General features: G+C 56.6%; 51 protein-coding genes and 5 tRNA genes (1 of these 56 cut by a window edge). 25 read left to right on the top strand and 31 right to left on the bottom strand.

Annotation, left to right across the window (positions count from 1 at the left end; genetic code table 11):
- The first annotated feature begins 95 nt into the window (after positions 1-95).
- The 5 genes from D0C27_RS16245 (at position 96) to D0C27_RS16225 (ending at position 7,939) form a co-directional block, all read left to right on the top strand.
- Positions 96-2,537, top strand: a complete 2,442-nt coding sequence (locus D0C27_RS16245; RefSeq protein WP_035268314.1) for a DUF3772 domain-containing protein — start codon at positions 96-98, stop codon at positions 2,535-2,537.
- A 43-nt stretch (positions 2,538-2,580) separates the two neighbouring features.
- Positions 2,581-4,980 carry a mechanosensitive ion channel family protein gene (locus D0C27_RS16240; RefSeq protein ID WP_137431317.1) on the top strand — a complete coding sequence of 800 codons (2,400 nt, stop codon included), beginning with the start codon at positions 2,581-2,583 and terminating at the stop codon, positions 4,978-4,980.
- 99 nt (positions 4,981-5,079) lie between these two features.
- On the top strand, positions 5,080-6,378 hold the full coding sequence (locus tag D0C27_RS16235; RefSeq protein WP_137431316.1) for an MFS transporter: 1,299 nt from the start codon (positions 5,080-5,082) through the stop codon (positions 6,376-6,378).
- A 15-nt stretch (positions 6,379-6,393) separates the two neighbouring features.
- The gene (locus D0C27_RS16230; RefSeq protein WP_226349538.1) at positions 6,394-7,509 is read left to right on the top strand and encodes an aminotransferase class V-fold PLP-dependent enzyme; all 1,116 of its coding nucleotides are present in this window, start codon (positions 6,394-6,396) and stop codon (positions 7,507-7,509) included.
- 13 nt (positions 7,510-7,522) lie between these two features.
- Positions 7,523-7,939, top strand: coding sequence for a hypothetical protein (locus tag D0C27_RS16225; RefSeq protein WP_009459478.1), 417 nt, complete (start codon positions 7,523-7,525; stop codon positions 7,937-7,939).
- Positions 7,940-7,948: 9 nt separating this feature from the next.
- Here the strand turns inward: D0C27_RS16225 and D0C27_RS16220 are convergent, their stop codons facing one another.
- From D0C27_RS16220 to mgtE, 4 genes are all read right to left on the bottom strand, one after another.
- Complete coding sequence (locus D0C27_RS16220; protein WP_235332425.1) at positions 7,949-8,521, bottom strand: helix-turn-helix domain-containing protein; 573 nt, start codon at positions 8,519-8,521, stop codon at positions 7,949-7,951.
- Between the two features lie 59 nt (positions 8,522-8,580).
- Positions 8,581-9,597 (bottom strand): response regulator, encoded by a 1,017-nt coding sequence (locus D0C27_RS16215; RefSeq protein ID WP_035268306.1) that lies wholly within the window; start codon positions 9,595-9,597, stop codon positions 8,581-8,583.
- Positions 9,590-12,556: an MHYT domain-containing protein gene (locus tag D0C27_RS16210; RefSeq protein WP_137431315.1), complete on the bottom strand. Its 2,967-nt coding sequence runs from the start codon at positions 12,554-12,556 to the stop codon at positions 9,590-9,592. Before D0C27_RS16210 ends, D0C27_RS16215 begins: the two co-directional genes overlap by 8 nt.
- A 162-nt stretch (positions 12,557-12,718) precedes the next feature.
- Complete coding sequence (gene mgtE, locus D0C27_RS16205; RefSeq protein ID WP_137431314.1) at positions 12,719-14,059, bottom strand: magnesium transporter; 1,341 nt, start codon at positions 14,057-14,059, stop codon at positions 12,719-12,721.
- A gap of 483 nt (positions 14,060-14,542) precedes the next feature.
- Between mgtE and cnbZ the strand changes: the two genes are divergently transcribed.
- On the top strand, positions 14,543-15,304 hold the full coding sequence (gene cnbZ / locus D0C27_RS16200) for a 2-amino-5-chloromuconate deaminase CnbZ (protein WP_009459468.1): 762 nt from the start codon (positions 14,543-14,545) through the stop codon (positions 15,302-15,304).
- A 65-nt stretch (positions 15,305-15,369) separates the two neighbouring features.
- On the opposite strand, the gene nhaA is transcribed toward cnbZ, so the two are convergent.
- From nhaA to D0C27_RS16165, 7 genes are all read right to left on the bottom strand, one after another.
- Positions 15,370-16,734: a Na+/H+ antiporter NhaA gene (gene nhaA, locus D0C27_RS16195; RefSeq protein ID WP_137431313.1), complete on the bottom strand. Its 1,365-nt coding sequence runs from the start codon at positions 16,732-16,734 to the stop codon at positions 15,370-15,372.
- Between the two features lie 118 nt (positions 16,735-16,852).
- Positions 16,853-17,311: a D-aminoacyl-tRNA deacylase gene (gene dtd / locus D0C27_RS16190; protein ID WP_035268299.1), complete on the bottom strand. Its 459-nt coding sequence runs from the start codon at positions 17,309-17,311 to the stop codon at positions 16,853-16,855.
- A 15-nt stretch (positions 17,312-17,326) separates the two neighbouring features.
- Complete coding sequence (locus D0C27_RS16185; RefSeq protein WP_009459464.1) at positions 17,327-17,671, bottom strand: DMT family transporter; 345 nt, start codon at positions 17,669-17,671, stop codon at positions 17,327-17,329.
- A 6-nt stretch (positions 17,672-17,677) separates the two neighbouring features.
- Entirely contained in the window at positions 17,678-18,196 is a 519-nt protein-coding gene (locus tag D0C27_RS16180; protein ID WP_009459463.1) for a DedA family protein, read from the bottom strand.
- A gap of 37 nt (positions 18,197-18,233) precedes the next feature.
- Positions 18,234-18,704 (bottom strand): GNAT family N-acetyltransferase, encoded by a 471-nt coding sequence (locus D0C27_RS16175; RefSeq protein ID WP_115635061.1) that lies wholly within the window; start codon positions 18,702-18,704, stop codon positions 18,234-18,236.
- Positions 18,701-19,102 (bottom strand): YchJ family protein, encoded by a 402-nt coding sequence (locus tag D0C27_RS16170; protein WP_009459461.1) that lies wholly within the window; start codon positions 19,100-19,102, stop codon positions 18,701-18,703. The genes D0C27_RS16175 and D0C27_RS16170 overlap by 4 nt, the downstream gene beginning before the upstream one ends.
- A 335-nt stretch (positions 19,103-19,437) precedes the next feature.
- On the bottom strand, positions 19,438-20,196 hold the full coding sequence (locus tag D0C27_RS16165; RefSeq protein WP_009459460.1) for a M48 family metallopeptidase: 759 nt from the start codon (positions 20,194-20,196) through the stop codon (positions 19,438-19,440).
- A 278-nt stretch (positions 20,197-20,474) separates the two neighbouring features.
- Here D0C27_RS16165 and D0C27_RS16160 point away from each other — a divergent pair, with 278 nt between their 5' ends.
- Positions 20,475-20,960: a DUF4440 domain-containing protein gene (locus D0C27_RS16160; RefSeq protein ID WP_060186047.1), complete on the top strand. Its 486-nt coding sequence runs from the start codon at positions 20,475-20,477 to the stop codon at positions 20,958-20,960.
- A gap of 145 nt (positions 20,961-21,105) precedes the next feature.
- On the opposite strand, the gene D0C27_RS16155 is transcribed toward D0C27_RS16160, so the two are convergent.
- The 3 genes from D0C27_RS16155 to D0C27_RS16135 form a co-directional block, all read right to left on the bottom strand.
- Positions 21,106-21,184, bottom strand: a tRNA-Ile gene (locus D0C27_RS16155).
- Between the two features lie 786 nt (positions 21,185-21,970).
- On the bottom strand, positions 21,971-22,234 hold the full coding sequence (locus D0C27_RS16140) for a Txe/YoeB family addiction module toxin (RefSeq protein ID WP_060186046.1): 264 nt from the start codon (positions 22,232-22,234) through the stop codon (positions 21,971-21,973).
- Positions 22,227-22,481: a type II toxin-antitoxin system Phd/YefM family antitoxin gene (locus tag D0C27_RS16135; protein ID WP_060186045.1), complete on the bottom strand. Its 255-nt coding sequence runs from the start codon at positions 22,479-22,481 to the stop codon at positions 22,227-22,229. The genes D0C27_RS16140 and D0C27_RS16135 overlap by 8 nt, the downstream gene beginning before the upstream one ends.
- A gap of 121 nt (positions 22,482-22,602) precedes the next feature.
- Between D0C27_RS16135 and D0C27_RS16130 the strand changes: the two genes are divergently transcribed.
- The 3 genes from D0C27_RS16130 to D0C27_RS16120 are packed head-to-tail and all read left to right on the top strand — an operon-like array spanning position 22,603 to position 24,972.
- Positions 22,603-22,947, top strand: coding sequence for a PepSY domain-containing protein (locus D0C27_RS16130; RefSeq protein ID WP_137431310.1), 345 nt, complete (start codon positions 22,603-22,605; stop codon positions 22,945-22,947).
- Between the two features lies 1 nt (position 22,948).
- Entirely contained in the window at positions 22,949-23,614 is a 666-nt protein-coding gene (locus D0C27_RS16125) for a response regulator transcription factor (protein WP_035270961.1), read from the top strand.
- Complete coding sequence (locus D0C27_RS16120; RefSeq protein WP_060185657.1) at positions 23,611-24,972, top strand: sensor histidine kinase; 1,362 nt, start codon at positions 23,611-23,613, stop codon at positions 24,970-24,972. The genes D0C27_RS16125 and D0C27_RS16120 overlap by 4 nt, the downstream gene beginning before the upstream one ends.
- Before the next feature lie 201 nt (positions 24,973-25,173).
- Here the strand turns inward: D0C27_RS16120 and D0C27_RS16115 are convergent, their stop codons facing one another.
- A complete protein-coding gene (locus D0C27_RS16115; protein WP_009457944.1) occupies positions 25,174-25,575 on the bottom strand; it encodes a DoxX family protein in 402 nt (133 codons plus the stop codon).
- A gap of 82 nt (positions 25,576-25,657) precedes the next feature.
- On the opposite strand from D0C27_RS16115, the gene D0C27_RS16110 reads away from it, so the two are divergent.
- Positions 25,658-26,383 (top strand): transporter substrate-binding domain-containing protein, encoded by a 726-nt coding sequence (locus D0C27_RS16110; RefSeq protein ID WP_137431309.1) that lies wholly within the window; start codon positions 25,658-25,660, stop codon positions 26,381-26,383.
- On the opposite strand, the gene D0C27_RS16105 is transcribed toward D0C27_RS16110, so the two are convergent.
- Positions 26,367-27,272, bottom strand: a complete 906-nt coding sequence (locus D0C27_RS16105) for a LysR family transcriptional regulator (RefSeq protein WP_035270956.1) — start codon at positions 27,270-27,272, stop codon at positions 26,367-26,369. The two genes, D0C27_RS16110 and D0C27_RS16105, sit on opposite strands and share 17 nt — an antisense overlap.
- A gap of 97 nt (positions 27,273-27,369) precedes the next feature.
- Here D0C27_RS16105 and D0C27_RS16100 point away from each other — a divergent pair, with 97 nt between their 5' ends.
- Positions 27,370-27,807, top strand: a complete 438-nt coding sequence (locus tag D0C27_RS16100; RefSeq protein ID WP_009457937.1) for a PACE efflux transporter — start codon at positions 27,370-27,372, stop codon at positions 27,805-27,807.
- A 70-nt stretch (positions 27,808-27,877) separates the two neighbouring features.
- Here D0C27_RS16100 and D0C27_RS16095 read toward each other — a convergent pair.
- A tRNA-Pro gene (locus D0C27_RS16095) sits at positions 27,878-27,954 on the bottom strand.
- Between the two features lie 286 nt (positions 27,955-28,240).
- On the opposite strand from D0C27_RS16095, the gene D0C27_RS16090 reads away from it, so the two are divergent.
- The 3 genes from D0C27_RS16090 to D0C27_RS16080 are packed head-to-tail and all read left to right on the top strand — an operon-like array spanning position 28,241 to position 30,796.
- On the top strand, positions 28,241-29,863 hold the full coding sequence (locus tag D0C27_RS16090) for a flavin monoamine oxidase family protein (RefSeq protein ID WP_009457935.1): 1,623 nt from the start codon (positions 28,241-28,243) through the stop codon (positions 29,861-29,863).
- Positions 29,864-29,865: 2 nt separating this feature from the next.
- Positions 29,866-30,282 (top strand): c-type cytochrome, encoded by a 417-nt coding sequence (locus D0C27_RS16085; protein ID WP_009457933.1) that lies wholly within the window; start codon positions 29,866-29,868, stop codon positions 30,280-30,282.
- A 19-nt stretch (positions 30,283-30,301) separates the two neighbouring features.
- Positions 30,302-30,796, top strand: coding sequence for a DUF421 domain-containing protein (locus D0C27_RS16080; RefSeq protein ID WP_009457931.1), 495 nt, complete (start codon positions 30,302-30,304; stop codon positions 30,794-30,796).
- 34 nt (positions 30,797-30,830) lie between these two features.
- Here D0C27_RS16080 and D0C27_RS16075 read toward each other — a convergent pair whose 3' ends face one another.
- From D0C27_RS16075 to D0C27_RS16060, 4 genes are all read right to left on the bottom strand, one after another.
- Positions 30,831-31,091 carry a hypothetical protein gene (locus D0C27_RS16075; protein WP_026485262.1) on the bottom strand — a complete coding sequence of 87 codons (261 nt, stop codon included), beginning with the start codon at positions 31,089-31,091 and terminating at the stop codon, positions 30,831-30,833.
- Between the two features lie 119 nt (positions 31,092-31,210).
- A tRNA-Pro gene (locus D0C27_RS16070) sits at positions 31,211-31,287 on the bottom strand.
- Positions 31,288-31,346: 59 nt separating this feature from the next.
- Positions 31,347-33,236, bottom strand: a complete 1,890-nt coding sequence (locus D0C27_RS16065) for an LTA synthase family protein (RefSeq protein ID WP_137431308.1) — start codon at positions 33,234-33,236, stop codon at positions 31,347-31,349.
- Between the two features lie 241 nt (positions 33,237-33,477).
- On the bottom strand, positions 33,478-37,035 hold the full coding sequence (locus D0C27_RS16060; RefSeq protein WP_137431307.1) for an indolepyruvate ferredoxin oxidoreductase family protein: 3,558 nt from the start codon (positions 37,033-37,035) through the stop codon (positions 33,478-33,480).
- 127 nt (positions 37,036-37,162) lie between these two features.
- Between D0C27_RS16060 and D0C27_RS16055 the strand changes: the two genes are divergently transcribed.
- Positions 37,163-38,116 (top strand): LysR family transcriptional regulator, encoded by a 954-nt coding sequence (locus D0C27_RS16055; protein WP_022983505.1) that lies wholly within the window; start codon positions 37,163-37,165, stop codon positions 38,114-38,116.
- A 6-nt stretch (positions 38,117-38,122) separates the two neighbouring features.
- Here the strand turns inward: D0C27_RS16055 and D0C27_RS16050 are convergent, their stop codons facing one another.
- Complete coding sequence (locus D0C27_RS16050) at positions 38,123-39,364, bottom strand: phospholipase A (protein ID WP_226348566.1); 1,242 nt, start codon at positions 39,362-39,364, stop codon at positions 38,123-38,125.
- A 329-nt stretch (positions 39,365-39,693) separates the two neighbouring features.
- Here D0C27_RS16050 and D0C27_RS16045 point away from each other — a divergent pair.
- The 3 genes from D0C27_RS16045 to D0C27_RS16035 all read left to right on the top strand — a co-directional run bounded on the left by D0C27_RS16045 (position 39,694) and on the right by D0C27_RS16035 (position 42,008).
- A tRNA-Arg gene (locus tag D0C27_RS16045) sits at positions 39,694-39,770 on the top strand.
- 214 nt (positions 39,771-39,984) lie between these two features.
- Complete coding sequence (locus tag D0C27_RS16040; RefSeq protein ID WP_009457917.1) at positions 39,985-40,293, top strand: DUF485 domain-containing protein; 309 nt, start codon at positions 39,985-39,987, stop codon at positions 40,291-40,293.
- Positions 40,290-42,008, top strand: a complete 1,719-nt coding sequence (locus D0C27_RS16035) for a cation acetate symporter (protein WP_009457916.1) — start codon at positions 40,290-40,292, stop codon at positions 42,006-42,008. Before D0C27_RS16040 ends, D0C27_RS16035 begins: the two co-directional genes overlap by 4 nt.
- A gap of 190 nt (positions 42,009-42,198) precedes the next feature.
- Here the strand turns inward: D0C27_RS16035 and paaX are convergent, their stop codons facing one another.
- From paaX to D0C27_RS16015, 4 genes are all read right to left on the bottom strand, one after another.
- Complete coding sequence (gene paaX, locus D0C27_RS16030) at positions 42,199-43,158, bottom strand: phenylacetic acid degradation operon negative regulatory protein PaaX (RefSeq protein WP_137431306.1); 960 nt, start codon at positions 43,156-43,158, stop codon at positions 42,199-42,201.
- A 159-nt stretch (positions 43,159-43,317) separates the two neighbouring features.
- Positions 43,318-44,787 carry a phospholipase D-like domain-containing protein gene (locus D0C27_RS16025; RefSeq protein ID WP_026485269.1) on the bottom strand — a complete coding sequence of 490 codons (1,470 nt, stop codon included), beginning with the start codon at positions 44,785-44,787 and terminating at the stop codon, positions 43,318-43,320.
- A gap of 4 nt (positions 44,788-44,791) precedes the next feature.
- The gene (locus tag D0C27_RS16020; protein ID WP_022983509.1) at positions 44,792-45,028 is read right to left on the bottom strand and encodes a hypothetical protein; all 237 of its coding nucleotides are present in this window, start codon (positions 45,026-45,028) and stop codon (positions 44,792-44,794) included.
- Positions 45,029-45,393: 365 nt separating this feature from the next.
- A tRNA-His gene (locus tag D0C27_RS16015) sits at positions 45,394-45,469 on the bottom strand.
- A gap of 196 nt (positions 45,470-45,665) precedes the next feature.
- On the opposite strand from D0C27_RS16015, the gene D0C27_RS16010 reads away from it, so the two are divergent.
- From D0C27_RS16010 to D0C27_RS15985, 6 genes are all read left to right on the top strand, one after another.
- Complete coding sequence (locus tag D0C27_RS16010) at positions 45,666-46,292, top strand: L-threonylcarbamoyladenylate synthase (protein WP_009457902.1); 627 nt, start codon at positions 45,666-45,668, stop codon at positions 46,290-46,292.
- 159 nt (positions 46,293-46,451) lie between these two features.
- Entirely contained in the window at positions 46,452-47,102 is a 651-nt protein-coding gene (locus tag D0C27_RS16005; protein ID WP_022983510.1) for a site-2 protease family protein, read from the top strand.
- A gap of 79 nt (positions 47,103-47,181) precedes the next feature.
- The gene (dapA, locus tag D0C27_RS16000) at positions 47,182-48,087 is read left to right on the top strand and encodes a 4-hydroxy-tetrahydrodipicolinate synthase (protein ID WP_009457899.1); all 906 of its coding nucleotides are present in this window, start codon (positions 47,182-47,184) and stop codon (positions 48,085-48,087) included.
- On the top strand, positions 48,084-49,217 hold the full coding sequence (bamC, locus tag D0C27_RS15995) for an outer membrane protein assembly factor BamC (protein WP_083054061.1): 1,134 nt from the start codon (positions 48,084-48,086) through the stop codon (positions 49,215-49,217). Before dapA ends, bamC begins: the two co-directional genes overlap by 4 nt.
- A gap of 429 nt (positions 49,218-49,646) precedes the next feature.
- A complete protein-coding gene (locus D0C27_RS15990) occupies positions 49,647-49,967 on the top strand; it encodes a sigma factor-like helix-turn-helix DNA-binding protein (protein ID WP_083054060.1) in 321 nt (106 codons plus the stop codon).
- Between the two features lie 10 nt (positions 49,968-49,977).
- Complete coding sequence (locus D0C27_RS15985) at positions 49,978-50,352, top strand: FecR/PupR family sigma factor regulator (protein ID WP_022983511.1); 375 nt, start codon at positions 49,978-49,980, stop codon at positions 50,350-50,352.
- Positions 50,353-50,367: 15 nt separating this feature from the next.
- Here D0C27_RS15985 and bioD read toward each other — a convergent pair whose 3' ends face one another.
- The 5 genes from bioD to D0C27_RS15960 form a co-directional block, all read right to left on the bottom strand.
- Positions 50,368-51,060 carry a dethiobiotin synthase gene (gene bioD, locus D0C27_RS15980; protein ID WP_137431305.1) on the bottom strand — a complete coding sequence of 231 codons (693 nt, stop codon included), beginning with the start codon at positions 51,058-51,060 and terminating at the stop codon, positions 50,368-50,370.
- The gene (gene bioA, locus D0C27_RS15975) at positions 51,057-52,397 is read right to left on the bottom strand and encodes an adenosylmethionine--8-amino-7-oxononanoate transaminase (protein ID WP_137431304.1); all 1,341 of its coding nucleotides are present in this window, start codon (positions 52,395-52,397) and stop codon (positions 51,057-51,059) included. Before bioA ends, bioD begins: the two co-directional genes overlap by 4 nt.
- A gap of 6 nt (positions 52,398-52,403) precedes the next feature.
- Positions 52,404-53,570, bottom strand: a complete 1,167-nt coding sequence (locus D0C27_RS15970) for an aminotransferase class I/II-fold pyridoxal phosphate-dependent enzyme (RefSeq protein WP_137431303.1) — start codon at positions 53,568-53,570, stop codon at positions 52,404-52,406.
- On the bottom strand, positions 53,567-54,763 hold the full coding sequence (locus tag D0C27_RS15965; protein WP_137431302.1) for a cytochrome P450: 1,197 nt from the start codon (positions 54,761-54,763) through the stop codon (positions 53,567-53,569). Before D0C27_RS15965 ends, D0C27_RS15970 begins: the two co-directional genes overlap by 4 nt.
- A gap of 269 nt (positions 54,764-55,032) precedes the next feature.
- Positions 55,033-55,985, bottom strand: partial view of a benzoate/H(+) symporter BenE family transporter gene (locus tag D0C27_RS15960; protein WP_115634127.1) — the 3' portion only. 292 nt of this gene lie beyond the right edge of the window; 953 of the gene's 1,245 nt are visible here — the last part of the coding sequence; its start codon lies beyond the right edge, outside the window; the stop codon is at positions 55,033-55,035.

The following is a 55,985-nucleotide window of genomic DNA, read 5'->3' as shown; positions in this document are numbered from 1 at the left end:
CGCCAAGCCCACAATAGTTCGGTATTCTGTGCATGTTTTCTGCTGCCCTGGCGGTTTCATGCTTGGGGCCTCATTGTTTAGCCGGAGTTTTATTGATGCACGCTTTTCGCCGTTCGCGCCTGTGTGCTTTTTTGTCCTTGTGGCTGCTGGCTGTGGTGCTGGCTGTTACCGCTGTCCCTGTGACGGCCGAGACGGTGGCATTGACGCCTGCGCAGGCCAGTGAATCCCTGAATGAATTGCGTGACACGCTGCAAACTGTCCAGGACCGTTTGCAGAAAAATGATGGCTTGGGCGATTCCGATCTGGTTGCCTTGCGCAATCAGTTGCTGCTGGCGCAAGAGCAGGCTCAGGAAATGAGTGTGCGTCTGGAGCCTGAGCTGTTGAGCGTGACCGCGCGTCTGAATCAGTTGGGGCCTGTGGATGATCCGGCGGGGGAGTCCGAGGACATTGCGCGCCAGCGTGCTCAATTGCAGCAGGCGGTGACCGAGCTGGACGGCATGATCAAGCTGGCCCGTTTGATCGGCGTGGAAACAACACAAGGCCTGGATCAGGTGTCCAAGCAGCGCCGCGTAATTTTCCAGGCGGAATTGGGTCGGCAGTCGCAGTCCGTGTTGACACCGCGCTTCTGGCGCAATGTGTCGCGCGATTTGCCCGGTGATCTGGCCAGGGTTGAACGCATGCGCAAGGATCTGGCTCAGCGGGTAATCGATTTGCCCGCTTATGTGCTGTGGTCGGCAGGAGCCTTGGCTCTGGTCTTGCTGGCTTTGTCGGTCTGGGCGGTACGGGGGCTGGAGCGTTTTACCATCAACCACACCAAGCCCTCGCGCTTGCGACGCTCTTTTTATGCGACGGCCTTGATTGTGCTCTACAGCCTGACGCCCGGTTTGTTGGCATCGGTGGCGGCAGGGTTGTTTTACTGGAACGGCAATCTGGCTCCGGATCTGTCCAGCTTTGTGTCCAAGTCCGTATTCGCCTTGTATCTGGGTGGCTTTGTGACCGGGATGGGCCGCGTGCTTTTGTCGGCGCAGCGTCCTAGCTGGCGCTTGCCTCCCATTCCCAGCAATGTGGCTTTGAAGCTGGCATGGTTGCCCATTGCTCTGGGCATCATGGTGGCCTTGACCTGGATGTCGCAGCAGTTGCTGGGCCTGATCAATGCCACGCTCAGCACTACCTTGCTGGTCAACAGTTTTAACACGCTGACACTGAGCATCTTTATTGCCATTGCAGCCTGGAACTTGAGCCAGGGACGGGATAAGACCCCCGTTCCAGAAGGTGGCGAGGACCCGCAGAAAACGGCTCCGGTTCAGCAGGGGGCGACCTGGTTACGCGCCATTCCTATCACCCTGGGTGTGGTCATTGGGCTGGGGATGATTGCCTTCTTGCTGGGCTACATCGCCTTGAGCAGTCTGATTGTGCAAGAGGTGTTGTGGCTGAGTCTGGTGATTTGCACCTGCTATGTCCTGGTCGCGCTGATTGCGGATATCGGTCAAAGCCTCTTGCTGCAATTTAAAGAGAAGCGCGCCGCCAATGAATGGACCAGTACGCAATTGCGGGGCAGCAGCCAGATCGTGATCGTGCTGTCCGGAGCCTTGCGTTTATGCCTGATTATTACGGCGATTACCCTGGTCTTGCTGCCTTTTGGGGAAGACCCCACGCAGTGGCTGCAGCGTCGTTTGGGCTTTTTGGTTAAAGGTTTTTCTTTAGGTCAGGTTCAGTTAAAACCCAGCTCGGTCCTGCTGGCCGTACTGATTCTGGTGCTGGGGATTTTGTTTGTCAAAGCCTTGCAGCGCTGGGTGGCCAACCAGCTTTTACCCGCCACGCGTATCGATCCGGGTATGCGAGTGTCTACTGCTAATCTGTTCAGCTATGTGGGCTACTTTATTGTGGTGGCTACGGCGATTTCGTCTCTCGGAATCGGTCTGGAGCGCATGGCCTGGGTGATTTCAGCCTTGTCGGTGGGTATCGGTTTTGGCTTGCAAGCGGTGGTGCAGAACTTTGTATCGGGGCTGATTTTGTTGGCCGAACGTCCCATCAAAATTGGGGACTGGGTCAGCCTGAACGGGGTAGAGGGTAATGTACGCAAGATCAATGCCCGTGCCACGGAAATTGAAATGTTCGACCGCTCCACCTTGATCGTGCCGAACTCCGAATTCATCACCAAAACCGTGCGTAATGTGACCTTGAGCAATCCCTTGGGGGTAGTGAAGGTCAAGATCAATATGCCTATCGACACAGACGCTAAACGGGTACGTTCTATCATGCTGGATGTGATGCAGAACTACAGCGACGTGCTGGCCGACCCGGCGCCGGATGTGACGCTGGATGGCTTTGATGCCAACGGCTTGCAGTTCACGGCGACCTGCTATGTAAGCTCGCCTCGCATTGGCAGCCGGGTACGCAGTGTCCTGATGTTCGATATTCTGGATGAATTACGCAAGGAAGGTCTGGCGTTGCACCATACTCAGACCATGACGGTGTTGCCCAATACACCGGTCGCCAGCCAGAATGAAAGCGGCAACCCCTTGCTGAATGATTGAACCTCGATAAAAACAACAGGCAGGCCCCAGGGAGACAACAGCCATGAAGACGCTACGACTAGGTGTGCAGGTCTTGCTCTTGTTTCTGGCTCTGCTGGGGGCCTGGCCACAGGCACAGGCACAAGCCTTGTCCGAGGTAGAGCAAGAGCGTGAGATGATTCGAGAGCTGCAGCAGGCCCAGGATGAAATCCGCCTGATGCAGTACCGCCTGGAAGGCAACCAGGTATCGATACGGCCCGAGCGCAGCTACGAGGAAGATCAAAAGCTGGTGCGAACGCAGGAGCTGTCCGGACGGGTGGTGCAGTCTTTGGAGCGGCGCAGCCGCCTGTTGAAGGCACGTTTGCAGGAGCTGGGCGAAGATTCGGGCGATGAGGCCGAGCAGCTCATCGTTCATAACGAACGCATGCAATTGCGCCGTGCCGATGCTGCCTTGCGGGCTGATCTGCGCGTAGCGCGTCTGGTGCAGGTGGAGGCGCAACAAGCCCGTCAGTTGCTGCGAGAGGCGACGGTGCGCTATGAGAAAGCGAAGCGTTGGCGACGCAATGCCTCTTTGGTCCTGCTGGAAAGTTTGCCCGAACTTGCACAGGCCTGGCCCGCTGACCGTTCCAAACTATCTGACTTTGCCCAGCAGTGGCGAGGAACATGGAGCAATAGCAGTTGGCAGCAAAGCAGCGCCTCATTGTGGATGGCGGCGGCGGTTCTGCTTGTGATGCTGGCTTTGTTCCGCGTCATGCCCCTATGGGTAAGCCGTTATCTGCCAGCCGGACGCTTGCGTCGCTCCAGTCTGATCATTGCTAATTTCTTCCTGTGGTTTATCGCTGCCTGGGTGGTGGTGGACCAGCTGGTTGAACTGGTGTTTCAACGGCCAGGCCTTTCTCCCACCCAGTTTGAGCTTCTGGCTTATTTGAAAGTAGGGGCTTGGGCTGCAGCAGTGGCGCTGGCTTGTCTCAAGAGTATGGTGGTTCAGCCTCGGGCTTCCTGGCGTTTGATTCCCGTGTCCACTCAGACTCAGCATAGGCTGCGTTACTTTGCACCCGCTTTTTTCCTGCTGGTGTATGCGGACATCACAAGCAGTTTTTTTCGGGGATCGATAGGTTTATCGGATGCATTTCAGTCCATGGCTGATGGTGTGAGCAGCCTGCTGTATTTGATCCTGTATGGCTATGGTTTGTGGGTTCTGCGAGACGAGCTGTTCAATCGTACTGATGTCGCGGGGCAGGGGGCGAGCCGAACGGGACGCAGTTGGGCTCGTCTGGCCTTTAAAGGCGGCGTCCTTGTTTACATCCTGGTGTTGGGCTTGTTCATCGGCGGCTGGCAAGGCCTGTCGGATGACTTGATGTCGCATTTCATCACCATGCCCTTGATCCTGGGGCTGCTGGCCTACGTTTGTATGGTGTGGCTGCAGGACATTGCGGATTCCTTGCTGACCTATTTACGTAACCGCAGCCATGATCCAGAGGCTGCGCCGATTCGCGTGCAAAGCCAGTTCATCGTTGTGTTTTTTGCTATCGCCCGGATGAGCGTGTTGCTTCTGGCGATCTGGATGGTGAGTGGGGATTGGTTAACTGAGCCCAAACAGATGCTGGAGTCGGGGCTGGATGTCTCGCGTGAGGCCTTGCGTCTGGGAGCGGTGCAGTGGCGCCTGGACTTGTGGCTGATTGCCTTGGGCGTGATGCTGGTGGGGGCCGTCCTGATTCATTTCCTGCGCACCTGGCTGCGTCAGCATTACATGCCTAACACCACGCTGGAGCCGGGCCTGCAAAATGCGATCGTGGGCATGGTTGGGTACGTTGCCTATTTTGTTCTGTTGGTGATCTGCCTGTCCATGCTGGGTGTGCCGATTGAATCGGTGACCTGGATCTTTACGGCCTTGACGGTGGGTCTGGGTTTTGGCTTGCGAGGCATTGTGCAGAACATTGCCTCTGGCCTGATGCTGATGGTCGAGCGTCCCGTCAAAGTGGGAGACTGGGTGGAGGTAGAGGGCAGCGAAGGCAATGTGCGCCAGATTCGCTTGCGGGCGACCTATGTTGAGCGCTTTGATCGCACCATGGTCATGGTCCCCAACTCCCAGATGATGGGGCGGCAGGTGCGTAATCTGACTTACACCCCGACCTCCTTGGGCGCGATCGAGTCCCGCTTGCTGTTTCCGCTGGATGTGGACGCGGATGCGGTCATGCAGATTTTGCGTGAGGCCGTACAGTCCGAGCCGGAAATTCTGACCGAGCCAGCCCCTATCTTGTCTTGCGACGGAATTTTTGGGGATGGGGTGGCATTCAGCACCCGTTGTTTCATCAATACCATGCGAGTCCAGCGCCGGGTGCGCAGCAATCTGATGCTCGATATTCTGCGGCGCTTGCGTCAACAGGGCATCAGTCTGCATCCGGCCCAACGCTGGGTTCAGGAAGCCATGGACAAGGACAGGGCCGAAGACCCCGACCTTTAGGGTTTTCCCAGTGATTGAAAGCTGAAATATTCATCCGTATAATTTGTTTAGCCACACTAAACAGAATAGACGCATTATGCGTATCAGGATGGATGAGACATGAGCAAGAAACAGTCCCCACAGGACGAGGCCCCCGTATCGCCGTGGCGCGCCGCCAGCGCAGCGGGTTTGGGCACCATGATCGAGTATTACGACTTTCAGCTGTACGGCGTCCTGGCTGTGACGCTAAGCGTGCTGTTTTTTCACGCCGGCAATGAGAACGCGGCCTTGCTGTCCACATTGGCCGTGTTTGGCGGGGCCTTTCTGGCACGCCCCTTGGGCGGTATTTTCTTTGGCTGGTTTGGCGACAAGCATGGCCGTACCGCTGCCTTGATGTTCACGATTGTGGGCATTGGAGTGGCCAGCGCCTTGATGGGCATGTTGCCTACCTACGCCACGCTGGGCCTGGCTGCACCGGCCTTGCTATTGCTGTGTCGTTTGCTGCAGGGCTTTTTTGCCGGTGGTGAAATTACGGGCGCAGCTACCTATGTGGCGGAATGCTCGCCCCCCGGCAAGCGCGGTTTCTTTGGCGCGTTCAACCCGGCCGCCGCCACTTTGGGCTTGTCCCTGGCCACCGGCGTCGCCGGCCTGGTGACAGCGCTGGTGGGTAAGGAAGCCATGCTGGATTGGGGCTGGCGTATTCCCTTTCTACTGTCCATTCCCTTGATCATTCTGTGTGTCTGGGCTCGTTCACGTATCGAGGATTCGCCGCGCTTTAAGGAAATGCTCAAAAGCCATCACCCCGAGCATTCGCCTTTGTCCTTGATTGTGCGTGATTACCGCCGTCCCCTCTTGCAAGTCATTGCCATTGGTTTTGCACAGAATGCAGCAGGCTACGTGGGCGTGGTCTATCTGAGTACCCATTTGATTCACACCCTGAAATACGACGGCACCGCGGTGTTCTGGCTGATTTCCCTGGTCACCTTGTGCTCGGCCTTCATCATGCCTTTTGCCGGTGGCCTGTCTGATCGCTTTGGCCGCAAACCCTTGCTGACGATTGGCTTGCTGGGCTATCTGGTGCTGGTGCCGCTGACGATGTGGGTCGCCTCCTGGGGCAGTTTCCCGCTGGCGGTGATCGCGGTGGCCGTGTCCATTTTGCCGTTCATCGTAGTGCAGGCCGTGGGCTACCCCTTGTATGCCGAATTGTTCCCTACGCGAGTGCGCTATAGCGGCGTGTCGCTGGGCTTTAACATCGCCACCATTCTGGGTGGAGCGACGGCGCCATTCGTGGCGTCCTGGCTGACGGGCCTGACCGGTTCCAGCATGGCACCTGCCTTTTACGTGATGGTAGTGGCGCTGATCGGGAGTGTGGCTTTGAGCACGGTGCAGGAAACCTCTGGCCGTCAGTTGGCCGATTGATTTTCAAGGAAGTAAATGATGTCCGGATATTTTCTTTATCACTCCATTGGCATGTTCGAGGGCAAGGAAGCGGCCATGCGTGCCGAGCTGGATCAGTTCAGCCAGGTCTGGTCGGCGCAGGACGATGCCCAGTGGGGGTACGCTCTGGGCCAGAAACAGGCTTTCATGGATGCCTGGGCCCGTTTGATTGGTGCTGATTCCAAGGATATTGCGCTAAGTGAAAACGTCACAGGCGGCCTCTACAGCATTCTGGGTTCTTTGCCTTCGCATGTGCTTAAAGGACGTACCTTGCTGGTTGCGGCCGATTGCTTTCCCAGCCTGCATTTCCTGTTGCAAAAACTGGCCTTGCGCCTGGGCTTCACCTTGCGCACCGTACCTTTGAGCGCCGGCCTGTCCTATGTGACGGACGATGATTTCATTAATGCCTGGGATGACAGTGTGGGTTTGGCCCTGGTGACCTGGGTCAGCTCTACGTCCTCGCACCGGGTGGATGTGGATCGCATGGCGCAATGTGCGACGGAGCACGGCAGCCTGATGGCGCTGGATTTGACACAAGCTGCCGGGCTGGTGCCGTTCACCGTGCATGAAGGCGTGGCCTTTACCTTGTCGGCCTCCTTGAAGTGGGCATGCGGCGTGTCCGGTGCCAGCCTCTTGCATGTGCGTGCAGATTTGATCGAGCAGTGCGAGCCGGAGTTTCGCGGCTGGTTCAGCCAGGAAAATCCCTTTAACTGGAATCTGGACCAGTTCAGCTATGCTGACGGCGCGCGTCGTTTCGACCATGGCACACCGGCTATTTTGGGAAGTATTGCGTCCCTGCCTGGCATGCGTTTCGTGCTGGAAACCGGCGTGGAAAAACTGCTGGAGCAAAACCGGGCATTGACGGCGGTCTTGCTGGATCGTGCGGCCAAAGCCAATTGGCCCGTGCTGACCCCATTGGCCGAGAACGAGCGCGGCGGCAGCATCATGTTGCGCGCCAGCAGTGCCCAGCGCGCTCAGGCTATGGTGGATCAGCTGCGTGAGCAGGAGCTCTATTGCGATCAGCGTGACGGCGTATTGCGTCTGTCGCCCGGTAATGTCTGCACCGAGCAGGATGTACTGCGCTTGTGCGACACCTTGCAAGCCGGCTGGTAAAGGAGGAGGGGATATGGATAGCCAAACCTGGGCTCATCAGGCCAGCCGTCGTATCGAACGATCCGCCAAGGTCGTGATGGACTATATGGCGGATCTGGATGCGCTGGGACGCTGGTCCCTGGGCTGCTTTGACACCGAAACGGTGGAGCCTGGCCTGGTGGTGGGGACGTCCTTGTTTGATGGTGGCCAAACCCATGTCAGCGTGGAGATTCTGGCCGAGCAAGGGCTGATTCGCTATTGGGTAGGTAGCGCCACGCAACGTACCCCGCGCATCAGCGCCATGGTGCAGCCGCTGGATCAGAATTCCTGCATTTTGATCATGCTGGCGACACGCGGTGCAGACATGGATGAAAACCGCTGGCTACGTTTGCAGCGTTGCCATGAAACCGAGCTGGATCTGATCCAGGCCCAGCTGCACAGCGCCGCCTAGTGCTCGTGCTTAATAGCTGGGTGGGGTGATCGCCACAATAAAGCGCACATCCGTGTCGTAAGGATTGCGGTAGGCATGGGGCAGGCTGGAGTTGAAATAACAGCTATCGCCCGTTTGCAGACAGTGCTGATCATCCCCTACATCGACCAGCAGCTGGCCTTCCGTCACCAGCACACATTCCTCGGCAGGGTGGCTCCAGCGCTGCCCGACCGAGCTTCCTCCCGGCGGCAAGAAGCCCGCCAGCATTTCAATACTGCCAAAGCCCGGTGACACCCGCTGGTACTGCACGCCCGAAGCGGATTGAATGCTCATGCGCTCGTTCTGGCGCACCACCGCCACTTGCTCCACATTGTCATCCAGCAGGGAAAACAAGGGCGTATCCAGCGCACGTGCAATTTGGCGCAGGGTATCCAGACTGGGTTGGGTCAAACCGCGTTCCACCTGGCTGATCAGGCCGGGGGAGACTTGGGCAAGCTCGGCCAGCTTGCGCAGAGACAGTTTTTTATGAAGTCGGACTTGGCGAATACGCAAAGCGGCCATGTAGAAGCGGGGGTAGATAGTAAAGCCGTCATTGTAAGACAAGCCCGCAGGGCTGAGGAGCGCGGGACCTGGCCCACCTGCTGCTTATCGGGCCAATCGGTTCAGGTCTTTGCCATCAGTTGGGGATCGTCGGCCCATTTTTCTTTGATATGCAGCATTTCAGGCAGGCATTTGTCCAGCAGGGCGATCAGTTGCGGGTCAAAGTGCTGGCCGGATTGTTCGCGCAGATAGTTGATGCAGCGCTCTACACTCCAGGCTTTCTTATAGGGCCGCTCACTGGCCAAGGCATCAAACACATCGGCCACCGCCACGATGCGGGCGGGCAGGGGGATATTCTCGCCTTTTAAACCGTAGGGATAGCCACTGCCATCCCATTTTTCATGGTGATACAGCGCGATCGTGCGTGCCAGTTTTAACAAACCATGCGAGTGCTGGCCAATAATGCGGGCGCCAATCAAGGTGTGCGTACGCATGATTTCCCATTCTTCGGGTGTTAGCTTGCCGGGTTTTTGCAGGATGGAATCCGGGATGCCGATTTTGCCAATATCGTGCATGGGCGCGGCGTGCAGCAGTTCGTCGGCCGCTTCGCTGGAGTAACCCAGCCAATGGGCCAGAATGCGCGTGTAGTGGCTCATGCGGATGACGTGGCGGCCAACTTCGTTGTCCTTGTATTCGGCCGCTGTCCCCAGGCAACGGATAATCTGCAGGCGGCTGTCGCGCAGTTCCTGCATTTGTACCAAGGACAGATGGTTGCGTATGCGTGCCTTCAGAATCGCCGGGTTAAAGGGTTTGGAGATGTAGTCCACCGCCCCCATGTCCAGCCCCATTTGCTCATCCTGCGGCTGCGAGAGTGCGGTTACAAAAACAACGGGTATGTGGCGGGTTTTAAGGTCGGCCTTCAAGGCTCTACAGACTTCGTAACCCGACATTTGCGGCATCATGATGTCCAGCAAGATCAGGTCCGGTAGATCCCGTTGTGCCAGCTCCAGCGCCTTGATGCCATCTTTGGCAAAGAGCAGCCGGAAATCCTGTTGCAGCGTATGGCGCAGAATCTGCAGATTGGCGGGCTCGTCATCGATGAGCAAGAGGGTGGGGCGCGGTGAGGTAAATTCATTCATGGCGTGGCGGATCCTTGGCCAAGCTCGCATTCAGGTCTTTGATCAGCTTGGACAGGATCAGGCTGGCTTGAGCAAAGTCGAACACGTCGATGGTTTTATTAAGATCATTCAGGGTATCGGTTTGCCCTGTGCTTTCCAGATACTGACAGACCACTTGCAAGGCAGGCTCATCCAGCTCGTTGAGCAAGACGCTGCTATGCAGAATGTGGAGATGGTTCAAGGCAACGTCTGGGGTATGCACCACGACGTGTTGAGGGTCTGAATAAGGAGTCGGTGGGCCGTTGTGGCTAAGTTCTTGAACGATGCGGTTGAACATTTCCTGCAACTGTTCAATACGGCGACGCATCTGGCGAGTTTGACCACGACGAATTTTTTCTTCCAGCTCGGCGCTGAGGGCAGACACTTGGGGCAGGCCCAGATTGCCGGCGGTGCCGCGAATGCCATGCAGGCTGCCCAGCACAATTTCCCAGTTCGGGGATGCCTGCTTGATTTCATCGAGTGGGTAGCGGGTATGCAGGTCAGACAGAAAGCTCAGCAGAGCGCGGCGCAGACGGACCTGGGAACCCCACAGGCTCAGGCCCAACTCCCAATCGATCAGGCTGTTCTCTTGTGGTTCGACGCTGTGCTCCAGGGGACCAGTGGGGGGCAGACCCATCACCATGGCAATTTCTTGCAGCAAAGAAGGCAGATCCAGCGGTTTGGTGGCAAAGCCATTCATGCCGGCCTCCTGGGCCGCATGACGGTCGGACTCCATGACACTGGCAGTCAGCGCAATCAGAGGCAAAGGCAGACGCGCTTCACGGCGCTCCTGTTCGCGCCACCGGCGGGCGGTTTCCAGACCGTCCATCTCGGGCATGTGCACATCCAGCAAGGCCACATCAAAATCTTCTTTGGACAGCAGCTCCAGCACTTTGTGACCGTTGTCGGCCGCTGTCACGGAGTGTCCGTGCTGCTCCAGGGCCAAGGTCAGCAGTTCCTGATTCAGGCTGATGTCATCGGCCACCAGAATGCGCAGCGGCGGCAGGCGGGGCACGGGCTGATCGTCCGGGCTCAGGCTGGGTTCTTTACCCGGTTCCAGGGGAATACGGACTTCAAAGACGCTGCCCACGCCCAGGGTACTTTCAACCTTCAGCGTGCCGCCCATCAGATCCACCAACTGGCGGGCAATGGATACGCCCAGGCCGGTACCGCCAAAACGGCGGCTGATGGATACATCGGCCTGTGTAAAAGGGGTGAACACATGGCGCAACTGCTCAGGAGTCATGCCAATGCCGGTGTCCGTGACGCGGATGGAGACGGTATTGCGCCCTGGTTCGGGATTGACATCCACATGCACCGCTCCGCTTTGGGTGAACTTGATGGCATTGCCGATCAGGTTGTTCAGCACCTGCTGAATCCGCATCGGGTCGCCCTTGTAAAACTGATGCAGCTCGGGCGCATGGTTCAGACGGAACTCCAGGTTCTTGGCATCCGCTGCCAAACGCAAGGAGGCCACGACCTGATTGCACAATTCAATCAGCGAAAAATCCACTTGCTCCAGCTCGACCGAGCCGCGTTCCAGCTTGGTGGTATCCAGAATGTCGTTCAGCAAAGCCAGCAAGGAGTGGGCGGACTGGTTGATGATGGCAAGGTGCTTGTTTTGCTGCGCATTGATCTGATCATTCAGCATCAAGTCGCTAAAGCCAATAATCGCGTTGAGCGGGGTACGGATTTCATGGCTCATATTGGCCAGAAAAGCCGTCTTGGCCTGGGCTGCCTGCTCGGCTTTTTCCGCACTTTGACGCAGGGATTCGGTCAGTGCCTTGTAGCGGCTCATGTCAGTGACAAAACCGACAAACAGCGGGTCACCCGGCTGGCGTACCTTGCCTACGGCCAGGCGCATCGGCAGCAAGCTGCCATCCTTGCGCAAACCGGTGACATCCCGGCCTACGCCAATAATTTTTGGGTCGTTGGTGCGTAAATAATTGGACAGATAGCTGTCGTGGCGCGAGCGGTCCGGCTCGGGCATCAGCATGTTCACATTGCGCCCCAGCACCTCGCCAGCCTTCCAGCCAAACAGGCGTTCGGCTGAATGGTTGAAGTCCAGAATGGTGCCGTGGCTGTTGATGGTAATAATGCCGTCAATCGCCGTATCCACAATGGCCCGGTTATGCGATTCGCTTTCTTCCATCTTCAAGAACAACTGGCGGTAGCGCAGCAGGCCGTTGGCCGCGGTCACCAGTACCGTCACTGTAATGGTGAAGGTGGACAGCACCATGGAGGCAAAGGTGCTGTTGAAGATGATCATGTCATCGGGCGGTGTGGTCTGGCCTATAAATCGGGCGGCCGCCATGCCGGTATAGTGCATGCCGGAAATGGCCAGGCCCAGCACAATGCCGCTGATGACCACGCGTTGCAGCAAGGTCAGGCGGGTGCGATGCAAGCGAAAGCGTATCCACAAGGCCAGCGTGGCCAGTACCACAGCCAGCACAATCGACAGGAAGAAGGTGATGGGCTCATAGCGCAGCACCGGCGCCATACGCATGGCAGCCATGCCACTGTAATGCATGGTGCCTATACCCAGACCCACCAAAATACCGCCCACAATCAGGTGCGAGCGTTGTACACGGGCTTGCGAGAGAATTTGCAGGGCGACCCAGGATGCCCCTACGCTGGGCAGAACCGACAACATGGTGATGGCCGGGTCGTAATGGACGCTGGTGCAAAGTTCAAACGCCAACATGCCAATAAAGTGCATGGTCCAGATGCCACCGCCCAGGGCGATGGCACCCGTACAAATGGCAATCTGGCGGTGTATGCGCAAATCAGCCATGCGGGCAATATGGGCCGTTTGCAAGGCCATGCCCGAGGAGAAGATGGCAACCAGTAGCGACAGGATGACCAGACCACTGTTATAGCTACCAACCAAAAAGGGAGCCATCTGGTCTGCACTGATGAAGAACTGGTCGAGTATCCGCATAGGTGCTGATGTCCGAAGCGGCCCATAGGGGGCCAAGTTAGACGAAATGTGTCAGGCTCCCCCTGCCTGCCAGAGGGAATGTAACGGTGAAATTCGGATAGGTTACCGAGTTTGTCTCTTACTGTGCGCTTTTTTGTATGGATTCAACAAAAAAATTCATGGCTAGAGCAAGGTTCCTGTCAGCAACATCGCGGCCACGGAGAAGTAAATCACCAAACCGAGCACGTCCACCAGCGTGGCCACCAGGGGTGCCGAGGCACTGGCCGGGTCAAAACCGACGCGCTGCAAGATGAAGGGCAGCATGGAGCCAATACAAGAACCGAACGTCACAATGCCAACCAGAGCCAGCCAGATGGTGAAGGCAATCAGCAAGGAGTGCTCGCCATAGTCGTACAGGCCCAGGTGTTGCCAGATTTCGATACGAATAAAGCCGATCGCCCCCAACATGGTGCCCAGCACCAGACCCACGGGTAATTCGCGCAGCAGGACACGCCACCAGTCGCGCACCCGGACTTCACCCAGGGCCAGACCGCGGATCAGCAAGGAAGTGGCCTGCGAGCCGGAGTTACCGCCGGAGCTCATGATCAAGGGAATGAACATGGCCAGGACCACGGCCTTTTCCAGCTGTATTTCGTAGTACTGCATGGCACTGGCGGTCAGCATTTCACCCAGGAACAGAATGGCCAGCCAGCCTCCCCGTTTGCGAATCATGGTGCTAAAGCCCGCTTGCAGATAGGGTTTGCCAATATGTTCGGCACCCCCGAAGCGGTTCATGTCTTCGGCGGCCTCGTCCATCAGGGCGTCGATCACGTCGTCTACCGTCACAATGCCGATGATGGCATTGGCCTCGTCCACCACTGGAATGGCCAGAAAGTCGTGGCGGCGTATCAGTTGGGCCACGGCCTCCTTGTCCGTCAGGGCCTGCACGGCAATGGGGCTGTCGCCACTCCACAACTCGGTCAGGGCCGCCTGCGGGTCGGCGCACACCAGCTTGCGCAAAGGCACCACAAATTGCAGTTGTTGCTTGTCGTTGATCACATAGATGGCATAGACCGTTTCGCGGGTACTTTCCACTTCCCGAATGTGCTGCAAGGTTTGTGCCACATTCCAGCTCATGGGCACTTGCAGAAACTCGGTAGTCATGATGCCGCCGGCTGTGTCTGCCGGATAGTGCATCAGACGCATGATGGAGGTGCGGGTGCGCTGGGTCAGGCGGCCAAGAATCTGCTCCTGGTCTTCATGGTCCAGGTCTTGCAGCAAGTCGGCCATTCGGTCTTCGGCCAGTTGCTCCAGCACTGGCAGGCGTTCGGGACGTGTCAGCTCCATCAAGAGCGCACTGGCCCAACGCAACTCCGGCACTTCCAGCAAGGCTTGCAGACGTTCGTTATCCAGCTCCTGGGCAGCGAGCAGCGCGGGGCCTTGCTCCAGCTGATTCAGGGCCAGAACAATATCGGCAATCGGGGTTTGGGGGCCAAGTAGCTCAGTTGATGGATGCGTGGACATGCAATACTCCAGTGGGCGTGCAGGTACAGGGTCTTGAGTTCAGGAGGTTGGCACCGGGCCAACAGACCGTAAAGCGAACCGGCTCAGTTCGCACGAAACTCGCTAGGATAGCGTTCTTTGCGGATACGTGCTTCCCAAGCCGGGCGCAGGAAACGCCAGGCCGCTGCATTTTGTCTGGGAAATTGCTGATGCTGTGGTCTAAGTATGTCTGTGAATCGATCCATGATTTACCCATAGAACCGCTCAGTGCACTACCAAGCTGAAACTCAGCGTGATGAAGAATATCGCCATCGTAGGGAGGTCTGCGCTGGAAGTCAAAGCGATTGCAATGATGCGCAAAAAAATGATTTGTGCTGTTAAGGTGAGGCTTGTGCCCCTGCACCGAACTTGAGACGGTTCAGAGGGTGCTATAGTGCCCGCTTTGCCGCATAACGGCGACTCGACCCCGGCGGGCCAAGGCCCACTACACGATCAGGAACAACCATGAGCAATGCGATTAATTTTGACAAAGGCAACTACCGCTTCATTCCGACCGGCGTGAACCGCTTTTCGGGCGGGGTGGCCGCTCAGCCTGGTTACGAGATCTGCCGGGTCGTGTTTTCTGCCCCCGTGCCACTGAAAGAAGGTTTTGACTTGATTCAGGCCGTGCTGGAAGCAGAAGAGCGTCCCTTGACAGCCTTGTGCGCCTGCGAGCTGCGCTCGCCCGAGCCAGTTAGCGACAGCGACTTCAACAAGTTCAATGAGCTGTATCTGGAAACGCTGAAAGAGTGGGGCCTGGTCAAAGGCAAGCATAATCCGGTCGCCCGCAGCAACGTGTCGCCGCTGGTAGGCGCACCTGCCGAGCCCAGTTTTTACGCTTTCAGCTACACGGTGGAAACCGATATTGAAGAAGCCACCTTTGTGATCGCAGGCAGCTGCGAAGTCCCCGAAACGCCCGACGACTATATAGAGAGCATTGTGGCCTACCAGGACGTGTCGCCTGAAGGGCTGTTGCAGAAGGCGCAATGGGTTCTGGGTGAAATGGAGCGTCGTCTGGAAGTGTTGGGCCATGAATGGGCTGACACGACGGCCACCCATGCGTACACGGTGCACAATCTGCATCCTTTCATGGCTACTGAACTGGCTCAGCGCGGTGCGATCAACCATGGCTTGGGCTGGCACCTGGCCCGTCCTCCCGTCAAGGATCTGGAGTTTGAAATGGATTGCCGCCGTATCCTGAACGAACGCGTGCTGACTATTGATTAATTGATCAGCCCCTAAAACAAACAGGCCCACGCTAGCGTGGGCCTGTTTGTTTGATGTCTGGCTGTTTATGCCTGGCTATAAGCTGCCTGGCGGGCAGACTGCTGATAGCGACGACGCACAATCAGGCCCCACGCCAAGCCCAGAACGGCGGACGCCAAAGAGCCACACAGAACGCCCAGCTTGGCAGCATCCAGCAAAACGGGCTCGGCAAAGGCCAGGTTGGCCACAAAGATGGACATGGTAAAGCCAATACCGGCCAGCAAACCAATCAGGGTGACGCCGGCCCAATCCATGCCGGCAGGCAGGGTACATAGCCCCAAGCGTACGGGCAACCAGGTGCCCAGCAAGACGCCCAGGGGCTTGCCCACAATCAGGGCAATCGCCACACCAAACAGGGCGCTTTGTGCACCGGCGGCATTCAGGTCCAGACCATTCAGGCTGACCCCGGCATTGGCCAGCGCAAACACCGGCATGATGATGAACGCTACCCAGGGATGCAGCAGTGCAGGAATACGCTGGACCGGAGGCAGAATCTCGCGTTGAGCCAACTGCATTTTCTGCAGCGTGTGCATGACTTCGTGGGTGTCATGCTGGCTTTCCAGTTTGGTGGCCAGTTCCAGATTCAGGTGACGGGCCTTGCGAGGCAAGGGCAGGGCGCGCACAGGGCTCATCATGCCCAGAACCACACCGGCCAGTGTGGGGTGAGCACCTGTCTTCAACAAGCCAAACCACAGGATCGCACCGGGAACGACATAGGCCCAGGCCGAGCCTATACCCATTTTTTGCAGACCCAGGACGGCCACAATACCAACGGCTGCAATCAGGAAGGCGCTGTAGTCCAGGCCGCCCGAGTAGAAGAAGGCAATGATCAGGATGGCGACCAGGTCATCAATAATGGCCAGCGCCAGCAAAAACACCCGCAAGCTGGGGGGCAGGGAGCGGCCCAGCAAGGCCAGCACACCCACTGCGAAGGCAATATCGGTGGCAGTCGGAATGGCCCAACCCATCAGCACCTTCGGGTCGGGATTCATGGCGGCGTAGATCAGCGCGGGCAGGGTGATGGCGGACAGGGCAGCACAGATAGGCAGCATGGCCGAGCGCCAGTCGGACAGGGCACCGTCATGGATCTCGCGGCGGATCTCCATCCCGACAACCAGGAAGAACAAGGTCATCAGAATATCGTTGACCCAAAAATGCAGATCTTGCGAGAAACGCCAGGAGCCCAGCTCCAAGGTCACTTGGGTGTGCCACAGGGCAGAATAGCTATCGGCAAATGAAGAGTTGGCCCAGATCAGGGCTATGGCGGCAGCCATCAACAAGACCACACCGCCCAGGGCCTCGATATGCAGGAGGCGTTGCAATTGGGCTTGCAACTGGCGGGTCAGAACATGGGCGCGCGGCAAAGGCGCACCGGAAGAAGGGTGGGACATGGTCGGCAAATCTCCACAAGGCGGCCCGACCTTGCGTATGTAATTAACCTGCCTTGCTGCACCATGCCAGCAAAACACCCTGCGCAATTATAGGGATGGAGCCTCTTTAAGGCAATCGTCAGCTTGGGTCTGTGTCGGGCGCAATATGTATGGGAATCGTGACTGGCCCATCGTTGGTCAGGCTCAATTGCATATCGGCACCAAATACGCCGCACTGGGTATCAGGCAGCCGGGTGCGGGCCATGGCTACCAGCTCGTCAAACAAGGGCTGGCTGATTGCAGGGGGCGCAGCGCGGCTGAATCCTGGACGGTTGCCCTTGCGCGTATCGGCCGCCAGGGTGAACTGGCTAACCAGTAATAGCTGACCACCGGCTTGCTGCAAGTTCAGGTTCATCTTGCCTTGCTCGTCCGAGAAAATGCGCAGGGCCAGCAATTTATCCAGCAAGCGTGTGGCTTGCTCGCGGGTGTCACCGTGCTCGGCACAGACCAGAACGGCCATGCCTGCGCCAATTTTTGCGACAGTTTGGTTTTCAATATCGACCTGGGCCTGGCGTACCCGTTGAATCAAGGCAATCATATTTATTCACTAAAATCAGTGGCCGACAGATTTGGAGAACAGATTCACAATCAGCACACCCACCACAATAAAACCGATGCCAATCATAGCGGCCAAATCCAGCTTCTGCTTGAAGACCACCCAGCCAATCAAGGAAATCAGCACAATGCCCACGCCACTCCAGATGGCATAGGCCACCCCAACCGGCATGACGCGCAGGCTGAGCGACAGGAAGTAAAACGCACCTGCGTAGAACATGATGGTGAAGGCGCTGGGCATCAGGCGCGTGAACTGTTCGGAGCGCTGCAGCAAGCTGGTGGCGATGATCTCGAAGAGAATCGCGATGAATAAATGCAGGTAGGCGAGGCTTACAGGGGTCATTGAAAATCAGGGTTGGAAACTGAACCAGCCAGGTAGCAGCAAGACACTGGCCCACAAGGCGGCCGAGGCCCAGGATGAGATATGAAAACTCAGAGGCGACATGGCACAGGTGCCCGCAATCAAGGGGACAGTTGAGCGCAAGGGACCAACAAAGCGGCAGGCCACAATACTAAACCATCCCCAGCGTGCAAAAAAAGCCTGCGCTTTTGCATACAGATGCAAGCGCTTGCGGGCCCACTCGAAGTGGAACAGATTGCCGCCGTAACGCTGGCCCAGAAAAAACGAGATGGCATTGCCCAGGCCGGCGCCCAGTGTCACGGACAGCCAGATCGGCAGCAAGCTCATTTCCCCGGCGCCGACCAGGGCACCGACGGATAAAAGGATGGCTGTACCCGGTATGATCAGGGCCAGAAAGGGCAGGGACTCGACCAGGCACAAAGCGAAAACAGCGGGGGCCACCCATTGTGGGTTGGCGCTGATCAGGGCTGTGGCCTGTTCTGCAAAATTGCTTAGGGTGCTCAGCATATCAACCAGAAGGAAGGGACAGCATCATTGCAGTCTTTTAGTTCAGGGCAAGGCTCAGAATCAGGCGGTCCTTGTGCTGCAAGCCGTCCTCAAACAGGGCCTCGTCGTAATGGTGCAGGAAATAATCGGGCTCTACCGCTATCACTCGAAAGCCGGCGCGCTGGTAGAAAAACAGGGGGTAGCCAATGGTGCCGGTGGCCACATATAAGGTTTGCCCACCTTGTTCGCGTACATAGCTAATCAGGGCAGACAGCAGCTTGGCACCCAACCCATGACCCTGGTGCGAGGGCTGAACGGCGATGTTCATCAGCTCCCAATCCTGGGCGTTCCTGCGCTGCAAAATAGCAGCCGCCACGATGTGTTCCTGATCTTTAATGCACCAGGCGTGCGGTGTGTCTTTGTAGCTTTCAATCAGACTTGTGCTGGGATCAGCTTCCAGAAGCAAAGCCATGGGCAGGCTGGAGCCATGGACCTGTTCAGCTTGTCCAAAATCATTGCTTTGGCTCATGAAAAATCCCCGTCCACGTAAAACCATTGGCCTTGTTCAAGGACAAAACGGCTGACTTCATGCAGACGGTTCGCCCGGCCATTCAGACGGTTGCGAGCGACAAATTCCACAATCGCTTCCGTGTCGGAAACACGTTCATGACGTCGCACATCCAGGCCCAGCCATTGCAAACCTTCCGGATTGGGTTCCAGCGAATGAGGGCGGGTGGAGCTATGCCAGGTGGCCAGCAGATAGTCCAGATCGTCGCGCACAAAAGCGCTGTAGCGCGAGCGCATCAGGGTAGCCGCATCGGGGGCTTGCAAGTACTGCGGGCCTTGGTGCCAAGGGCCGCAACAAACTTCGTAGGTTTTGGGATTGCCGCAGGGACAGGAGTTTTTTGAAGAGGAAGACTTTTTCAAGAGCGTAACTGCCAAGACCAAAGAATGGCACAAGCATACCTGAAAGCAGGTATTGGTTTATGGCGCCACCGCGACGAAAAGTAAGGATTTACAGACCAGGCTTTGCTGTAGCTGGACTGCTTGTCAGGCAGGGGCGTTCGAGGGAGTACGGGTGTTGGTAATGTCTGATTGGTTCATCGTACGGGTAAAAAGTTCCTGGCCGAGCATCCAGCGTTTGGTAGCGGCGGCCCGATGCTGTGCTGCATCCTGACTTGTGATCCCTGGAATCCCCATAAAAAAACCCGCCCGCAAAAGCGGACGGGTTAGCGGCATGCGATTCGCTGCGTCGAAGGGGCTTATTTAGCCGCGTCGATGCGCTGTTGCATACGCTGGGCGCGTTCTTTGGAGCCGGGGTGCGAGCTCATCACGCTGCTTTCGCCGCCGTCCAGAGCTGCCAGTTTTTCAAAGGCAGAAACCAGACCCTGGGTCTTGAGCTTGCGCTCGGTCAGCAGGTCAAAGGAGTAGTCGTCAGCGTCGGATTCTTGCGATTGCGAGAACTGAGCGTTCAGGAAGGCTTCGGACAGTTCGCCCAATTGGCTGGAGTTCAACTGAGCAACCACGCCGTTACCGGTGGCGGCAGCAGCGTCACGAGCAGCGGACAGGCCGTAGGCGGTTTGCATGGCTTTCTTGCTGTGGCCCAGTTCAACGTGGCCCATTTCGTGACCGATCACGCCGCGCAGTTCGTCGTCGTTCATCTTGTCCATCAGACCGGCATACACACGGATACAACCGTTAGCCATGGCCCAGGCGTTCACTTCCTGAGTCTGGTAAACCTTGAAGTTCGGTGTTTGACCGTTCAACTGTTTCGCCAATGGCTTAACGACACGTTGCAGGCGCTTGTTGTACTTGCTGTTGGGGCTGGCCACTTTGTTTTCAGCATCCATCTGCTTGCAGGACTGATCCGACAGAGCAATCACTTCCTGATCGGACAAATTGAACGCCTGGACAGCCTTGCTGCCGGCACCGACCATGCCACCCACATCCATTGTCTGACAGCCTGCAGTCAGGCCAGCGACGGCCAGCATAGCGGCCAATGCACCCATACGAAAAGTCATGAACTTCCCCTTCTACTTATATAAAGAGAAGCGATTTTAATGACTAGGCGGCGAAGGGTTCCTGTATAAAACAAACTTTAACAATTGTTGTTGGTGCACTTACACATAGATAAAAGGCCTGGGCGGGCACGATCAAGACTAAGTAAGGAGGTTCAGCCCCACAATGTCCCACTCATTCCCGAACGTTTGTAGTACGTCGCCTCGACCAGCGTTAAACGCTAATGATTAGGCACCGATGCTACTATCCGCCTCATAAAAACGAGAGGGAGGTAAGGGAAATGAGCAAGAAAATCATGGTGTTGTTGGGAACGCTGGTGCTGGCGGGTTGCGCGGCACAGACCCAGGGAGAACGCAGCCTGAGTGCCCAATCTTCACCAAGCTGTGCACCGATAGACGAGGCTGGTGTTGCCGTTTTGTTTGAGCGTTGGAACCAGTCGCTACAAACCGGCAAACCCGAGGTCGTCGTTAACAACTATGCAGAGCGCTCGATTCTGCTACCCACGCTGTCTGGGGTAAACCGCATCACCAAGGCAGAGAAAGAAGATTATTTCGACCACTTTCTGGCTGGCAAGCCGCAGGGCAGGGTAACGCAACGACAGATAACCCTAGGCTGCAATATGGCAGTGGACTCGGGGCTGTATACCTTTCATATGGGCAGCAGCGGCAAGGACGTAGGCGCGCGTTACACCTATACCTATCAATGGAACGGGCGGGATTGGCTGATTGTCAGCCACCATTCTTCGCTCTTGCCGGCGGATAAATAAGCGCTTTTCAGGCCTGGGTAACTTGCTCAAACAGCAAGAAGCCCGGGCTTCAGGTTTGTTGCTGGGTGCAAGCCAAACGGCAGGGAACAAGCGAGTTCGGCATTGTTATTATTAGTACGGGCCGATGCTTGAAAGAGGAATGAGATGGTGCCCCCCCCGTGAGTCGAACACGGCACCAACGGATTATGAGTCCGCTGCTCTAACCAAGCATGAGCTAGAGGGGCAACAAGTCCGCAATTATTACATAAAGTCTGTGTTTGTGCCTAGCGTAGCCACGGCTAGAGCAAGAGATTCAAGCATCTGGAGGCCCAACTGTATTTGCTCGCGATTGGTAGCACCTTGTTGTTTATCCTTGGAGCACAATGAGCGAGTCTAAAATCCAGAGAATAATGATGAAAACACTTATTTTGGCATTGACCATGACAGCTATTCTTTCCGCCTGTGCCGTCCATACTCCCAGGGGTTCGGTGATTGTGGATCCGGATGGTTACGGTGGATATGGGCAGCGTCACTGTCCACCCGGCCAGGCTAAAAAGGGCAATTGCTAAGCAAGTACCGCAGGCTGCCCCCTTATTTGCGCTGATAGCGCTTGCTACCTGTGCTGGTTTCGCAATAGCGCCCTCCACGAGGGCCGGTGCAATAGGTTCCACTGGAGCAGGGGCAAACGCTGCTGGATTGCAGCGCCTGTGGCCTGGACTGCGAACGTTGTCCTGCAGTGCCGGTGTACGCAGGACACGACCGCTTGCTGCCGCTGGCTGAACCATCACGGCATACAAAGACTTCCCCCTCGCAGTGGGAAATGCCACCTTTTTTGCCTGAGCAGGGAGTGTTTCTTGCCTGCGTGCTCAGAGGTAGCAATACCATGATCAGGCATAGGAACAGCCATTTCATTCTTGTCTCACATGCCAGGGACGAATTAGTCACTTCGGATTGTAGGGTGCTGTGTTCGACTCACTGGGGGGGCACCAGAATTCAGACGGGTTTTGGAGGCTTTAGTAGAGTCCGGTTGATTAATAATGATAACGACAAGAAATGATGGTGATGCTTGCCTTGTCTACGGCATAGACCAGGCGATTCGTGTCATCAATGCGTCTTGACCAAAAGCCGGACAGATTTTCTTTAAGCGCTTCAGGTTTGCCTATGCCATCGAATGGCGCACGTCGTACTTCTTCTATCAGTTTGTTGATACGCTTCAATGTCTTGCGGTCCTGGCCTTGCCAATACACATAGTCAATCCAGGCAGCGTCAGTCCAGCATAACAAACGGTCAGTCATCGCTCGGCTCGCGTGGCATGGCTTTGCCAGCACGATATTGTTCGATAGAGCGGCTCAGGTGTTCCGCATTAGCGGGGGAGCGCAGCAGATGGACGGTTTCCATCAAGCTGTTGTAGTAATCGAGTGACATGACTACAGCGTCTTCCGCATCACGACGCGTGATGATGGTGGTGCTGGCGTCATCGACTACGCCATCCAGTACAGCTTTCAAGCTGTTGCGCGCTTCTGAAAACGAGATGATTTTCATGGTAACCTTACTTGTCCAATTCACTGTACAAGTCTAATGGGAATAGTATGACTTGTACAGATTACTGTACGGGTTAAAGCCTTTGATGGAGGAAGGAGCCAGGCGCATGCAGTGAGCTTATTTGGGGCCCCCCCCCCCCCCCCCACCTCCCCCTCCTAATGAGCGTTTCGGCCCCAGCCCGTACTGGCCTCCGGGCCCGGCCTATCGGGGCCACGATCAGGCCCGCGAAGCCGTGCGCCGTGGAGAAGCCTTGCCGCTGCGGGAAGTCCTGAAGCGGGTTCGCGAGACCTATCCCGGACGAGTGCTGCGTGTGCAGTTTGAATATGACGAGCGCTTTGAGCTCTGGGTGTATGACTTGCGCATGCTGGTTGACGACAACCGCCTGTTGCGTTTGAAAGTGGACGCCTTGACCGCCAAAGTGTTGCTTGTGCGCGGCGTGAAACGCTCGCATTCCCGAGGACATTAAGATGCGGATACTGGTTGTTGAAGACGAACCTACCTTGGCATCGCAATTGCAGCAGGCGCTGGAACGGGCTGGCTATGCCGTTCAGGTGGCCCATGATGGTGAGCAAGGCCATTATCAGGGCGAGGTAGAGGCCTTTGATGCTGTAGTGCTGGATCTGGGTTTGCCGGGCATGGACGGGGTATCGGTCTTGCGTCGCTGGCGTGCTTCGGACATCAATATGCCGGTGCTGATTCTGACCGCCCGCAATGATTGGCACGACAAGGTCGAAGGTATGGATGCGGGTGCAGACGATTACGTGGCCAAACCCTTTCACATGGAAGAGCTGCTGGCTCGTATGCGCGCTTTGCTGCGCCGTGCGGCCGGTCAGGCGAACCCACGTTTGCAGCTGGGCAAATTGGAGCTGGACGCGCGCTCGTCCTCCATCAGTTGTGCGGGCATGGTCTTGTCGCTGACCAGCCATGAATACCGTTTGCTGGCGTTCATGATGCATCACCCTGGCCAAGTGCTGTCGCGTACTCAATTGACCGAGCATATTTATTCTCAGGACTTCGAGCGCGACTCCAATACCATCGAGGTTTTTATCGGCCGTCTGCGCAAGAAATTGCCCGCCGGTTATATCGAAACGGTGCGAGGTATGGGCTACCGTCTGGTGGACCCTGAAGCATGATCGCCTTGCGGGGTCATACCATTCTGGGCTCTCTGCGTGGCCGCCTGCTGCTGGGGACTTTGGCCTGGATTCTGATCAGTATTGTTCTGGCCGGTTTGGGCCTGAACCGCTTGTTTCAAGACCACGTTTACCGGCAGTTCGAGCAGCGTTTGCAAACTCATCTGGACCAGATCATGGCGGACGTGAATCTGGACAATGCGGATGGGGTGACTCTGCAATCGCGCCTGAGCGATCCTTTATTTGAACAGCCTTATTCGGGCATGTACTGGCAAATTGCGCGCCAGGAAGCGGGCAGTGAGCAGTGGACGGTGGTTTTGCGCTCGACCTCCTTGTGGGACGAGGCTCTGGATGTGAATGCTCCCGATTCGCCCAATGGCATCTTGTCGCTGACGGGGCCGGAAAAGCAACGCCTGGTTGTGTTGCGTCAGGAGCTGGACGAGGTGAATGACAAGGGACAAAGCTTGCAGATCATGGTGGCCGGCAACCGGGAGCTGCTGGCCGAACCATTAGCCCGTTTTGAGCGGATTCTGTTCCTGTCGCTAGGTGGTTTGGCCGTGGGTTTGATCCTGGCGGCAATCTTGCAAGTGGTGCTGGCCTTGTACCCTCTGCATCTTTTGCGACGTCGTTTGCTGGATGTGCAGGAGGGGCGGGAGCCACAAGTCAGTGGCAATTTCCCCAGTGAAATTCAACCCTTGGTGGATGATTTCAATGCTGTACTCAGTGCTAATGCGGGTATGGTGGATCGCGCACGGGCGCAGGCGGGAAATCTTGCCCATGCGGTCAAAACCCCGCTAACAATTATGGGCAACGCCGCGCAAGCCGAAGATCCGCATTTGGCGGCTTTGGTTAGCGAGCAGGTGGCCTTGGCCCAGCGTCAGGTTGACCACCACTTGTCTCGTGCACGAGCCATGGCGGTACGCGCCATAGGTGTGCGTACGGATGTGTCTAGTTGTCTGCAGTCCTTGTGTCGGGTGATGGGGCGTTTGCATAGCGACAAGCAGATTCATCTGGATTTACCCGATCAGGAGTTGATCTTTAAAGGCGAAGAGCAGGACTTGCAGGAGATGGCTGGAAACCTGTTGGATAACGCCTGCAAATGGGCGACGCAGAATGTGTGGTGTCAGGTGTGGCAGCAGGACAATGTGCTGCATCTGGTGGTGGAAGATGATGGTCCTGGCCTGGAGCCGGAGCAGTTGGAGCGTGTGTTTGGTCGTGGCCAGCGTGCGGATGAGCGACATCCAGGCTTTGGACTGGGACTGGATATTGTGCGTGAGCTGGCGCGCAGCTATCAGGGGAAAGTGCAAGCCAGTGCGTCGGAGAAAGGGGGGTTACGACTGGATTTGACCTTGGCGAGTTAAGGCCAGAAGCCAGGTGCCAACGCCAACGCCAACTAACTTTAACTCCCGTGCAAGTGCAGTAGCGTCGAGCGTAGAGGTACCTGAGACCAGCGGACTGAGTGGCTAGGGTGAACAAGGGGAGGCAGGTGGGGGTTATGCTTGATCATCCAAGAAAAACGCCCGGCGAAGCGGGCGTTTTTTAGCACATGAATCGGGCCAGCCTTAGTTCCAGGGGCCGCCATCGCCACCCAGGCTGTAGCGTCCGGCGCCAATCAAGCCGACTGTGAGCGCACCAATCAGGAACATGCCTTGCAACTCCAAGGCCCAAATACCTTGGGCATTGAAACTGCCGATCTGGTTGCTATGGGCCAGCAACAAGGCAATGACCATGTTCATGGCTACAATCAAACCGCCGGCACGGGCGTAAAAACCCAGAATCATCAGGACGGGAGCAATCACTTCGCCTATGTACACGCCCCAGGCCAGAAAGCCGGGCATATTGTTGGCGATCAGCATTCTTTCGATTCCTCCGATGCCATAACGTATCTTGGCGATGCCGTGCAGCAGGATCAACACACCGACCGTGACACGCAGCAAGAGTTTTCCAAGATCATCACGAGACATACAGGCGCTCCATTATGTAGTGGGACAGGAAGGTGCGTTATTGTAGAAGACCGGGTTCTTAAAAGTATGACGGAGCATTTACATGACACAAAAGCAGGCTGTCGCAGCAGAACTGGCCCCCAGCGGGGTTTTGCGTGTTGCCATGAATTATGGCAATCCCGTCCTGGCCCAACGCGGTGCCAATGAGCAGTCGCCCAAAGGGGTCTCGGCGGACCTGGCGCGCAGTGTGGCGCAAGAGCTGGGCCTGAGCGTGCAATTTCATGGCTACGATGCGGCCCAGGCTGTCGTAGAGGCGGTCTACAGGAACGAGTGGGATCTGGCGTTTTTGGCGATTGATCCCAAGCGTGCGGAAAAGATTCGCTTCAGTGAAGCCTATGTGCATATCGAAGGCACCTATCTGGTGCGTGACGAGTCCGCCTTTCAGAACGTGGATCAGCTGGATCAGCAAGGCGTGTGCATTGCCGTTGGCAAAGGGGCGGCCTACGATTTGTTCCTGAGCCGTCATTTAAAACATGCCGATCTGGTACGGGCAACGACCTCTGCCGATGCGATTGATCTGTTTGTGGAAGAAGAACTGGATGCCGCTGCGGGCGTACGACAGCCTTTGGAGCGCTATGCCCGCTCCCGCAGCGGCTTGCGTGTGCTGCCCGACAGTTTCACTGTGATTCGTCAGGCCATGGCGGTGCCGTCAGAGCGTACGCTGGCCCATGCCTGGGTTGAGGCCTTTATTGCCCGGCAGAAAAAGGAAGGGATGGTGGCGCAGTTCCTGGCTGATAGCGGCCAGGCGAATGTCACCGTACCGGAATAGGCGCAAGGCGCGTATTCAATTCGTCTTGCAGGGCCTGCCTGAACAGGGCCTGCGCCTTGCCCACATCCTGTCCCTTGGATTGCAGAAGATAAATGGGCAAGTCCAGACCATTGCTGCCGGTAGAGAACTGGATACGGTGCAAACGGCCAGACTCCAGTGAGGGCCGCAGGCAAGACAAGGGCAGATTTGCCCAACCCAATCCCCGTTCCACCAGTTCCAGTGTCATGGGCAGACTGTCCGTTTTCCATTGACGCAGGCTGAGCATGGAACGGTCCTTGCGTATATCCTTGTCGGGGCTGGTAATCACAATCTGCCGGTAGGCTTTCAAATCTTCCAGGGGCCTGGGGCTGTCCTGTAGCAAGGGATGGCCGGGTGCAGCGACAGCGCTAATGGTTTCGGTCCACAGCGATTGCACAATCCCCACGCTTTCCAGTTCCCGTCCGCCATAGGCAATGCACAGATCCAGCTCGCGCTTTTGCAGTGCTTCGACCAGCGCGTCTTGGGGCGCGGTTCGCAGTTCTATGTCCAGACCGGGATAGCGTTGCTCCAGAGCCTGCAAGGCAATCAACGCCGGTTCGGGATCGACATCGCACACGATACCCAGCCGTAAATGGCTTTCCAATCCCCCCGATAATTCCTGCAAATGCAGTCGCAAACTCTGCAAGCGGCTGGCGATCAGCTTGGCGTCGGGCAGCATGGCCAGTAGTTCGGCCGTGGGTACAGGTTCACGTCGGCTGCGGTCAAAAAGCGACAGATCCAGCTCGGCCTCCAGATTGGCCACGGCCATGCTGACGGCCGATTGTGTGCGGCGCAACGCCCGCGCGGCGGCGGAGAAGGAGCCGTGTTCAACCACGGCAAGCAAGAGCTCAAGATGATCACTGGTAAGCATGGCTAAACCATAAGTAAAACTGATGGAATCTGACTTTTTCTAGAAGCTGTACTGCGGATAATCATGCTTTCTGAGCTTTTGATCAAGGATATTTATCGTGCAGGGATGGAAAAGAAGAGTCGTCTACATAGGGATGTTCGAGTTGCTGGGCATGATGGTAGCGGCAACCGTATTGGGGCACTTGAGTGGGGCAGGGGCCATGGAAAGCGGGATGCTGTCTTTCATGATCAGCACCTGCGCGGTATCGGTGAACCTGTTCTACAACATGCTGTTTGAAGCCTGGGAGCGCCGTCGTCAGATTCAGGCGCGTACGTTCTGGCACCGGGTGCTGCACGTGGCCGGTTTTCAGATTGTGCTGGTGTCTTTGCTGATCCCGCTGATTGCGTGGTGGCTGAATGTCAGCTTGTGGAAAGCTTTTTTGATGGAAGCGGTGTTGCTGGCTTTCTTTCCCATCTTCGCCTTTATCTACAACTGGGCATTTGATTCTATTTTTGGTTTGCCCGACTCGGTGGGTGTGAGCGCCAGCCAAAGTTAAATGACGCAGTGAACCGAACTGGCAAAACTAAAAGGCCTTGCAGATTGCTCTGCAAGGCCTTTGAATTTTTTGGTCGGGGCGGCGGGATTCGAACTCGCGACCCTCTGGTCCCAAACCAGATGCGCTACCAGGCTGCGCTACGCCCCGACTAAGAAAAAAATTATATCCCGTCGTGGTGAACTTGGCAAGCATAGGCCCACATCAAAAAGGGGCTTGCACGCATTTATCGGGAGTCAGCTAATTTTCAGCCCTGTAAAGATGTGTTTCTTATGTTGGGCTTAAACATTTTAGGTGCTTATAGTTAAGTGACAAGCTGATCATAAGGCATTGTGTTCTTTGTTTTTTTCCACACGAGTAGCATTCATGCACCGGGGGCAGGCAAAGAAGTTGGGGGCGAATGCTGCTCATCATTTTTCCAAAAGGAGAAAGGACGATGAGCCAAGTTTCACAGGGTGGAATACTGACACGGCGACATTTCCTGACGATGGTCGGGTATGCCGCAGGTGGCGCGGCCATGTATCAGGCCATGATGCGTCTGGGCCATGCGGCGGAGGGCAGTTACGATGGCCCGATTCGCCTGGAAGGCAAGCCCAAGCCAGGGACCTCTGTGGTGATCCTGGGGGCGGGTCTGGCTGGCATGGTGGCCGCTTTGGAGCTGCGCAACGCAGGGTACAAAGTCAAAATCCTGGAGTTTCGGGAAAAAGTGGGGGGGCGCAACTGGTCCTTGCATGGCGGGGACAGCTATACCGAGCTGGGGGGTGCCAAGCAGGATGTCAAGTTCGATAAGGATCAATACATCAACCCCGGCCCGTGGCGGATTCCTTTCCATCACCGGGCCTTGCTGGATTATTGCAAGCGGCTGAAAGTCAGGCTGGAACCGTTTATCCAGTACAACTACAACGCCTATCTGCATAGCAAAGAGCATTTTGGTGGCAAGCCTCAGCGGTTTCGCCATATCCACGCGGATTTTCAGGGGCAGGTCTCCGAGCTCTTGTCCAAAGCCATTAATACTCAGTCTCTGGATGCACCCTTGTCCAAGGAGGATCAGGAAAAGCTGCTGGAAGCCTTGCGCAGCTGGGGGGCCTTGGACAAGAACATGGCTTATGTGAAAGGCCATGCCAGTTCCGAGGTACGCGGTTTTGAGCGTGATCCGGGAGGTGGTCTGAATGCACAACCCGAGTTTTCCGAGCCTTTGAAACTGGCCGATATTGTGCGCTCCAGTGTTTGGCACAATATGGGCATTCATGATCTGTACGAGTTTCAGCAGACCATGTTTCAGCCGGTGGGTGGGATGGACCAGATCGGCGCTGCTTTTGGCAAGGAGCTGGAGGGACTGTTTACCTTTAATGCCAAGGTCACTGCGATCAAGCAGAGTGATGGCAAGGTGACGGTTAGCTACAAGGATCAAAGCAAGGGTAGCGAGCACACTGAAACAGCAGACTGGTGCGTATGCACCATTCCCTTGTCGATTCTGAGCCAGATAGATCTGGATGCCAGCAAGGAAATGCACGCTGCCATTGACGCTGTGCCCTACGCTCCCTCGGTCAAGATCGGGCTGCAGTTCAAACGGCGCTTCTGGGAAGATGATGACGCGATCTATGGCGGCATCAGTTATACCGACCTGCCCATCACACAAATCTCTTACCCCAGTGGCGGCATGATGGCCGGTGGCAAAGGCGTATTGCTGGGGGGGTATATGTTCGGTCCCAGCGCCGTGGAATGGTCGTCGCTCAGTCCCGAGGATCGGGTCAAGAAGGCCCTGGAATATGGTGCGCAAATCCACCCTCAATATAAGGATGAGTTCGAGAGTGGGGTGGCGGTCGCCTGGCACCGCGTTCCCTGGACATTGGGCTGCTATGGCATGTGGACGGACCAGACACGGGCCGCGCACTACGAGAACCTGTGCCAGATTGATGGTCGACTGGTTTTGGCGGGTGAGCACGCTTCTTACGTCAACGCCTGGCAGGAAGGCGCGATCCTGTCGTCCCTGAACGCGATTTCCCGCCTGCATAGCCATATTGTGGGTAATCAACAAGCCGATTCCAAAGGAGCCTAGTCATGATGATGCGATCTCTAGCGGTTTTTCTGGCCTCGGGACTGTTGACCATCAGCCATGCGGATACGGCGGTGGTAGGGGGTGATACGGTGGTCTTTACCCAGAAAACCGGCCAGGAAATTTATGAGCAGGTCTGTGCGTCTTGCCACATGATCGATGGCAAGGGCGCTCAAGGGGCGGGCATGTATCCGTCCCTGTCCAAGAATCCGAAACTGGGGGCGCCTGCTTATGTGGTGTTCATGGTGAACCAGGGCAATAAGGGCATGCCCGGTTTTGGTGGCGTTCTAAATGACGAGCAAATAGCCGAAGTCGTCAACTATGTGCGCTCTCACCTGGGCAATGAGTTCACTGACAAGATCACGGCCAAGGATGTGGCAGGCCAGCGTCCCAAGGACCACCAGTACTTTGATCTGAACTGATCAAAGGCTGCTTGTCGTCATGCTGACACCTGATTGGAGCACGGTCTTCGCACTGGAAATACCTGTGTTGGAGTCCGTGCTGCGAGGCACAGTGGTGTACTTTGTTCTGTTCGTCCTGCTGCGGCTGGCAGGACGACGTGAACTGGGATCGCTGGGCGTTGCGGACCTGTTGATTCTTTTGCTGATTGCCGATGCCAGTGGTAATGCGATGTCAGGCGGCAGCAATTCCTTGACGGATGGTCTGCTGGTGGCCGCAACCATTGTGGCCTGGGGGTACATAGTCGATTGGCTGATGTACCGATTCCCGGCGCTCAATGCACTGGCCACTCCGCGCAAAGTGTGTGTGGTCAGGGACGGGCAATTGCAGTGGCGCAATATGCGTCGGGAGTTTGTGACCCGCGATGAAATCCTGAGTGAAATGCGTTTGGCCGGAATCCAGTCGCTGGAAGAGGTAGCGGCGGCTTATATTGAGCCTAATGGCAAACTCAGCTTTTTGAAGGACACATCCGTGTAGTGTGAACGGGTCGGGAACAGGCAGGGCTGAAGGCTCAGGCCCGATAGCCCTGCGAAATCCATTGCATGCAGAAAATAAAGGTGAACACCGCTACGGGGAAGGGCAGCAAGGCAAAAAGCCGAATAGCCAGACTGCGAGTTTGTCCGCGCAGGCCACGCTTGTAAACATAGAGGCCGATCAGGCAGGCGATCAGGGGGAACAGAAAGACTGGCAGCAGCAGAAACAGGGTAGGGACGGTCAGGAGGCACAGCAGTAAGGCCAGGCTGCTCAGACCTAGAATTTTTGAATTGCTCATTTCCGATTCCTGATCAGGGTAGGTCGTCAGAGCATAACGCAAATAAGGCGATGCCCTGGGAGCAGGCAAAGAAAAAGGCTTAGTTCACTGTGCAATGAACTAAGCCTTTAATTCTTTAATGGTCGGGGCGGCGGGATTCGAACTCGCGACCCTCTGGTCCCAAACCAGATGCGCTACCAGGCTGCGCTACGCCCCGACTAAAGACAAGCATAATAGAGCGAATTCAGGACTTCGTCAAGCCCTGAGCCCTCGGTTTTAGCGTTTTTGCAGGTGGGGCAGGGTGTAAGCCTGTTCGTGATACGCCCAGCTAGGCCAGAGCACGTGGGCAAGGGCTTCCTTGGCCAGCCCTTCGTCTATCTGGTCCAGCTGCTCGTACTTGTCCGGCGCGGTATAGCGATACTGACAAGGCGGCAGGTGTGGCATCAGCACGGTCAGGATGTCGCCTTTCAAATAGCCATAGTTCTCGAAGTACTGCATCATGGCCCGGTCGCTGTCCTGCTGGGTCAGGTCGCGCCCGATCATGGGGTGCTCGCTTTCAATGCCCATCAGGGATAGCAGGGTGGGGGCCAGGTCAATCTGGCTCATGATGCGTTCGTCCTGACGACTGGGAACGCCTGCGCCCAGAATCAGGGCAGGAATATGGAAGTGACGCACAGGCACCAGATTGGCACCGCCCACGCGCGAGTCATGGTCGGCCACGATCAAGAATACTGTGTTGTCCCAATAGTCGGATTCACGCGCTTTCTTGAAGAAGTCCCCAATGGCCCAGTCGGCGTAACGTACCGTGTTCTCTACCGTGGCGGGATCGCCTTCCACCTGAATACGGCCAGCCGGGTATTCCCAAGGCGAGTGGTTGCTGACGGAGAAGGCCAGTGTCAGGGTGGGTTGCTCCTTGTCCTGGCTTAGCAACTGGTGCAGCTTGTTGAACATATCCTGGTCGCTGGCGCCCCAGGTGCCGACGAACTCGGGGGACTCAAAGCTGGATTGCTCATGCAGCTCATCAAAGCCATTGCCCAGGAAAAAGCTCTTCATATTGTCAAAGTGGGCTTCGCCGCCATAGATAAAGCGTGAGCGGTAACCTTGTTCCTTGAGCAATTGGGCCAGGGTGAAAAAGCGGGTTTGCGAGCCGGGCAGGCGCAGTACAGCGTCTGCCACGGTTGGGGGGAAACCGGCAGAAACCGCTTCCAGACCCCGTACCGAACGCGTGCCGGTAGCGTAGGCGCGGCGAAAGTTCCAGCCCGTTTGGGCCAGTTTGTCCAGTTCGGGGGTTAGATTGGCGCCGCCCAGATTGCTGACATATTGCGCCCCCAGGCTCTCCTCCACGATCAGGACCAGATTGGGTTTGCGCTCACGTTTTTGCACTGGCGTCTGACGATGCAGGGTGGGGAGTGTGTCAGGGCCAGCCGGCAAGGCAGCCGCATCGCGCACGATCTGGTTCATTTCTGCGACGTCCAGGCCACCGTAAATATCCTCAGCCGAGCGCTCGTTTTTCATGCTGTAGATGGCGTAGGCCACGTTATACAGCGAGTTCAAGGGCAGCGTGTTGAGCATGCTGTCGCTGCTCCAGGCGACCGAAGAAGGATTGATGGGGCGGTGGGCCAAGGTGCCCCGAATTGCCAGGATGCACAGGGCCGCAGCAATCAGCATCCAGATAGGACGCAGCCACCAGCTCATCACGGGGTCGGCAGACACGTGACCAAAAATAGACCAGCCCGAGTACACAATCAGCCCCAGACCAATCAGGGCGATGCCTATCATCAGCTTGTAGCCTTTCCAGAGCATGCCCACTACTTCTTGAGGGTGCTTCAGATAGTCCACATACAGCCGATTGGGGCGAGTGTCGTATTCAATAATGAATTGGGGCGTGGAAACTTCCAGCAAGGTCAGCAGGAACCAGGCGAAGGTAAACCAGATGGCGGCTATGGTCGTCATGACGGGATAGTGTCCTAGCCAGGGGGCCAGCAAGACCACGGGGGCGCTGAGCGCGGCGATCATCAGGGCGTCGATACGCAAGCCGCCAATCAGGATGGGCAGCAGACCTCCGGCCTGACGCACACGCGGCCATTGCCACAAGGCAAAAGCCAGCCTGAAAGCGGTCAGCAAAATCAGGGCTGAAGGAACAAAAACGTAAACAAGATGGCGCATAAAATGTGGTCCTGGTCGACCTAATTGCCACGGACGGTGGCACTGGCATCGAATTGCACGATTGTATGTCAGTTTAATGAGCAAACTATCTTGCTAAACGCTTGGGCTTCTCGGGGAAGTGTGGCCGCATGCCGGTTCGGGGTTTAAAGACGAAAAAAAAGCAGGCCGCTTTGAAAGACAGCCTGCCGCTAAGGAGGAGTTAAGGGGAGCCAGCCCTGTGTTACCAGGGCTGGCGATAGGTTTAGGCAACGCGTTGGCTGGGTTCGGTACGAGAACGGAACTGGCTGCGTTGCTGTTCACGCTGGGCGTAGGCTTTGACGTGGCCCGCATCTTTGACATGACCGTAGCCACGGATCAGATCCGGGTAGTTCAACCAGCGCTGGGCCACTTCCATATTGTCCGCATCCAGGTGGGCGCTGACTTCATTCAGGTCGGCCAGATAGTCCTCAATGTTCTGACGTTCCTGACGGCGTTCCTGGGTGTAGCCAAAGATATCCAGCGCACCACCACGCAAACCACGCAGACGGGCCAGAATCTTGAACAAGCTGCGGGTCGAAGGGCCAAACTTGCTCTTGACTGGCTGACCCTGGCTGTTCTTGCGACCGAGCAAGGGCGGGGCCAGATGGTACTCAATCTGGTAGTCCTTGCCAGGCTCACCCGCAAACTGGGCACGCAGCTTGTCCAGGAAGACCGGGTCGGTGTACAGGCGGGCCACTTCGTACTCGTCCTTGTAGCTCATCAGCTTGGCCAGCTGCGTGGCGGCGATACGAGTCAGGGGTAGAGCCTTGTCCTGATTCAGGCGCGATTCGCGTTCCATGACCTTGTTGATGGCGTCGCGGTAGCGCTTGGCCCAGGCCGGATTCTGATACGCAGTCAGGTGTTCTTCCATGCGCTTGATCAGGGACTGCACACTTTCAGGGAAAGTGACTTCACGGGCTTTGGGTGTCGCACCTTCCATCAAGGCTTCGATACCCTTTTCAGCCGCCAGACGCCCCCACTGGAAGGCTTCACGGTTGGCTTTGACAGCGACGCCGTTCAGTTCGATAGCGCGCAGCAAGCTGTCCATATGCAGCGGAATCCAGCCGCGCTGGAAGGCATAGCCCAGCAAGATGGGGTTGGCATAGAGCGCATCGCCCATAACGTGTACGGCCAGGGCATTGGCGTCCAGATAGCGGATTTCCTTGCCTACGGCATTTTCGATATCCGTGCAGGCGGTTTGCAGCGGGAATTTCCAGTGCGCATTGCCGATCAGGTCCGAAGTCGGGCTGGCTGCGGTGTTGATAATGGTGTGGGTGCGATCGCGGCTGACACGGCTCAGGACATCCGTGGAGGCGCTGACCAGAGCATCACTGCCAATCAGCAAGGAGGCCTCGCCCGTTGGGACGCGGGTGGCATGGAGCAGATCGGGCTGGCGTGCGATTTGCACGTGGCTTAGCACCGCACCACCTTTCTGGGCCAAACCGGCCATATCCAGAACGCTGACCCCTTTTTGCTCGATATGAGCAGCCATACCCAGCAGGCCGCCTACCGTCACGACACCTGTGCCGCCAATACCGGCGATCAAAATACCGTAGGTCTTGTCCAGATCCGGCAGTTTGGGCAAAGGCAGGTCGGCCAGATTGAAGGACTCCAGCGAACGGCCCTGAGCTTCCGGCTTGCGTACCTGCGCCCCTTTCAGCGTGACAAAGCTGGGGCAGAAACCGTTAACGCAGGAGAAGTCCTTATTACAGGAGGACTGGTTGATGCGGCGCTTGGAGCCCATAGGGGTGTCCAGAGGCTCAACGGACAAGCAGTTGGATTTGACCGAGCAGTCCCCGCAGCCTTCACAGACCGTGTCGTTGATGAAGGCGCGCAGGGCAGGGTCCGGGTAAGTCCCTTTCTTGCGGCGACGGCGTTTTTCCGTGGCGCAGGTCTGGTCGTAGACCAGGATGGTGGTGCCGGGCACTTCGCGCAGCTCGCGCTGTACGCGGTCCAGCTCATCACGGTGATACACAGGCGGGTTGCCAGCCAGGGTAACGCCCTTGAATTTCTCGGGCTCGTCGGTGACCACCACAATCTTGCGAGCGCCCTCGGCATGGACCTGGGCAATGACGTCGGTGACTTTCAATATCCCGTCTACGGGCTGGCCGCCTGTCATGGCGACGGCATCGTTATACAGAATCTTGTAGGTGATATTGGAGTTGGCTGCGATCGAGGCTCGGATCGCCAAAATTCCCGAATGGAAATACGTGCCATCGCCCAGGTTGGCGAAGACGTGTTTTTCATCGGTAAAGGGTTGTTGGCCAATCCAGGCGACGCCTTCGCCGCCCATATGACTGAAGGTGGAGGTGCTGCGATCCATCCAGACCGTCATGTAGTGACAGCCAATCCCGGCCATGGCGCGCGAGCCTTCGGGCACGCGAGTGGAGGTATTGTGCGGACAGCCCGAACAGAACCAGGGCTTGCGCTCTACGCTGACGCGCGGCATACGGGCTTCGCGGTCCTTGGCATCCAGAATGGCCAGACGGGCCTGGATGCGGGCTTGCAGCTCCTCGGAAATGTCCATGGTGCACAAGCGGCGGGCAATGGCGCGCGCAATAATCGCAGGAGACAGTTCACCTTGAGGAGGGAGTAGCCAGGGCGAGCGCAAGCTGGACCATTCGCCGCCACCGTGTTCGGTCTCGTCAAACTTGCCGTAGACCTTGGGACGTACGTCATCGCGCCAGTTGTACAGCTCTTCTTTAAGTGCATATTCCAGAATCTGGCGTTTTTCTTCCACCACCAGAATTTCGGACAGGCCGGTTGCGAACTGGCGGGCGTCTTGCCCGTCCAGGGGCCAAATACAGCCCACTTTAAATAGTCGGATACCTAGCTCGGCGCATAGCTCGTCGGACAGGCCCAGATCGGCCAGTGCCTGACGGGTATCCAGATAGGCTTTACCCGCCGTCATGATGCCAAAGCGGGCTTCGGGCGAATCAATCTCGACGCGGTTCAATTTGTTGGCGCGCACATAAGCCAGAGCGGCGTACCACTTGTGGTTCATCATGCGGGCTTCTTGCGCCAGTGGCGGGTCTGGCCAGCGGATGTTCAGACCATCGGCGGGCATGTCCTCGATCTCGGGCAGGACAATGTTCAGGCTGTCCGGGTCCAGATCAACTGAGGCGTTTGACTCCACCACTTCAGTGACGCATTTCAAGGCTACCCACAGGCCGGAGAAGCGGCTCATGGCCCAGCCGTGCTGGCCAAAGTCCAGGTATTCCTGCACGTTGGCCGGGTAGAGCACGGGAATACCGGCGGCGGCGAAAACGTGATCGGACTGGTGGGCAACAGTGGAGGATTTGGCACCGTGGTCATCGCCTGCCAGTACCAGCACACCGCCGTGGCGGGCGCTACCGGCCGAGTTGGCATGCTTGAACACGTCCATGGAGCGGTCCACGCCAGGGCCCTTGCCGTACCACATGGCAAAGGTGCCGTCGAAACGGGCACTGGGGTACAGATTGGTTTGCTGGCTACCCCAGACGGCGGTAGCGGCCAGATCTTCGTTCAGACCGGGTTTGAACACGATGTCGTGTTCTTTCAGGTGTTTGCTGGCTTGCCACAGAGCCTGGTCTACGCTCCCTAATGGGGAGCCCCGGTAGCCAGAGATGAAGCCTGCTGTATTCAGACCGGCGCGCCGGTCCCGTTCTTTCTGCAGCATGGGCAAGCGCACCAGGGCTTGGGTGCCGCTCATATAGGCGCGGCCCTTGGTGACAGTGTATTTGTCATCCAGGGACACGGATTCCAACATGGCCTTGTAAGGTTTGTTGAGTGGGGCGTTCATGAGTTTGTCTCCTGCAAGAAGGATGGTTTTCGTGCAAGTTGTTGTCGTTTGTTCTTTAGTCTAGGGCAGCTTTTTGTTATCGTAAAATCAAATTTACGTGTACCTGATATCTGAAAAACGGATGGCTATGAAGCACGAAGTGACTCTGAGGCAGTTTCGATATTTCATTGCTGCGGCGGTCAGCGGGCAGTTCTCGGCGGCGGCCCAGGCGGAGAATGTCTCGCAGTCGGCCATCAGTAATGCGGTGCAAAGTCTGGAGCGCCAGCTGAATGTGGCCTTGTTTGAGCGTTTGCCCCATGGTGTGGAGTTAACGCCACAGGGACAGGCGTTCTTTCACCACGCCCATCACGTGATTGATGCCGTCAGCGATGCGCTGAACCATGCAGATTTGCGGCGACAGAATATCGAAGGGCAGATTCGGGTAGCCGCGGGCTATACGGTTCTAGGCTACTTCTTGCCTGATCTGATCAGTCGTTTCAAGCACAGCTATCCGAATATCGACATCGAGCTGGTGGATATGGAGCGCCCCGAAATGGAGGCCGCCCTGGAGGGCGAGCGTATCGATCTGGGTGTTGCTATTTTGTCGAATATCACCGATTTGGCCATGTTCGGGCACCATCGCCTGAGCAGTTCCCGCCGGCGCTTATGGGTGTCGGATCAACATGCCCTGGCCAATGAGTCCAGTGTGTCCCTGGAGCAGGTCAACAACTATCCCTACATCTTTCTGACGGTGGACGATGCTGATACGGCGGCCATGCGACATTGGGGCAGCCCCGGCTTTCCGGAGCGTGTCGCTATGCGGACCCGCTCCCTGGAGGCGGTGCGCGGTTTGGTGGCTTATGGCTTTGGGGTGACGATCTTGTCAGATATGGTTTACCGGCCCTGGTCTCTGGAAGGCAAGCGTATCCATGCCATCGGGATTCATGACCCGGTGGAGTCGGTAGAGGTGGGCTTGTTGTGGCCCAAAGGACGTGAGCCGGAAGGATTGGTGGCCTTGTTTCAGCGTTTTCTGATTCAGGCCTGTGATCATGATATGGCCCGCGCCGGCATGGGAAGCCGACGCGGTGGGGGACTGTTGTAGAAGCGCTTACGGCACCAGCGCCAGACCGATACGGAACTGCGAAGAGCGATCGCGGTAACCCAGCATGGTTTCCGCATAGCCCGAGAAGTACTGGCCGTAGAGATAGCCATTCATGTTCAAAGGCGTGCGGTTCAGTGGCCAGGCAATCGTGAACTCATGCGTATTGCGGCTGCCCGCGCCCTTGTTGTACATGCCAGACAGTACCAGTCCGTTGTCCTGGGCGTAGCGGACTTTCCAGTCGTAACGGCCACGGTAGTGTGCCCAGTCTGCGTTCTCGCCCATGAACACATAGTGCTTGATGCGTGGGGCAAACGTCAGTGTGGCACCGTGATCAAAGCGGTAATTGAATTCGGGCTGGATGAAGACCTCGTTCATGGAGCGCGAGTCATCACCGGCCTTGCCGTTAGAAGCGTGTTCGTAGCCGGTGGCCAGACCCATGAACAGACGTTTCTGCTCGGATTCCCAGATGGAGTCCTTACGCCAGAAGAAGCTGGGGCGGTAGGTGGTGTCTACAAAAGGCTTGGAGTCGGCATGCAGATCCCACAGGGCTGTTTGCGTATAGCCAATGTAGAAGTGATCGTAGAACTTCGGATTGCTAGGATCATCCGGCGAATGCAGACGGTACTTGAAGCTCAGCTGGAAGCGGGCATTGGTGCCGCCTTTATTGCCGACAATAAAGTAGGTCGGGTCGTGAGCCGAAATCGCGTTGCTGAAGTTCTCGAAACTGGAGTTTGCGGGTTTCAGGCCTTGTCCGTTATTGATGGCTGGCCCTTCGCGTTGTGCTCCGGCCGCGACGGCCTGTGCATAGGGCAGGGCCGGGTCAATGACACGTGGGTCATGGCCAGCACCTGCGTTCACCACAGCGGCGTTTGCCGGTTGCGAGGTAATCGGGCTTTGGCCTTCCGGATTGGTGTCCAGCGCCAACATTACACGCTCGCCTTCAATATTGACGGCTTGCAAGCCGGTCAAACCATTGGGGACCACGGCTCGCCAACTGTAGGCGGTGAAGTTGTTGGTAGGGATGGATGCTCGGGGCCGCGGGTTGACCAGTTCGGCCAGGCTGCGGATGACGTTGCCGTTATTGTCGCGCCACTGCAAAACCAGGTTTTGCGGGGCGGTCCAGCTCATCAAGCTGCCTGTGTCGTTGTAGACGATGGCGTCAATATCGACGGTTTCACCAGAACTGGCCTGTACTTGGCGCAACTGATAGCTGATACCTGCCTGTGCGGTATTCAGGATTGCGCTCAAGATAAGAAGGGGGGCCGATAGTATTAAAGAGTGCTTACTTAGTTTCTTTTTGGTCGGCATGGAGAAAAGTCCAGGAAAACGGGTTAATCCGTACACGACTGTACCATTTGCGACTAAAAATACTACCTATAATTATTTTTCTTACAGTATTGACACTCTGACCAGAGTGCTGCTTATCTAAAACAGATTTTCAGGCTAGAATATTCGATTGTCCTTTTCAGGTCTGTTTTTTTACAAAAAATGGGCCTTGAATTCGGTCCTTATTCCTTACGGACCGTTATCTCGGACCTTGCATCGCCTGACGGTTTTGACGATGCCACCATCACCTGGCGGGTGTAGCTCAGTTGGATAGAGCACAGGCCTTCTAAGCCTGGGGCCGGGGGTTCGAACCCCTCCACCCGCGCCAACCTTACTCCCTTTTTCTTGCGTGCTTTTCTGCTCCTAGGCATTACCCTGAGCCGATGCATTTAGTAAGTATGGTGTAAGTGTCGGGCTCTAATGTTCACCGCATAGACGTCGGCAGGCGTCTTCATAGCGCCGTTTTCAGCCTTTTCAGGCTGGGCCGGTTCAATAAGATACGCCAGCAAAATAAGGCGTTCAGAACAATGCGGAGACAAACTATGCAAGACCCCCTTGTAGGTCGGATTACGGCCAATCCTCGCTATCAGAATCTGGTCAAGACTCGGTTGCGGCTGGGTTGGATACTCACCATCGTCATGCTGGTGGCTTACTACAGTTACATCGGCATTATTGCTTTCGACAAGGAATTGTTTGCAGAGCGCTTGGGTGATGGCGTCATGACCCTGGGTATTCCTATTGGTTTTGGAGTCATTGTGTTGGCTGTTGTCATTACGGGCATTTATGTCTGGCGCGCCAATACCAAATTTGACCAAATGGCCAAGGACGTCCTTGAGGAGGTGCGTAAATGAAGCATTCCTACCTTCGTTCCGGCCTGGCTCTGGGCCTGATGCTGGCCAGTCCTGCCTTGCTGGCAGCTGGCGGCGATCTGGGCGAGCTGCAAAAGCAGCCGACCAACTGGACCGCCATCGGCATGTTTGCGGTCTTTGTGCTGGCGACCTTGTGGATTACCAAATGGGCGGCTGCCCGCACCAAGTCGGTCTCTGACTTTTACACGGCAGGTGGCGGTATTACAGGCTTTCAAAACGGCCTGGCCATTGCCGGTGACTATATGTCTGCGGCTTCCTTTTTGGGTATTTCGGCGGCGGTGATGATCAACGGCTACGATGGCCTGATCTACTCCATCGGCTTTCTGGTCGGCTGGCCCATCATTACATTCCTGCTGGCAGAAAAGCTGCGTAACCTGGGTAAATTCACCTTTGCTGACGTAGCCGCTTACCGCTTCCGTCAAGGTCCTATCCGCGCCTTTGCCGCCTCGGGCACGCTGGTTGTGGTTCTGTTCTATCTGATCGCACAGATGGTAGGCGCCGGTCAGTTGATCAAGCTGCTGTTTGGCCTGGAGTACTGGGTGGCTGTGGTGCTGGTGGGCGTGTTGATGATGGTCTACGTGCTGTTTGGCGGCATGACAGCCACCACCTGGGTGCAGATCATCAAAGCTGGCCTGCTGCTGTTCGGTGCTTCCTTCATGGCCATCATGGTGCTGGCACAGTATGGTTTTTCGCCAGAAAAACTGTTCGCCGCCGCTGTGCAGGTCAAGACAGATGCCGCTATTGCAGCCGGTAAAGATGCTGTCCAGGCCTCCACAATTGGTCAAGCCATCATGGGCCCCGGCAACTTCATCAAGGACCCTATCAGCGCGATTTCCTTCGGTATGGCTCTTATGTTTGGTACTGCTGGTCTGCCACACATTCTGATGCGTTTCTTTACCGTGCCTGATGCAAAAGAAGCACGTAAATCCGTGTTCTGGGCAACCACCTGGATTGGTTACTTCTACATCCTGACCTTCATTATTGGTTTCGGCGCTATCGTGCTGGTGTCCACCAATCCCCGCTTCCTGGAAGTTGGCGGCGATCTGATTGGCGGTTCCAATATGGCCGCTGTGCACTTGGCTGATGCTGTTGGTGGCGACGTGTTCCTGGGCTTTATGTCGGCAGTGGCGTTTGCCACGATTCTGGCTGTGGTGGCTGGTTTGACGCTCTCCGGTACATCCGCCGTGTCGCACGACCTGTACTCCACGCTGATCAAGAAGGGCGAAGCCACGAACGAGGAAGTCATGCGTGTATCGCGCACTACCACCTTGGTCCTGGGTGTGGTTGCCGTGTTGCTGGGTATTATTTTCGAGAAGCAGAACATCGCCTTCATGGTGTCTCTGGCCTTCGCGATTGCTGCCTCGGCTAACTTCCCGGTCCTGTTCCTGTCCATTCTGTGGAAAGGCTGCACGACACGTGGTGCCACGATTGGTGGTTTCCTGGGCTTGATCGTTGCCTTGCTGCTGACTTTGCTCTCGCCTTCGGTGTGGGAAGCTACGCTGGGCAATCCAGCCGGCTCTTCGCCATTCCCTTATGCGTCGGCAGCCTTGTTCTCCATGCCTTTGGCTTTCGTGGCGATCTGGTTCTTCTCGATCACTGACCGTAGCCCACGTGCCGAGATCGACCGTGCTGGTTTCGAGGCTCAGTCGGTACGCTCCGAGACAGGTGTGGGTGCAGAGGCAGCATCTGCGCACTAATCTGCTCTGACAGGCCGGGTTTGTTTGTCCGTGCCTGAGCCTGATTGTTAAGGGTGCAAAAAAACCCGGTGTGATTCAGATCACACCGGGTTTTTTATTTGCCCATGCCGCTATTGCTGTCAGTAGTGCTGGTCGTGTGTTGCGGATATCAAGCACACAGCAGTCAGTCTCTCTATTCAGGGATTCAGCTTCAGGCCTGAGTCTCGGACGGGACGGGCAGGCCGTCAAAACGCTCATAGAAGTAGGCGGCGGCCTCTGGTGCCTGTTCATCCTCGGCCCGCAAGGTGGACAGAATATAGCGCTCGGCCTTGCCGCAGACCTGACGATACACATCCCGGCACAGCTCATAAGCCTGTTTCCCTGCCCAGCCTGCTGGCAGCAGCTCAATAGGCAGTTGAGGGTCGTGCAGCTGAATACGGCGGAACTCGTGAATCAGCAGGGTGCGAATCACAAAGGCCAGCTCGTCGTTATAGTCGTGGCCTGCATCCAGCATGGCCAGAGCGGGCGCAAAGCGCTGGATGAACTGACCGTAGCCGCTGGCCACCTGGGCCAGATCCCAGCTGTCCTGAATCAATTGGGACAGAGGGCGGGTTTGCGGCAGTTGGGAAGGTTCCAGCTTGCCCACATACACCTGCGACTGCGCCTGTGTCGCCTGCAGGATGTAATCCAGAATCGTGTGATCCGGGTTGGGGTGCAGGAAAGCGGTGGGTGACAAGGCGCAAAAGCCCTCCCACAGCAGTTCCTTGCGCAGGTCTGCCCGTTGCTTGGAGTTCATCATCAAGCTGGGCATGCTGAAGATCAGCGTCCATTGCCCGTCCCAGGCCAGATAGGTCGGGGTGTAGATGCGTTGATACGCGTGTTCGAAGCGCTGGCTGGCTTCGGGACGCAAGGTGTACTGGCTGCGTCGCCCTTCGCGCTGCGCGCTCAGCCAGCCCTCCTCGGCCAGCCTGTACACGCTGGTGCGCACCAGTCGGTCGCTGATCCCGAAGGGGGCCAGCAACTGAATCAAACTGCCTAGCCAAAGTTTGCCGCCATGTGGGCGAATCACGTCGCCAAACAAGGTCATGACCAGGGACTTGGCTCGGGGAGGGCGGTTTTCCAGATGGTGGGCGGCCCATTGGGCCAGGTCGGAATAAGAAAGCTCGGACATTGTTTTTTTAATGGCGCTCAAGTCTGTTTTGGAACGGCACGCCTGTCTGTGTAGACCGTTTAAGCGCTTGATTATAAAGGGTGGGTGCGCAAGCGGATTGAAAGATTGTGCAAGCCAGGGGCTTTCTTGAAGCTTGCAGCAGTTTCAGGTGCGCACACATTACAGATAGGGGCTGGCCAGCCAGATCAGGCGGTTGCGCAAGCGCTTGCCAAAGCCGATTGAACTTAAGGACTCCAGGCTGACGGCTTCGGCGTCCTCAATTTCCAGATCAATCAGGTTCTGGATTTGGCGGGCCGTGTCGCGGCTGTAGATTTCTACGTCCAGCTCGAAGTTCAATCGCAAGCTGCGCGGGTCCAGATTGGACGAACCAATATAAGACCAGACTCCGTCAATCGTCATGAGCTTGGAGTGGTTGAAGGGGCCGCTGGCGCGCCAGACCCGGCAGCCTGCGCGCAGCACCTGATCCAGTTGGGCTGTCATGGCGTAATTGACCAGGCGTAGATTGTTTTGCCCGGGGATGACGATATCCACTTGAATGCCGCGTCGGGCGGCGGTGTTCAAGGCACCCAACAGGATCTGATCGGGCAGAAAGTAGGGAGACTGAATACGGATATGGCGCTGGGCAATGGCAAACGCCCCTTGCAGCATATGGTGGGTACTGGCCATGAAACGGTCCGGGCCCGAAGCAATGCAGCGAGCCGGAACGTGAGGTCTGGGGGCGGGCGAGGAACTGGCATGCCAGTAAGCGGGCGATAGATCTTCGCGAGTCGTGAACTGCCAGTCGTGGCGGAAAGAAGCCAGCAATTGCATGACTGCCGGGCCTTCCAGGCGGAAATGGGTGTCTTGAGAGGGCTTGCCGTCGCTGTACTGCGCCATAAAGGACTCACGCAGATTCATGCCGCCGGTAAAACCTACCGTGCCATCCACAATCAGCAATTTGCGGTGACTGCGCAGATTGGCGTAGGGCATGCGCAGAAAGCCCAGGGGGTTGGTCATGAACAAAGCGCAGCGTATGCCTTCGCGGCGCAGCAATCGAACAATGGGCGTACGCGAATATTTCGCCCCGATGGCATCGACCAGCACACGAATCTGCACGCCACGTTGATGGGCGCGCGACAGGGCGCTGACAAATTCACGCCCCAGGCGATCGCTATCGAAGATATAGCTTTGCAAGGCAATGGTGCTGTGGGCCTGATCAATGGCTTCCAGCATGGCGGGATAAGCCTGATCGCCGCCGACCAGAACGCGCACATTATTGCCATTGCGTAGTTGGCTGCGGCTGACGCGGTCCCCCAGAATTTGCAAAGAGCGAAATGGGGCGCCGACCAGGGCACCAATGTCCGAGACGGGAGGGTGCAGATAGGTGACCTGTTCATAGAACACGTCTGCACTTTGTTCCAGAAGGCTTTGTCTGCGTACGCGGTTGATCCCGGCAATCAAATACAGGAATGGCCCGAGCAGGGGCGACATGATGATGACGCCCACCCAGCTGATGGCGGCGCGGACATCATTTTTGGTCATGGCGGCATGAATGGCCGCTGAAGCGCCCAGTATCACGCTGAGCGCCAAGGCTAGATGCGGCCAGTAATCGTGCAGCAGGGAGCGCAGGTGTATCAGATGCTCTTGCATGGGTTCAGGTGCTACGGTTCTTGTCAGGCAGGTCCGGGCGTTGGTAGAGGCTGTGCATCCAGGACGGGTTCGGTTCGCCGCGGGCGGCAAACTGTTGCAGGCGGGAGGGAGAGCGCCATACGCCACCGCCTATGCCAGGCGAGGGCTGGACGCCATACCAGAACCATTGGCCATCTTCATCCTGTGCAAGCCAGTCCCAATTGACGGGTGCTTGATCCCAGCAGGGGAAACCGAGTGTCATCAGCAAACTTCCAGAAAATGGGACAGATTAGAGTATAAGAAAGCGTGGTTTTGTGCCAGTTTCTATTACAGAGGAGGTGGGCTGAAATGCCGGGTGTTTGATGGGGGAGGGGCTTTTGCTGTGCGGGCCTGCCAACTCGAAGGGCTGGGTCGCAGGCGAAAGCCAGGACTGGCCTGGGGTTCACAATCAAACACAGTTTATTGTCCAGCCTGAACTTGCGTGGGGTGTGCGAAGGCGGCAAACTTGTTACGATGAACAAACGCAAAAAAGCCCGCTGCGTGGCGGGCTTTCAAGTATGTTTTTTCCAGTTCCTGGTCTTGTCACCATTTAAGGAGAGTTGCAAAACCTTGGAAGCGGTAAATTTCTGGGGTGACCGATGGGGCTCGAACCCACGACAACCGGAATCACAATCCGGGACTCTACCAACTGAGCTACGGTCACCACTGTTTACTGCTTTTTTTGCTTCCGGCCTACATCAAGGTGGGCTGTGAAGTAAAAAATGTATTCTAGCATGCTTTTTTTAAAGAATGCAACACTCGTGCAAGAATACTTCGACCCTGAGTCTTGCTCCGGTCTTGCCGGTTAGAGCGTGACTCAGGTTTAATGATTTCCCCTCGTAATAGCAAGGAAGCGCGAAATGTCTCAATTATTCGTCGTTCATCCCGAAAATCCTCAACCCCGCGCATTGGCTCAAGCAGCCGAACTATTGGCGAAAGGAGGGCTGCTCGCCATTCCTACCGATTCCAGTTATGCCGTTGTCGCTCGCCTGGATGACAAGTCCGCCGCTGACAACCTGCGTCGTTTGCGTGGTTTGGATGATCGTCATCATCTGACCTTGCTGTGTCGTGATCTGGCCGAGATCAGCCACTTTGCCAAAGTGGATAACCCGCAGTATCGCTTGTTGAAGATGGCCACCCCTGGCCCGTGGACGTTCATTTTGGAAGCTACCAAGGAAGTGCCGCGCCGCGTGTCGCACCCTTCGCGCAAAACCATTGGTATTCGGGTGCCCGACCAGAAAGTGGCCCTGGCCCTGATGGAAGAAGTCGGCAGCCCCTTGATTTCCACCACGCTGATTCCTGAGGGCGAAGACGAACCCTTGAACGACGCCCAGGAAATTCTGGACCGTTATGCCCATCAGTTGGCGGCGGTTGTCGATGGTGGGCCTTGCCCCTTGCAGGCCACTACCGTGATCGATCTGACCGGCCCTACGCCGGAGGTGTTGCGTCGTGGCTCGGGTGATCCTGCCACTTTGGGCCTGTCCTGATCTGCGGGCTTGCACAAAACTCGCGTCCAGGTGCCTATCCGTGTTTCAATTCTGAACCTTGGGGCAGCACTCGCTGTCCCAATCAGACAGGCTGATGACAGGCGACTTATCGTCTTGAAAAAGTAGGGGATAAGTCCCCGGCCTGGACCAAGGATCACCATGGACTCTTTTATACAGACCTTGACGGTCTATGCTTTACCAGTCATTTTCGGTATTACGCTGCATGAAGCTGCCCACGGCTACGTCGCCCGCATGTTTGGCGACCCGACGGCCATGCTGGCCGGTCGCATCAGCCTGAACCCACTGCGTCATATCGACCCTATCGGCACGATTGTGGTGCCGGCGGTGCTGTTGCTGTCCAGCGCCATGATGGGCATGGGCGGCATTCTGTTTGGCTGGGCTAAACCCGTCCCTGTGGATTGGGGCCGCCTGCGCAATCCCAAGCGCGACATGCTCTGGGTTGCTCTGGCCGGACCGGCCTCCAATATGCTGATGGCTATCTTGTGGGTTCTGTATGCCCATTTGATGGTCAAGATCGGGCAGGGTGACAGCCGCTTCTGGATGGGCATGGCGGTGGCCGGTGTGCAGGTCAACCTGGTTCTGATGGCACTGAATCTGCTGCCTTTGCCGCCTTTGGATGGCGGGCGCATTGTATTTAGTCTATTGCCTAATCGTTTGGCCTATCATTATTCTCGTATCGAGCCTTATGGCATGGTCATTTTGATCCTGCTGATGTTTACCGGCGTACTGTGGACCCTGATGAGTCCCTTGATTGCGCTGGGCGAAGGCATATTGAAATGGTTCTTATGATTTAACGGCTTATCCGTTAAACTTGTGAGTCATATTTTTTTTCGGCTATAGGGCCTTAAACCCGGAGATTCATCTCATCATGGCAAGTTCGGACTCTGCTATTTCCAATTTTCAGGGCAGCATGGTTGCCCTTGTTACACCCATGGATCCCAATGGGGGTCTGGATTTTGCCGCTTACCGAAAGCTGATCGACTGGCACATTCAGGAAGGAACGCGTGTGCTGGTGGTCGTTGGAACCTCGGGCGAATCGCCCACGGTGTCGGTTGATGAGCACGCTGAACTGATCAAGGTAGCCGTTGAACACGCGGCTGGCCGTGTGCCCGTGATTGCCGGTGTGGGTGGCAACTCCACTCGCGAGGCCATCGAACTGTCGCGTCACGCCCAGGAAGTGGGTGCAGACGCCGGTTTGTCGGTGGTGCCTTACTACAACCGTCCTACTCAGGAAGGCATGTACCAGCACTTCCGCGCCATTGCAGAAGCGGTGGATCTGCCGCAGTTCCTGTACAACGTGCCGGGTCGTACCGTGGCCGATCTGCAGAACGACACCGTGCTGCGTCTGGCTCAAATCCCCAACATCATCGGTATCAAGGACGCAACGGGCGATCTGGCTCGTGGCGGCTTGCTGCTGCGTGATGCCCCCGAAGATTTCATAGTGGTCAGCGGCGATGATCCTACCGCTGCTTCGTATATCTTGCTGGGCGCCAAAGGCAATATCTCCGTGACGGCCAACGTGGCCCCACGCCTGATGAGCCAGTTGTGCCAGGCCGCTTTGGATATGGACGTACCGACGGTACGCCGTTTGAATGCCTATCTGGCAGGTCTGAACAAGAACCTGTTTGTTGAGGCTAACCCCATCCCCGTGAAATGGGCAGTTGCAGAAATGGGCCTTACTCAGCTGGGATATCGTTTACCATTGACGCCGTTAAATGCACAGCATCACGAGTTGCTGCGTCAATCTTTGAAACTTGCGGATCTTCTTCCATGATTGCAAAGCCAGTTAATAAAAGCCTGATCGGGCTGTCTTTGAGCCTGTTGGTGCTGTCGGGCTGCTCGACGATGGACCAGATTATGGGCCAGGGCGAGTCGGTTAATTACAAGAGTACGGTAGCAGGCGATCCCTTGAGCATTCCGCCGGATCTGACCCAGGCCAACCGCGACGCACATTACCGTGCGCCAGAAGGTGCCACGTCTTACTCGGTCTACTCGCAAGGTCAAACCGCGCAGCAGGCCAAGGGCGGTGCCGATACGATCCTGCCTCAGTCTGATGCCATCAAGGTGATGCGCGATGGCGATCTGCGCTGGCTGGTCGTAGACCGCCCCGTGGAAGACCTGTTTCCCCGCATCGTCGATTTCTGGGGTGAGCATGGTTTTACCATTCAGTCCCAGGACCCCCGTGCCGGCTTGATTCAGACCGACTGGGCTGAAAACCGTGCCAAGATTCCAGAAAGCTGGATACGCAGTGCCTTGGGTTCCATCATTGACCAGGTCTTTGATAGCGGCGAACGTGACCGCTTCCGTACCCGCTTTGAGCGCGTCGGCAACAAGACCGAAATCTATGTGTCCCACCAGCACATGGAAGAAACACCAACGGCAGACGGTTCCGCCTTTAAATGGGTGTTCGCCAAAGAAGATCCAGGTCTGAATGCGGCCATGCTGGCCCGCATGATGGTTTTCCTGGGCTCGGATATTGAATCAGCACGTGAACAAGTAGCCAACGCTTCCAAGGATCCTTCCAGCGTTCAGGTCCAGGCGTCGGACAAGGGCGATCAGGCTGAGTTGATGCTGAACGAGTCCTTTGATCGTGCATGGCGTCGTGTTGGCGTAGCCATCGACTCCGCCGGTTTCTCGGTTGAGGATCGTGACCGTTCCGCTGGCGAGTTCTTCATCCGCTATCTGGATTCGGATACCGGCGAGAAGATCGAGCAGCAAAACATCATTGGCCGCATCTTCGGCAGCCGCAACACCGCCGAAGCCACGCCCTTCCGCATCAAGCTGAGCGCCCAAGGTGCTGGCACTCGCGTAACGGTGCTGGATCAGCAAGGTCAGGAGCAGACCACGCCGACAGCCAAGCGCATCATCAATGTGCTGTCTACCAATCTGCGCCCCGGCAACTGATTATTTTGAGTCGGCCTGCGGGCCGTCTGGAAAAAGCCCTGGTTTCATGCCAGGGCTTTTTTTATGCACTAGCTCCGTTCTGAGTTACTTTGGCTCTCTTTCTCTTGTCGAAGAGGAGCCAACAGGGGCCAGGAGTCTGGCGAGGTCAGCGCGATTAGCGTTGGCTTTCCCTTTACAGAAGAAGAGGTCGTTGAGAGCATTTCCTGAAAGGACACAGTCTCTTTTTCAGGCTACGCTGCGCTCTGTTTGTAGCGCCTGGATTGCGGTGCTCCCTGAAATGGTGCAAAGCCTTTCTTTGGCAGAGACTTGAGAGGGGCCATCTTTTATTTTGTGAGCAGAGTTAATCTTTCTTGAGCAGGGCTGGACTTTCTCTAAAACAGTAAAGATAATAGGAACCATTATCATTTGATGTGTTTTAGGGAGTGGCCCATGCTGAAATCGTTTTGCCGTAACGGTTTAAGTTTTTGCCTGCGTATGCTGCGTGGCACACAAGCCTCTGCTCACGCTCCTTCAGAACCGGGTGCTCGTATGCTGGCCATGATCGAGGCCTTGCCTCGTCGTCGTCGTGAAGCCTTTGTGCTGCATCGCTTCGAGGGCCTGAACTACAAAGAAATTGCGACACGCATGGGCACCAGCCCTCAAGTGGTTGAGCACTATATCCGCATGGCCATGTTGGCGTGCCGCCATAATCCGGCACCGCTCAATCGGGCGGACGGGGCAGTGCCGCGTCCGGCTGGTTCGTATGTCTAAGGACGAACACATGCAGCACATTGATGAGCAGGCCTTGAGCTGGCTGCTCAAACAGCACGACCCCAAACATCAGAACGATGCCCGCAGCCAGTCTGCTTTCCGGGCCTGGTTGTCCATTGATCCTGAGCATCAGGCCGCCTTCTTGCGCTGGAAGCTGGAGTGGGAAGCCATGGATGGAATCAGCGAGGAGCATCTGAGTCGTTTGCGTGCAAACTCCCGGCAAGCCGCAGGCGCGGCAGGGTCGGGGACATGGCGTCAACGTTTGCTAAATAGCTGTTTGGACGCCTGGTCCACCAACCCGGCCTTGCGCTTTGCCTTGGGTGGCGCCGTGTGTCTACTGCTAGGCGTGGCGTTTCTGGGGAGTGTAGGTAGCTACTTTCTATAAGCCCTGTCCAAAGGCCTATTCTCTATCTTCCCAAGGCGAGCGTAAATATTGCGCAGCTTGCTGGATACGCTCATCCAGTGTTGTGGCTTCCAATCTGGGAATGACACCCAGGCAAGGGCTCGGCAGATAGTCATGCAGCGTTTGCAGGTTCTCCTGGGCATAACTCATCTCCGGCGCTATGTGGTTGACGACCCAGCCCAGCAAGTTCAAGCCGCTGGCGCGTATGGCGTGAGCCGTCAGCAAAGCGTGATTCAAGGCACCCAAACGTAGACCGATAACCAGCACCACAGGTAGTTGCAAGACTTGCGCTAAATCTACGCCTGTCCGCCCTTGCCCCAAGGGCAGCATGAAGCCTCCTACTCCTTCAACGATTGTATAATCGGCCTGCTTCGCCACCGTTTGAACCGTTGTTTTGATCAGAGCCGGGTCTATTTCGATTCCTGCTTGTTCAGCCAGAATATGGGGTGCCGCAGCGGGCTTAAACAAGTACGGTGTCAGGGTTTCGGGAGCGAGCTTCAGGCTGGAATGCCGCGCCAGTGCATCCACATCTTCGTTCTGTAAACGTCCTTCTACCTCTACGGCCCCCGAAGCAATGGGTTTGATGCCGAGCGTGCGCGCGCCGCTTTGGCTTAGTAAATGAAGTAAAGCCGAGCTGACCAGCGTTTTGCCAATTTCCGTATCGGTGCCCGTCACAAAGCAGGCCCTCATGCGTATTCCTTCAGCAGACGACCCAGCCCATGCAGGCAATGCTCCACCTCTTTTGTGCCCCAGAGATAGCCGGGCATCAGGTAAACCGTATTGCCGATAGGGCGTAGCATCAGTCCCTGTTGCAAAGCAGAGCGGTAAAAGCGCCGGGCAAAGCCCTGGTGATCATAGCGAGCTGGGCCCGTGTCCAGATCAAAGGCCCAGATTACCCCGCAGCGGCGCAGATGCTGCATCTTGGGATAGTGCCGGTTCAGTCTATGCAAACCTTCATCAAGTGCTTGTCCCAGCGTTTTTTGCAGCTCGTAGACGGAGTATTGCTGGAACAAGTCCAGCGTGGCCAGCGCGGCTCGGCAGGCCAGGGGATTGCCAGTATAAGAATGGGAATGCAGAAAGCCCCTGCGCAAGTCCTGGTCATAAAACCCTTGATAAATCGAGGGGCTGGATAGCACTACGGACAAGGGCAGCGTGCCGCCGGTAATTCCCTTGGACAAGCACAGCAGGTCAGGCCAGATACCGGCCTGCTCGCAGGCAAAGAACGTGCCGGTACGGCCGCAACCCACGGCAATCTCGTCCAGAATCAAATGCACCTGATAGCGGTCACACAGCTCGCGCACGCCGCGCAGATAGTCGGGGGAGTGCATGTGCATGCCCGCCGCACACTGCACTAGCGGCTCCAGAATGACGGCGGCAATGTCCTGATGACTTTCCAGAATCTGCTCCAGCGAGTGCAGTGCGTTTTCGGTGACCTGCGTGTGTTCGTCCGGGCTAGTGGCTTGACGCAGATCGGGGCTGGCTGCGGTGTATTGCTGGCCCAGCTGTGTGCCGTAGTTTTCCCGAAACAAGGGCACATCGGTCACGGCCAGAGCACCCAGTGTTTCGCCGTGGTATCCCTGCGCGATGCCTACAAAGCGGTGTTTGTGTTCCTGGCCTTGGTTGCGCCAGTAGTGCACGCTCAGCTTCAGGGCAATCTCAACCGCGGAAGCACCGTCGCTGGCATAAAAAGCATGGCCTAAACGATGACTGCTCAAGGCAGCCAATCGTTCGGAAAGCTGCACAACCGGCTCATGGGTCAGTCCGCAGAGCATGATGTGATCCAGTTGCTGAACCTGATCGCTAATGGCTTGCACCAGATGCGGGTGGCTATGGCCAAACAGATTCACCCACCAGGAGCTGATAGCGTCCAGATAGGCGTTGCCGTCGGCATCATGAAGCCAGGCGCCTTGGGCGCGTTTGATTGCCAGTAGCGGCACGCCTTGATCGTGATGCTGCATTTGAGTGCAAGGATGCCAGACCGCTTGCAGGCTGCGTTGGGCCAAAGGGGGAAAGGAGTTTGAGTTCATGGCAAATCACCGTAAAGAGTGGGCGGCTTCATGTAGTGCCTGGACTAGTTTTTCAATGTCCTGTTGCCGGTGGGCGGCAGACAGGGATATGCGTAATCGGGCTTGATGGCGGGGAACGGTAGGCGGGCGTATGGCCGGTGCCCAAATACCTTTTTGCAGGAGGGTTTCGGCCAGTTGCAAAGCAGGTTCTACCTCGCCAATCAACAGGCTTTGCACGGGCGTATCGGAGGGAGCTAGACGCCAGGGCAGATCCTGGCTCAAGGTTTGCAGCGTCTGAATATGCTCTTTCAACAGGGTCCGCTGGGGCTGGGCTTGTTTGATCAGCTGCAGACAGGCCAGCAAGGACGCACAATGCGCCGGGGCCAAGCCGGTGCTGTACACATAGCTGCGGGCAGATTGCGTGAACCAGTCGGCCAGCTTGTGGGAGCAGGCAATAAATGCACCGCCTTGACCGGCCGCTTTGCCAAAAGTCCCCAGGTAAATAAGACGCCGACGCTGTGTCGTCGTGAGCTGGAATAGCTCAGGCGCTCCACGTCCGTTTTCACCCAAAATTCCCAAGCCATGTGCATCGTCCAGATACAGCAAGGCATCGTGGCGTTCGCATAAGGTGATCAGCTTATCGACCGGGGCTATTGTCCCGTCCATGCTGAACAGGCTGTCCGAGATCACCAGTTTGAAGCCCGGTGTTGGCCTGCCGAGCAAATCATCCAGCCGTGCCATATCCCTATGGGGATACACACATAAACGAGCGCCGGATAGGCGGCTGGCATCAATCAGGCTGGCGTGGTTCAGCCTGTCACAGAAGATCGTGTTGCCCGTGCCGACCAGTGCGGGAATCACGCCCAGGCTGGCTTGATAACCGCTGACAAAAAGACGGCTGGCCTCGAAGCCGCTCCATTCAGCCAGCTCCTGCTCCAGTGCTTCAGCCAGCGCATGATGCCCACAAATCAGCGGGGATGCCGTCGCTCCGGCGACGTCTTGTGCTTCTAGCCGTTTGAGTTGTGGATGCTGACTAAGGCCCAGATAGTCATTGCTGGCGAAATTCAGCAAGACCTGGCCATTGCGTTCGATATGGGCGTTTGGCAAGGGGCGGCTGACTGCTCTTTGGCGCCACAGTTTCCTGGTCTTCAAAGTCTCCAGTTGTTGATCCAGATGAGCGAGAAAGGCACTCATGACTGTTCCGCCCGGTATTGAACCGGCAAGCGGTTCCAGCCCCGATAGGCGGGGAGCCGAATACGCTCACCTTGCGTCCATTGCAGGCGAGGGAGCAAAGGCAGGAATTGCTCAAGTACGAGCTTGGCTTCCAGCTGCACCAAACCGGCTCCCAGGCAATGATGAATTCCGTGTCCCATGGATAGCTCGGCCTGATTGTTGCGGCTGAAGTCCAGATCGTCGGGATTGGCAAACACCGCCGGATCGCGGTTGGCAGCGCCCAAGAGCAAAAGCAGCAACTGTCCCTTGCGCAAATGCTGACCATGCCAGTGCTGGTCATGCATTAAACGTCTGGCTGTGTACTGAATCGGGCTGTCGTGACGCAGCACCTCTTTGATCGCGGCAGGAATTTTCTGCGGATTCGATAGCAAGTCCTGCAGCGTTGTGGAGTCGGCCAGCAGTGCTTGAAACAGGGAGCTAAGCAGATGCCGGGAGGTTTCATAGCCTGCAAAGAGCAACATACAGGACTGTGCCAAGCGCTCGCGCCTGCCTTGAAGGGAAAGCTGCTCATCATGCAAAAGCCGCCAGGCCAACCCGCCTTCTTGCAGATTGGCACCGTTGCCTAGAAAGTCAGCCATATCCAGCAAGGCGTCCTGAGTGCTTCTTAGCAAAGGCATATCCGGCGTGGCTTGTCCGATAAAACCTGCCAGTTGCTCCGACCAGGCCTGAAACACCGATAAAGGCAGGTGCTGCAAACCGAGCACGTCCATCATGACCAAGGCGGGGAGCGGGCGACAGACCTCATCAACCAGATCCACTGAACCGTGCCGCAGCTTGTCTTTTAACTCCAGGTGGATGTGCGTAACGCGCTTTTCAATCGTGCTGTGCAGGGTTTCCAAAGCCTTCGCACTAAAAGCCGCATTCACTACTCGTCTGACGCGTGTGTGACGGGGGCGGTCCAGAAAGACCAGTGTCCTGGCCATCAAGCCCTTGAAGGCTTGCAAACGAGGGGAAGGATCAGCGCCAGCCTGGGCCACCCACCCGCCAACACGCCGCACACTTAAATCGGGATTGCGCAGGGCGGCTTGTACATCGCTGTGTCTATGAACTAACCACGCCCCACCGCAGAAATCCGCATCCCAAACCAAAGGCGGCCCCTGACGAAGACGGGCATAAGCCGCATAGGGTGACGCAAGATCGAAATCGCCAAACATGACACCGTTTCCTGAAGATCAAAGCCAGCGCAGGCTAGCACTTGAGCGTGGAAGAGGCAGTCAATAGATTGTGTCTATTAATTCTTACAGGGTTTTTTGCCTGCAGTAGGGCTAAGTTGCAGGTTTATAGTGCTTATTGATGGGTTTTTTGTGACTAGTTTTTACAATAAAATCAGTGGTATTCAAGGCAGTAATCCTGCATGGGCAAGGGGAATGTTTTTGCTATTCAGGCCAGAAACTCTGTTCTGGCCTGAATAGGTTTTTATGAGTTACCGCGCATCAGACGCCGCCGGAAGCCCCTCAGTACCCAGCTTTTCCGTTTTACGCTGCGGCAACTTTCCATTCAAAATAAAGTACGCCAGCAGACCGATCACCAGGCCCCAGAAAGCCCCGCCAATCCCGAACAGAGTGATATTGGCGGCTGATGCCAAAAAGGTAATCAAGGCTGCTTCACGCGATTTGACGTCTGCCATGGCTCCCGCCAGGCTGCCGCCGATGGTGCCCAGCAAAGCCAAGCCCGCCAGCGTGGTAATAAAGCTCGCAGGGAAGGCCATGAACACAGCGGCCAGGGTTACTCCAAAAACGCCAACCAGAATGTAGAACACACCGGCGGCAATCCCGGCAACCCAGCGTTTGGAAGGATCCTGGTGCGCCTCTGGCCCGGTGCAGATAGCGGCGGTAATGGCGGCTACGTTCATGGCATGGGAGCCAAAGGGAGCCATGATCAGCGAGCCCAGTCCTGTCACCCAGACAATCGGGTTGGCACTGGTACGAAAACCGTCGTTACGCAGGACCAGCATGCCGGGCATGTATTGGCCGGTCAGCGTGATCAGGAATAAGGGCAAGGCGACGCTTAGCAAGGCATTCAGGGTGAATACTGGCATGGTGAATACCGGCGCGGCCAGTTCCAGTTTCAGGCCACTCAGGTCTACGCGATGCTCCAGCAGTAGGAAGCTCAGGCCCAGGATCAGAATGCCGACCACTGCGTAGCGTGCGGAAAAGCGTTTGATGATCAGGTAGGCCAGAATCAGCAGACCTGCCAGTTTCGGGTCCAGTGTCATGCTGCCAAATGCGCCAATGCCAAATTGCAGCAGAATGCCGGCCAGCAGACCGGCAGCGATGCCGTTGGGGATCAGACGGATCAGGCGCTCGAAGTAGGAGGACAGGCCCAGGACGACAAAGGCCGCTGCCGAGATCAGGTAGGCGCCGACGGCTTCTTCAT

The organism is Alcaligenes faecalis, from assembly GCF_005311025.1.
Classification (GTDB): Bacteria; Pseudomonadota; Gammaproteobacteria; order Burkholderiales; family Burkholderiaceae_B; genus Alcaligenes; species Alcaligenes phenolicus.
Note: the sequence above shows the minus strand (reverse complement) of the source record. Positions and strands in the feature narration are given on the sequence as shown.

What these genes read in the sequence shown, in the direction of transcription:
- D0C27_RS16245 (WP_035268314.1), top strand. Translation starts at nt 96, where the DNA reads ATGCACGCTTTTCGCCGTTCGCGCCTGTGTGCTTTTTTGTCCTTGTGG.
- D0C27_RS16240 (WP_137431317.1), top strand. Translation starts at nt 2,581, where the DNA reads ATGAAGACGCTACGACTAGGTGTGCAGGTCTTGCTCTTGTTTCTGGCT.
- D0C27_RS16235 (WP_137431316.1), top strand. Translation starts at nt 5,080, where the DNA reads ATGAGCAAGAAACAGTCCCCACAGGACGAGGCCCCCGTATCGCCGTGG.
- D0C27_RS16230 (WP_226349538.1), top strand. Translation starts at nt 6,394, where the DNA reads ATGATGTCCGGATATTTTCTTTATCACTCCATTGGCATGTTCGAGGGC.
- D0C27_RS16225 (WP_009459478.1), top strand. Translation starts at nt 7,523, where the DNA reads ATGGATAGCCAAACCTGGGCTCATCAGGCCAGCCGTCGTATCGAACGA.
- D0C27_RS16215 (WP_035268306.1), bottom strand. Translation starts at nt 9,597, where the DNA reads ATGAATGAATTTACCTCACCGCGCCCCACCCTCTTGCTCATCGATGAC.
- D0C27_RS16210 (WP_137431315.1), bottom strand. Translation starts at nt 12,556, where the DNA reads ATGCGGATACTCGACCAGTTCTTCATCAGTGCAGACCAGATGGCTCCC.
- mgtE (WP_137431314.1), bottom strand. Translation starts at nt 14,059, where the DNA reads ATGTCCACGCATCCATCAACTGAGCTACTTGGCCCCCAAACCCCGATT.
- cnbZ (WP_009459468.1), top strand. Translation starts at nt 14,543, where the DNA reads ATGAGCAATGCGATTAATTTTGACAAAGGCAACTACCGCTTCATTCCG.
- nhaA (WP_137431313.1), bottom strand. Translation starts at nt 16,734, where the DNA reads ATGTCCCACCCTTCTTCCGGTGCGCCTTTGCCGCGCGCCCATGTTCTG.
- dtd (WP_035268299.1), bottom strand. Translation starts at nt 17,311, where the DNA reads ATGATTGCCTTGATTCAACGGGTACGCCAGGCCCAGGTCGATATTGAA.
- D0C27_RS16185 (WP_009459464.1), bottom strand. Translation starts at nt 17,671, where the DNA reads ATGACCCCTGTAAGCCTCGCCTACCTGCATTTATTCATCGCGATTCTC.
- D0C27_RS16180 (WP_009459463.1), bottom strand. Translation starts at nt 18,196, where the DNA reads ATGCTGAGCACCCTAAGCAATTTTGCAGAACAGGCCACAGCCCTGATC.
- D0C27_RS16175 (WP_115635061.1), bottom strand. Translation starts at nt 18,704, where the DNA reads ATGAGCCAAAGCAATGATTTTGGACAAGCTGAACAGGTCCATGGCTCC.
- D0C27_RS16165 (WP_009459460.1), bottom strand. Translation starts at nt 20,196, where the DNA reads ATGACTTTTCGTATGGGTGCATTGGCCGCTATGCTGGCCGTCGCTGGC.
- D0C27_RS16160 (WP_060186047.1), top strand. Translation starts at nt 20,475, where the DNA reads ATGAGCAAGAAAATCATGGTGTTGTTGGGAACGCTGGTGCTGGCGGGT.
- D0C27_RS16140 (WP_060186046.1), bottom strand. Translation starts at nt 22,234, where the DNA reads ATGACTGACCGTTTGTTATGCTGGACTGACGCTGCCTGGATTGACTAT.
- D0C27_RS16135 (WP_060186045.1), bottom strand. Translation starts at nt 22,481, where the DNA reads ATGAAAATCATCTCGTTTTCAGAAGCGCGCAACAGCTTGAAAGCTGTA.
- D0C27_RS16125 (WP_035270961.1), top strand. Translation starts at nt 22,949, where the DNA reads ATGCGGATACTGGTTGTTGAAGACGAACCTACCTTGGCATCGCAATTG.
- D0C27_RS16120 (WP_060185657.1), top strand. Translation starts at nt 23,611, where the DNA reads ATGATCGCCTTGCGGGGTCATACCATTCTGGGCTCTCTGCGTGGCCGC.
- D0C27_RS16115 (WP_009457944.1), bottom strand. Translation starts at nt 25,575, where the DNA reads ATGTCTCGTGATGATCTTGGAAAACTCTTGCTGCGTGTCACGGTCGGT.
- D0C27_RS16110 (WP_137431309.1), top strand. Translation starts at nt 25,658, where the DNA reads ATGACACAAAAGCAGGCTGTCGCAGCAGAACTGGCCCCCAGCGGGGTT.
- D0C27_RS16105 (WP_035270956.1), bottom strand. Translation starts at nt 27,272, where the DNA reads ATGCTTACCAGTGATCATCTTGAGCTCTTGCTTGCCGTGGTTGAACAC.
- D0C27_RS16090 (WP_009457935.1), top strand. Translation starts at nt 28,241, where the DNA reads ATGAGCCAAGTTTCACAGGGTGGAATACTGACACGGCGACATTTCCTG.
- D0C27_RS16085 (WP_009457933.1), top strand. Translation starts at nt 29,866, where the DNA reads ATGATGATGCGATCTCTAGCGGTTTTTCTGGCCTCGGGACTGTTGACC.
- D0C27_RS16080 (WP_009457931.1), top strand. Translation starts at nt 30,302, where the DNA reads ATGCTGACACCTGATTGGAGCACGGTCTTCGCACTGGAAATACCTGTG.
- D0C27_RS16075 (WP_026485262.1), bottom strand. Translation starts at nt 31,091, where the DNA reads ATGAGCAATTCAAAAATTCTAGGTCTGAGCAGCCTGGCCTTACTGCTG.
- D0C27_RS16065 (WP_137431308.1), bottom strand. Translation starts at nt 33,236, where the DNA reads ATGCGCCATCTTGTTTACGTTTTTGTTCCTTCAGCCCTGATTTTGCTG.
- D0C27_RS16060 (WP_137431307.1), bottom strand. Translation starts at nt 37,035, where the DNA reads ATGAACGCCCCACTCAACAAACCTTACAAGGCCATGTTGGAATCCGTG.
- D0C27_RS16055 (WP_022983505.1), top strand. Translation starts at nt 37,163, where the DNA reads ATGAAGCACGAAGTGACTCTGAGGCAGTTTCGATATTTCATTGCTGCG.
- D0C27_RS16040 (WP_009457917.1), top strand. Translation starts at nt 39,985, where the DNA reads ATGCAAGACCCCCTTGTAGGTCGGATTACGGCCAATCCTCGCTATCAG.
- D0C27_RS16035 (WP_009457916.1), top strand. Translation starts at nt 40,290, where the DNA reads ATGAAGCATTCCTACCTTCGTTCCGGCCTGGCTCTGGGCCTGATGCTG.
- paaX (WP_137431306.1), bottom strand. Translation starts at nt 43,158, where the DNA reads ATGTCCGAGCTTTCTTATTCCGACCTGGCCCAATGGGCCGCCCACCAT.
- D0C27_RS16025 (WP_026485269.1), bottom strand. Translation starts at nt 44,787, where the DNA reads ATGCAAGAGCATCTGATACACCTGCGCTCCCTGCTGCACGATTACTGG.
- D0C27_RS16020 (WP_022983509.1), bottom strand. Translation starts at nt 45,028, where the DNA reads ATGACACTCGGTTTCCCCTGCTGGGATCAAGCACCCGTCAATTGGGAC.
- D0C27_RS16010 (WP_009457902.1), top strand. Translation starts at nt 45,666, where the DNA reads ATGTCTCAATTATTCGTCGTTCATCCCGAAAATCCTCAACCCCGCGCA.
- D0C27_RS16005 (WP_022983510.1), top strand. Translation starts at nt 46,452, where the DNA reads ATGGACTCTTTTATACAGACCTTGACGGTCTATGCTTTACCAGTCATT.
- dapA (WP_009457899.1), top strand. Translation starts at nt 47,182, where the DNA reads ATGGCAAGTTCGGACTCTGCTATTTCCAATTTTCAGGGCAGCATGGTT.
- bamC (WP_083054061.1), top strand. Translation starts at nt 48,084, where the DNA reads ATGATTGCAAAGCCAGTTAATAAAAGCCTGATCGGGCTGTCTTTGAGC.
- D0C27_RS15990 (WP_083054060.1), top strand. Translation starts at nt 49,647, where the DNA reads ATGCTGAAATCGTTTTGCCGTAACGGTTTAAGTTTTTGCCTGCGTATG.
- D0C27_RS15985 (WP_022983511.1), top strand. Translation starts at nt 49,978, where the DNA reads ATGCAGCACATTGATGAGCAGGCCTTGAGCTGGCTGCTCAAACAGCAC.
- bioD (WP_137431305.1), bottom strand. Translation starts at nt 51,060, where the DNA reads ATGAGGGCCTGCTTTGTGACGGGCACCGATACGGAAATTGGCAAAACG.
- bioA (WP_137431304.1), bottom strand. Translation starts at nt 52,397, where the DNA reads ATGAACTCAAACTCCTTTCCCCCTTTGGCCCAACGCAGCCTGCAAGCG.
- D0C27_RS15970 (WP_137431303.1), bottom strand. Translation starts at nt 53,570, where the DNA reads ATGAGTGCCTTTCTCGCTCATCTGGATCAACAACTGGAGACTTTGAAG.
- D0C27_RS15965 (WP_137431302.1), bottom strand. Translation starts at nt 54,763, where the DNA reads ATGTTTGGCGATTTCGATCTTGCGTCACCCTATGCGGCTTATGCCCGT.